Origin of the sequence: Bordetella genomosp. 4 (assembly GCF_002261185.1) — a bacterium.
Lineage (GTDB): Bacteria > Pseudomonadota > Gammaproteobacteria > Burkholderiales > Burkholderiaceae_B > Bordetella_A.
The window spans coordinates 1-50,543 of the sequence record NZ_NEVQ01000002.1 but is presented as its reverse complement, the minus strand read 5'-3'; the positions used below and the strand labels follow the sequence as shown (position 1 = coordinate 50,543).

The following is a 50,543-nucleotide window of genomic DNA, read 5'->3' as shown; positions in this document are numbered from 1 at the left end:
GGCCTCGGAGTCGAGCGAGGGAAACCGAAGGAGCGTAGCGACGAGGTTGACAAAGCGGTGTCGGCCGCGCAGGCGGCCGACCGACTCCGTGAAGCGCCAACACGGTCACTGCCCCGCCTCGACGTCCAATAGCACTCACGATTCCTAGCCAGAGAGCATCTACGCCGTATAGTCCACAGCCGCCCATTCGAAATAGAGTTTCAGGTCCGCCACCAAAGCCTGATGCAACGGATGGAATAGATAGGCGTCGAGAGCCTCAGCATCTGCGACTTCCGATTCGAGCACGTAGTCCCAACTGATGGGGCGATCGAATTCGTTGGCGGCGACGCGCCAGAACTGAATGGCGGGAATGTCTGCGCCGAGGGCAGTCATGCGTGCCGCTAGTTCTGCTTCGCGTTGCACGTCCCGGGCGACATCGGGACGGCGGCGAAAGAGTACGATATGACGGATCATTCGCCTGTCCTCGTCGCACTTTTCAGGTGATAACCCCGGCCCGAATAATCGAAATCCACGAGTTCGTTAATGGTGGTTTGGGGATCGGCAGGCGAGGCATAGTAGGCGCGGATCTCGGAGATCTTGCCGGTTGCGGGATCGAAGTCGTACCACTCTGCGCCTCTCAAGGCCGTACCCTGCTTGTTTTTCCAGTGCGTCCACTCGATCATTGCCTCGGGTGTGTCATGACTGACGATGATGCGTTCGATGGTCCATTGCGAACCCAACGTCTCGACACACCATACCCATTTGCGTGCGATCGTGTCAGCACTGCGCCAAGGGATTTCCGGCAGCCCGGCTGGGAAATAGTGCACCGCGTCTGGCGTGAAGCAATCCACGAGTGCGTCATAGTCTGCCGCATTGCAGGCGTCGAAGTAGCGTCGAATGAGCGCAGCGTAGTATTCGGGGGTGAATGATTCGGACATGATGATTCCTCCGGCGATCAGGGACGTGCAGGCTGGGCGGGCGCGATCGCCGGACGGCCTGCGGCAATCCATTGCTTGTACTGTTCGCGTGTGGCATCACTGGGTGGATACAGTCCCCATAGCGGTTCACCAGCTTGTACTCTGAGCGCGAGATACGCTTCGATGTCATCACGCTTTTCGCAGAGATCAGCCATTTCCTCGGCCATATGCGCGGGGATGACTGTGATGTTGTCGCCATCGCCGTGGATGACGTCGCCAGGGTAGATAGCCACGCCTGCGCAACCGATAGGGACTTGCAAGTCCGCGACATGGTGATAGCTCAATCGTGTTGTGGCAGTGACGCCTGTGCTCCAGATCGGGAAATCCATATTGCTCAGCTCGGTGCCATCCCGAAAGGTGCCGTCAGTGACGACCCCGCGCGCGCCGCGCATCATCATGCGGGTGATCAGCATGTTTCCCATCGATGCCGCACGGCCATCCCGATTGCTGTCTATGACTAATACATGGCCGGGCTCGACTTGTTCTACGCCTACCCATTGCAGATTGTCGGCATTGGGAGAGGTGGTCAGATTGCCGTAGAAGTCCACGTCCTCTCGAGCAGGAATGAAACGCATCGTGTAGGCGCGGCCCGCAAAGGGTTTGATCTTTTTATTCAAAGGGCGCAGGCCATGCAATACCGGTTGCCGGATGCCTTTGATATAGAGCTGCGTGGTCAATGAACCGCTGGTCGCTTTGGCCAGACGGTCGAGCACCGAATCAGGCACGTAGGGTGCGGGAGCGCGTTGCGGGATGCTAGTCAAGGGCGCTGGCACGTCTTTCATGATATCTGTCTCACATTATGGGATTGGAGGAGTGCGTGGTGTTGAGGATGCACATGGGTTCATCCTAGTGAGCTTTAGGGTGAAATAGAATGGCTTGACCGATACCCGCTGGCGGTGACGGCGGGTCCAGTACCACCATTTGAGACAAACCATGGCCACCTCTGCAGGCGAGGGCACCGGCGCCCTCGAGAAAGCGCTGGATGTGTTGGATGCTGTAGGCACGGCACCGGAAGGATTGGGACAAAGCGAGTTGGCCGAACGCCTGGCATTGCCGCGTACGACGGTGTATCGCTTGCTGGCGACGCTGGTCGCGCGCGGTCTATTGCGTCGGGACCCATTGCGCAAGGTGTATTGCCTGGGGTTCCGTTGTTTCGAAATGGCGCGTCAGGCTTATGCCATGCCGGATCTGGTGGCAGCTGCCGCGTATGAGTTGCGGCTGTTGCGCGATTTGACTGGAGAGACTACTTATCTGGCCGCGTTGGATGGGCGGGAAGTGATTTCGCTGGAACGCTGCGACGGGGCGCATAGCCAGCGCTCTGCCGCGGCGCTGGGCGAGCGCAAGCCTGTACATTGCACGAGCCAGGGCAAAGCCATCTTGTCTGCGATGCCAGATGCGGAACGTGAGAGTTTCGTTCGGGATGCCGTACTCAAAGCGTTGACGCCGTTGACGATTACCGATCGCCGCCGCCTGCATGCGGAATTGGGTATTACCCGGACGCGCGGATATGCCATCGATGATGAGGAAATCGTGCTTGGCGTGCGCTGTGTGGGCGCGCCGGTTATTGACAGTGCAGGTCAGGTGCGGGGGGCAATCAGTGTTGCGGGGCCGGCGTATCGTTTGACACGCGAACGTCTGGAACTGCTGGGCCCTGAGGTGGCGGAGGCAGCGCGGCGTGTGGGGGCGCAATTACAGACGCAGGCGGCTGATACGAAGGCGGGTGCCGAGGAGTCCGTCACTGCGGTGCCTGGCAGATGGGCATTTCATGGGGCCCATCCGATTTCAATGAATGGTGGACGGAAACTATGGTGGGCAGATGTGCTTGCCCCATCACTGCGTTTATACGAGAACGGCGAGGACAGGGAGATTTGCCGCGTGGAGGCACCCATCATCGGGTTGGTCCGTGATGCGGAGGGTGTCATCGTCGTACATCAGTCTGGGGTGCAGCAGGTCAATGCTGATGGAAGGGTGGCGGCATTGACGTCATGGATCAATGGCTCGGTGCTGGCACTGTGTAATGGCGAGGGGCAAGCTATTTGGGTTGCGTGCGGTCTGCCGGAGTCCGGGTCGGCGATAGGATTATTGCGTGCCGATGGTACGTTGGACGTGCGCTGGCGAATCGGCGAGCCTGTACAAAGCTTGGCATGGGATGCCAGCGAGAAAACGTTGTATGCGGCCTTGCAGGGCTCTGGATCGATTGTGATGCTGCGGCCTGGCGAGAATGCCGTACGCCGGTTGACGAGTTTGCCGCGAGGGTCAGGCCGGGTCAGCGGCTTGGCATTCGATGCGCAAGGCGGGATCTGGACTGCGCTGGCTGATGGATGGTCGGTGATCCGCTTGACGCGAGATGGTCAACTGGATCGCGTGGTGGGTCTGCCTGTGCCATGCCCGACCGATTTGGCAATGATTCAACGTTCAGACGGTACGGCGCAATTGGCGATCACGACAGAGCGGCATCGCGTGTCTATTGATGCATTGAACAGTGCGCCCCTGTCAGGGCGATTGCTGCTGTTGGATTTGTGAAAACCAAAGGTTGGTAAACCACTGGCGATTGCACGGGGCGATGTTGTCACCATCCCCGCGCTGAATCGAACATCAGTACGATATCCGGGGGCCTAGCGGCGCCAGCCTCGGCCACCTCCGAATCCACCGAAACGTCCCCCGCCAAAACGGTCTCCTCCACCAAAGCGTCCTGCAAAGTCCGAATCGCCGCGCATGGCGTTGAATCGGTTATCGCTCCAATCGCGGGCTTGGCGCTGATCGTTCAGATAGTTCGTCACATTGCCGGATGAAAAATCGCTGCGCTGGATCGGCTGCCAGCCTGACGAGGTGTGTGTCTGCCAGCCACCGTCGGCGGAATGCTGGTAGACATGGCCGTTGGCGTCGCCGTAGATGTGGCCGTTGTTCCACGCGACGGAGTTGCCGGTGTGGCTGTCATGCGCGATGCCTCGGCGGTCCACGTTGTCCGTGCCATCGCCGGCTTGGCCGTTGGCCGTGGTGCTGGAGACGATGGTGCGTCCGGTATTGGCATTGTTGCGTACGCTCTGCCGGCCGGCGCGCCACTGGCCATCGTCGTTTTCGACGACACCCGAGCGGCTGGCGCCCGAGACGCCGGTCGAATTGTTCCGGTAGGCGTCACGCTGCCCTGCGGCGGCATTGCCGGTGTAGGCGTTGTAATCGGCGCCGCGTGATCCCTCAAAGTGGCTGCCTGTGGCAGGGTTATAGCCGTCGACATGCGCAGTGCGCCATTCGTTGCCGGTCCAGTCGTTGTAGCCCACGCTGCGGGTGACGGTGCCGTGTCCCCAGCCGCCGTACACGTTGACCGTATTGATGTCCACGCCGCGCGAGTACGGGAAACCGCCGTACGGTCCCCAATAGGGTTCGGGCCCCCACATGTCGGCCATGGCGAAGCCGAAGGCAAATCCCGCGGCAGTGCCCAGCGCGGCGTCATAGCCATAGGTGGGCGGATAGCCCACCCAGCTGTTGTTCACAATGACAGGAGGATAGGTGTAGCCCGTGCCGTAGACCACGGTGCCATCCGGGCCGGCGATCATGCCCAAGTAACCGGGGGTATAGCCGACTACGACCGTATCTGGCGTGGAGCCATAGATGTGCACGTACGTGACGTAATGCAAAGGCGATTCAGGAGGAATGGTGTAGACCGCCGCCGGTACGGAGGCCGCGACGCGCCAGGGACCTTGCGGTGAGCTGGCAGTGAACCACACCGCCTGGGACAAGGCGTAATACTCGTTGCTCGTGACTTGAATCACAGGCACCGACGTGTTGACGGCATAACGCAATTGCGTGCCGGCGACGCGGTCGAAATTCGGTGTGCCGCCGACGTAGTCCACATGCAGTGTGGCCTTGGTGCGCGATACGGTTGCGGTTTGAGGGATGGTCGAGGCAATGAGGGCTTCTTTGGCTTGCGGCGTGCCGGGTACTGAGGCGAGTACGCCCGCTTGTGGGTCATGTACGTCGATGCGGGCAAAGTCCGCGCTCAGTTTGTTGCCGGGGACGTAGCTCCAGCTGCCGTTCAACGTAGAGGCGCTGAACCAGCGTCCCGATACGAGCAGGTAATAGCGGTTGTCTGCCGGCTGCATGAACAAGGCATGGTCGGCGTTGTTGACAGACAGCAGATTGGTACCTTGCACGGGCCGCATCTGTGCCTGGCCCTGAATCAGGACCAGTTCGGCAGGTTCGGAAGACACGATCAAGGCAGGCGCGGCGGGAGGGCGTGCCGCACCTTTTGCCAGCATGGGATCGACGGGGGCCTGCTGTGCCGCCGTTGCAGCGACGGTGAGCAGGCCTTGAGAGGGGGATTCGCTACGCCAGCCCTCGGACAACGAGCGCGAGGTGTACCAATATCCCACTGCGTTGACGTGATAGTCGCCATTCGTACCACGCAGAATCAAGGCCCGGCTATTGACGACACGCTGCCAGCCATCTGCGTGCGCGACGGGTTTCAGAACGGGGGCGCCGTCGACCAGCACCAATACGGTAGGGGCGTTTTCGACGTAGATGCGCGGCGGCGTATTTTTGACCGGCATGGCCTTCAAGCTCGATAGCTGCTGGGAGGCGGCGTAGCTCAGTTGCAGCTCGCTCAGGCGCAGCGTCAACTCGACAGGCAGCCGCGAGCTGAACTGCTCCCGTATGGCCTGTGCTTTTTCGGGTTCGGTGGGAACTTGGACGCGGGTGATCTGCAGTTGGGTCAGGTGGACTTCGTCGTTGGCTTTATCGGTATTGGCGTCGGCACTGAAATCCGCCACCCCATACGTTGGTTGGCCATTGCTCGGGCCCATTGCGATGGCCATGCGGCCTGTGATGCGATTGCCTGTCCAGGTATCGATTTGCGGCTGGTAGACCTCGTAGCGCGTGCCATGGAACTCGAGCGTGCGGGGCCATTGGGGGGCTGCGTTCTGGGATTGCGGCGCAGCGGTTTGCTGTGGTGCGGGCTGCGCAAAGACGCTGACGCTGCTGGCTGTCAACGGAGCGGAGAATAAAGCCGCGACGATGGCCGCGGTACGCACGCTTTTTGTTGTTTGAAACATGAAGCTTTCCTCGGGGAGGCTTTCGTTTTTCAGGGGAGCGTGGCTTCGCTACGTCAGGGAAGCCAAAGGCAAAGCAGGACATCCACAAAAGATAAGAAGGCTGCCGTATTTAATGGTACTTATCGGGTAGTGTCCAGCGTTGTTTGGTCGTGTTTTTCACCGCGATTTAATCAGGATCCCGCATGGACGCCGACAATTCAGTCGCGCCGCGCGCCTGCAGGGCATCTACGGCACCCAGCCGATCGCGGATGTCCTTGTTTTGGCTGAGTTTGCGCTTGCCGACCAGCGACGTGATCTCGATTTCTATGCCTACGATGTGTTGCAGCATTTCATCGATGAATGCGGGCTCGGAGTCGCCCATTTTCCATGGCTTGGGTTCGGACGCTTCGTGTGTCTTGGTCAGACGCGCCACAATGCGGCGCACGAAGCGTTCGTCGTCGTGAATGGTGAGGATGCCATGAGCGTGTACGACCTCGTAGTTCCAGGTGGGAACTTGGCGGTGCGCCTCGTGCTTGCTTGGGTACCAGTTCGGCGAGATGTAGCCCTCGGTGCCTCGAAAGACGACCAGGACTTCGGATCCGGTCGCACAGCTTTGCCAGACCGGATTGGCGCGCGCGACGTGGGCGGACAGCCGCCCGTTCGCGCCGGACGCTGGGTCGAGCTCGAACGGAATGTGATTGGCATCCAGTCCGTTGTCTCCATGCGTGATCAGGATGCCCAGCGGATGCTCGCGGATGATACGGTGCAGGGTTTCCGGGGCGTTTTCGGCAAAGTGAGCGGGAATATACATAGGGTCCGGGAAATAATGCGGCGGGTTGGCGATGCCTCTATTTTGCGTAAAACTGGCACAATAAGAAGATCCAGTTTCAGGTAATTTAAATGGGCCAGTCTGAGGCTGCACCTGGTACGAGAGCTGGGCCGACAGGGGCGGGACGGCGTCTCTGCGAATGGTTGCGGGCTCAAATTGTCGATGGCGCATTTGCGCCGGGAGCACGGCTGCCGTCTACACGCGCGCTGGCGATAGAGCACGGCGTATCGCGCACGACTGTCACCGCGGCGTATGAACAGCTCGCCGCTGAGGGATTTCTGGTCACGGCGGTGGGCCGGGCCGCGAGGGTCGCTGTGCCATTGGCATCGGTGACATCGTCGTCTCGGGGGCGCGGGCAGCCGGCGCCGCCTGGGGCGGCTTTGTCCGACTTTGGCCGCCGGGTGGCCAAGATCGACTTGCCGCGGCCCGTGGCTGCGCCAAGGATTGATTTCCGATATGGGGCGTTGGCCTCCCGAGATTTCCCTGCATTGGCCTGGCGACGTGCTTATTTAGCGGAATTGGTTCGGCAGCAGGATAGTCTGTCTTACATCGCGCCCGAGGGGGATGCGGCATTGAGGCAGGCGGTGCACGGGTACTTGAGGCGTGCGCGTGGGCTGATATGTGATGTCGAGCAGATTGTGACGGTGCATGGATCGCAACAGGCGATCGATCTCTGTGCTCGGTTGCTGTTGAATCCCGGGGATAAGTTCGTGTTTGAAGATCCGGGGTATTTGATGGCGCGTCGCTGCTTTGAGGCAACCGGTGCCAAGCGTCTGGCAATACCGGTGGATGAGCACGGACTGAACACGGCGCGCTTGCCTACGGACGAACGAGCACGGCTGGCGTATGTGACGCCCTCGCATCAGTTTCCGCTGGGAGGCGTGTTGCCTGTCGGCCGGCGCGCGGAACTATTGCAATGGGCGCGACAACATCAAGCCTGGGTGATCGAAGACGACTATGACGGTGAGTTTCGCTACGGTCAACGTCCCATTGATGCGTTGCACGCCATGGACCCTGATGGCCGTGTGATATACGTCGGTACCTTTTCCAAGGCATTGTCGCCACAGTTGCGCCTAGGCTATCTGGTATTGCCCGCCGAGTTGGTGCACGTTTTTCGCCAAGCCAAGCAATTGGCCGATCGTCATGCCCCGGTATTGGAACAACGCGTGCTGGCGGCGCTGATAGAGAGCGGCGCATACGAGCGTCACGTACGTCGTATGCGCCGGGAAAACGAACGCCGAAGGCTGGCACTGCTGGACGCCGTAGCGAAATACCTGCCGCCCGGTGTACAGGTAATGGGAACGGCGGCAGGGCTGCACGTGGTGTTATGGCTGCCGTCGTTGCGCTGTCAGGATGAGGGCGCTTTGGTGGCTGCGGCGCGTAGCAAGGGTTTGGGCGTGTATCCGGTGTCTACCTTATATGCTACGCGCGTGTCCTCGAAAGTTTCCCGCCCGGCGGGATTGATCATGGGCTATGCGAGTTTGGATTTGAATGCCATTGCAGAAGGCGTGCGTATCCTGGCCGCAGTGATTGCGTCATTGACGCGGCAAGGGAATCTGTAGACCTTGTCCACGCTCGCGCCGCCGCATTGGTATTTCAATAATAGATATCGACGTAATCGGTCAGGTGGTCGCAGGTCTGCATTTGTTGCAGACGCCAGTAGCGGCGTTTGCCAGTGGCTTTGAACTCGAAGTCTCCGGTGCGCTCGCAACGGCGTCCTTGGTCCGGAGCGTCGACGATCAATATCGTGCCGCGAAAGACAAAGCGGTCTTTGTCGATCGAGACGATATCGCCCTTGATCGCGAGCGAGCCTTCGGCGTTTTCCTGTGTGCCCGCGATGCTGACGACATCATTTTTATCTGTCGCCACCAGATGGCCGCGGTCGTCGGACCAGAGCCATTGCAGAGTGACGCCGCTGTTGTGCATCAAACGCTCATACGCCGTCTGGTCGCGAATCTCGGTTTTTTGTACCGGAGCGAGGGCGGTGGTGCTGGCCGCAGCAGTCGTGGCTGCCGGCGCAGAGTCATCTGCCGGTGCTGCGCCGACCGCTGCCAGGACGGTAGAGGCTGCACTCAAGGTCAGGGCCAGGGTAAGGAAAACAAAACGCTGCATGCTTTTTTTCTCAATGCAAAGGTGAGAGGAGCGAACAGGGATCGTGTGCGCGGTGGGTTCTTTTTGATTCTGCGTAGACGGGGTTGCTGGATTCTAAACGCCGATCATGCCACCAGGGCGATCAGTCCATATAGTTGCGAGCCTCTTTCTCGCCGGCCCATTTGCGCAGTGCAGAGATGAACTCCGGGCATACATTGCCCTGTACGCTGGTGTCGACGATAACGCTATCTTGCATGCGCAGCAGCACTGTGCATTCGTAGACCGAGGTGCGGTTTTCGTAGTGGCCGTAGTTGGTCTGTTGGAAAACAGGTGTCGCGGCTCCGCCCCTGGACCCCGGGATCATGCCGACGACTTGCTGGCTGCTGCCGTCAGAGACCCATGCTTGATAGGGCTGGGCCTGGTAATCCGACCACTCCAATTCCATGGTATTGCCGACCGGGCGCTGTTTGGAAGGCTCACCCAAGGCTGCAATGGCGTCATCGATGGAGCGGCCTTTCATGTTGCGTGCGATGTTCACGCTCGGGGACAGGGAAAAATCGCCTTGCAGCAATCCGCTCAGCGAGGGAAGCGAAGAGCTGCCGCCAGACGGCATAGGGGCGCAAGCGCTCAAGCCCAGCGTGGCCAGCAGTGCGGCAAAAATGCCCAGTCGAGAACAGCGGGACATGTGCAAACCTAGATGATGTTGTGACGTCTGTATGTGACGTATCGGGGTTCCGCGCACAATGCCACAGCGCCCGCCGTTATGGGGCGGAATACGGCTTGTGAGGCGGTTCATTTTGTTTCGTTTCGTGACGTTCGGCTTGTTTCGTTTACCTCGGCCTTTGTCTGCAGGACGCCGAAACCCCGGTATTTTTACCGAAGTTGGAAATCGCTCTGCCGCGTATTAAATAAAAATTGTTACGTAATATGCGAGGCCGCGTGACATCTCGTGTCAGAAAGTCTGAGGGGCTTTGCTAAGATCGTGCCCATTTGTGACAGAGCCCTGGTGCGCCGATCACTGTTTGCTTGCATGCCCCCAACGCGTGGCAAGCTCGCTACCTGACCCCTTAAAATGCCTATCCATTTGCTTTCCCGTTGCTTGCCCTTGATACGTGCTGTCGGCGCCGCGCTTGCGCTGTTCTCGGTATTCGTGCTTTCGCCGGTTCATGCGGAAACCGAAAGGTTCTATGGCGCCACATCTACGGATGAAAAGTTCGAAAAGCTGTATTGGGCATTGCCCGAGACAAGTTCGGAGGAGGCGCAGGCTGCCGCGGTGGCTGAATGCAAGCGTGCCGGCGGCAAAAAATGCCAGGCACTGAATTGGTTTGCCGATAGTTGTTCGACCTGGGCGCGTGATACCGGAGGGCGGTTGTTTCCGGGGTACAGCGCGTCGCCTGAAATCGCCGCCAAGCAGGCCATCCGCCGTTGTACCGCCGAGAGCCCGCCGGGCAAGTGCAAGCTGGCTATGCTGCCTGTTTGCGTAGGGCCGGGCTATAGCCCTGAGCATAATCAGGCAGCGGCAAAGGCGACGTCGGCTCAATTGGAGGCCTTGTCAGCCAAGCTGGATCAGCGCGGCTATTGGGGCGCCATTACGGAAACAGAAACCGGTGGTTTGCAGTATGCAGACGACTACCCCAGCGAAGAGGAAGCCGTTAAAACGTTGCTCGAATGGGAAGAGTGCAAAGGCTGCACGAAACTGCTGACCTACACCGATAGCTGCGTTGGATTGGCCTGGGAGAAGGGCGTCAAAGGCCGCGGGACGAGTTTCACGCTGCTTAATCCCGATCCCGTCGCCGCACGAAACGAAGCCCGTGCGACCTGCAATGCCAAGCGGGGCACCTCCAGTTGCGTCGCCATGGTTCGTTGTTCGGGGCGTGCTTATATCGACGGCTATCCGGGATTTGACGAAAAACCGAATTGATTCCACGGCCAGGCTCTGGCCGTGGGACTGCAACACTGTGATCGCATCGGGGCGTGTCGTGTCATACGCATCGCTTCCCAACGCGCGTCGCGTGCGGTGTCAGGCTTCGTATTTACGCCCCAGCTCCAATAGCTCGGGTGTACCTATCAGGCCATTGAGCGCGTCGAAATTATTCATCTCGTCCCACAAGGGGCGCGTCGTCCCGTGGGTTTTCAGGCTGGCCATGTAGCGCTGCAATTGGCGCGACACAAATCGCGCCGTGCCGCCGGGATAGATCACGATGCGATAGCCGCGTGCGGACAATTCGTCCACGCTGCCCACCGGCGTTTTTCCGCCTTCGACCATGTTGGCCAGTAGGGGGATACGGCTTGCGTACTTGCCGCAGACCCGGTCCATATCGTCAGCGGAGACGACGGCCTCGATGAATAGCGCGTCGACACCGCATGCCAGATAGGCATCGGCACGTTCCATCGCGGCATCCAGGCCCTCGACGGCCACGGCGTCGGTACGCGCCAGAATCAGTGTGTCCGATGAGTGGCGCGCATCCAGGGCCGCGCGCAGCTTGCCGCACATCTCCTGCTTGGATACCAAGGTCTTGTTTTCCAAGTGGCCGCAACGCTTTGGAAATGTCTGGTCTTCCAGTTGAATCATCGCGGCACCGGCGCGCTCGAAAACGCGTACGGTGCGTTGCGTATTGAGCGCATTGCCGTAACCCGTATCGCCATCGACGATGACGGGCAGTTGCACGCGGTCGGTGATGCGCGCCAGGACATCGGCCGTTTCCGTGGCGGTGGTCAGGCCGACATCAGAACGGCCCAGTTGGGTATAGGCGACCGCTCCGCCTGACAGATACAGAGCGTCGAAGCCGGCTTGTTCGGCGATCAGCGCGGTCAAGGGATCGTAGACGCCGGGTGCCAAGACCGCGGGGCCTTGTGCGAGGCGTTCGCGCAAGTTGAGCTCGTTCATGCGGCGTTTCCTGCGGTAACGGTGTCGTTGGATTGAGCAGCCAGATCGGCGATGATGGCTTCCATTTGTTCTTTGGTGACCTTGGGACGCCATGTTTCGAAGGGCATGTTCAACGCTGCGGCCTGGCGCTTTTCGTAGGCGAGGAACTCTTCGGTAATGGAGCTGCCGCGTACACCGCCGCGCACTGCGCCGGCACGGACATCGCCGTAGTAAGTCGCCCAGTCATCGGGCAGCGGTTGCGAGCTAGGAACCGCCAACCACAAACGCAGCAAATGGCGCTTGAGATCGGGCTCTTCGTAATCCTCGAAAGGTGTGCGCGAATGCAGTGTTACGTAGTTGTTCAGCAGCTGCATGTCGCCACGTTCAAGTTCCATCGAATAGCAGAAACGTTCGCTGGGCATGAGTTCATCCAGCAAATCCAGCACTTCGGTCTGTGCGGTGGTCAGGCGCGGGATTTCCGGGAAGTCACGTTGGGCGGCGATGATGTTTTTGCGATTGGTGCGCGCCGAGAAATACTCCGGGTGCGAGCCGAGGATGGGCAACTGATAGTAGGGCGGCTGGGTGGGATCCTGGGTGCCCTGATAGCTGTGGAAATACGGAGTTTGCAGCGCGGCGATCAAGTCGGGGCGGCGTTTGAGGATCTCGTCGCGCAGTGCGATCGAGCTGACGACTTTGCTGGTGCCGCCAGATTTTGCGGTGCGGCGGCAGAGCAGCGCCACGACGTCGCAGGAATCCTGGTGAAAATCCAGACCCGCATTGGTGTTGTAGCCACGGCCGCCTTTGACCTTGTATTCGCCACCGGCATCACGTACATCGTTGATGAACTGGCTGGCACGATTCTGCGTGCGGCCCACGCCCATGTACAACGCCAGACCCCAATAGGCCAGGCGCGTGTCGTCCTCGCTCCAGTCGTTGACGGGAAAACCTTTCAGCAGGCACATGCCCCAACGGCGCTGGGTCATATCGATGGCTTGTTGCAGGGCAGCCTGAGCGGCGGCCGATAGCGGGAAGTCCGCCTGTTCCATCGCGAGCAGGGGTTTGTCCAGGCGTTTGGCATGTGCCAATGCCGCCTGGATGCCGTCGACTTGCTCGTCGGTCAGGCGCAAAATCCAGGAGTTGTCCTGGCGTACTTGTTCAGCTGTCCAGGGCAGTGGGCGCATGGCGGAATCGATGGCGTTCATGTACGTCTCCGTAATGGATAAGAATGTCAGAGGACCAATAACCGCCAGTGTAAGGACGCCGCTTCATTTAGAATAGCGATGTTATTTGAAGAATTTCATAAGAGAATTTGTTGACTACTCTCTTCCCTGAAGGAAAGGGATTCCCACTTCACCGAATCGAGCCGTCGTACATCATCATTCATGCACTCAGGTCTTACCGTTTCTCCATGGGCTAACACCGCCAGCCCGGCGGCTAATACGTTATGCGCCGCGTTGATGTCGCGGTCGTGGTCTGCGTTGCATTCCGGACAGGACCAATGTCGCATACTCAACGGCAGCTTCGGTAATACGTGTCCGCAAACGTGGCAGCGCTTGCTCGACGGGTACCAGCGATCCACTCGCACGAATTCACGCCTATACCAACGGGCCTTGTATTCCAGCTGTCTCACAAACTCCGCCCATCCGGCATCACCGATGGACTTAGCAAGACAGCGGTTTTTCTGCATGCTGGATACAGACAAGCTTTCTACGGCAATCACTTGGTTCTCGTGGATCAACCGGGTGGAAAGCTGGTGCAGGAAATCCCTGCGGGTGTCTGCGATCTTTGCATGCAGCTTGGCGACTGTCAGCTTGGCCTTGGCACGGCGAGCCGATCCCTTTTGTTTTCTGGCCAAGCGGCGCTGTAGCTTAGCCAATTTAGCTTCATGCTTGCGAAAGATCTGTGGTGCATCGACTTTTTCTCCTGTTGAGAGCACCGCAAAATGAGACAGCCCCAGATCAATCCCGACACATTTCGACGTAGGCGCTTTCTGCGCCACAACGTCGTCACACAGCAGGCTGACAAAATATCTGCCCGCCGGGTCTTTACTGACTGTGACGGTAGTGACCTTGGCGGCTTTGGGAATCTGACGGGACCAACGGATGGGCAACGCCTCAGCCATCTTCGCCAGCTTGAGCGAGCGGCCATCCCATCTAAAAGCACTCGCGGTGTACTCCGCCGATTGCGGGCCATCCTTGCGTTTGAAGCGAGGATATCCCGTTCGCTTGGCAAAGAACCCAACAAACGCCGTTTGCAGATGGCGCAGTGTCTGCTGCAACGGAACACTGCTGACCTCGTTCAACCACGCATAGTCCGGCAGCTTTTTCAACGCTGTCAGGGCCGCAGAGGTGGCGTGATATCCCAGGTGCTCTTGTCGATCAGCCCAGGCTGTCGAACGAAGGCTAAGCATGTGGTTATAGACCACACGCACACAACCGAACGTGCGAGCCAGCGTGATCGCTTGCTCGGGCGTCGGATAGAACCGGAATCGGTAGGCACGTTTGGTTTGCATGCCCGAGATACTATCTACATCAAACCAGATAACTGGATATTTATCCAGATGTCAACTCAAATCAGACCAATCTTGCAGCCTTGCGGCCGCGCCCCTTACCTCACCGGCATGAATGCCGAGATTTCTCGGAGCAATGGATGAAAATCGAGACCTTCGCCACGCTGGAGGCCGTGCTGCAGACGGGCACTTTTGTGGGGGGCGCGAGGCTGATGAATATCACGCCCAGTGCGGTGAGCATGCAGATGAAGCAGCTCGAGGGTTATCTGGGCAAGCCGCTTTTTGATCGTTCGGGGTTGCAGGTACGTCCTACGCAGTTGGCCCATGAGGTCGCCGATACCATGCGTGACGCGCTAAAGGGGCTGGATGCATTGCGCTCTGGTACGGTGCTGGCCATCGAGGGCGTTGTGCGAGTGGGTGTTATCGAGTCCATGCAACCCATCGTGTTGCCGGGCATGTTGCGCTTTATACGTGCCAGACATCCTAAGCTGGACGTTGTGCCTATCCGGGGCCGCAGCAGCGGTTTGACCGCGGCAGTCAAGGCGGGCGAGATTGATGCCGCCTTGGTGGCCGAGCCCTCCGGCGCCAAAGCGGGCCGTATGTCGTGGACGCCGATGTTGCGCCGGGAATTGGTGCTGATTACGCCGCCCGATACTCCTGATACGCCGATTCCCACGCTGTTTCGCCAATTGGAGTGGATACGTTACGACCGCAAGACCGTGTCTGGCAGCATGGCGGCACAGTACGTCAACAATCAGATCGGTGACGTGCGCAGTACGCTGGAATTCGATAACGCGGCGGCGATTGTGGCGATGGTGAGTTCTGGCTTGGGTATATCAGTGGTGCAGCGGCCTGATTCCGCTGTCTTGCATAGTTATCCCGCGCGTGTATTCCGTTTGGGCAAGGCCGCCCCGGTATTGCAGCTTTCCATGGTGAGCCGCAAGGCGGATGACGACAGCCGGCCGTTGGCAGTCGTGCGTGAGGCGATGGCCATGGCCTGTACGGAATATCAGAAGTTGATCAAAAACTCTTAGCAAGCAAGTCAAATAACTTCGCTATTCTGAATCTACCGTCTATCGCTAGACTACGGGCAGACACCAAATAGGATGGACGGAGACATCTATGCAAAGAAGAACATTCATGGGAATGTTCGGCGCCTGTGCGTTGGCGGCATCAGGAATGGCCAAGGCGCAAACGCCCACTACCCGCGTTATTGTCGGCGCCACCCCGGGCGGCGGCACCGATACGGTCGCGCGTGTATTGGCGGCAGAGCTGGGACGCGTATTAGGCGAGACATTCGTGGTGGAAAATCGCCCGGGCGCCGGCGGCAATATCGCCGCGCAAGAGATCGCACGATCCGCGCCTGATGGCCGTTCGCTGCTGATGTGCTACACCAGCCACGCGATCAACGCGACGCTGTATCCCAATTTACCGTTCGATCCGATCAAGGATTTCACGCCGGTGTCTCATGTGGCCGATGCGCCATCGATCTTGCTGGCGCATCCTTCTGTTGCTGCGAATAATGTTGCCGAACTGATCGCGTTGGCAAAAGCCGAGCCGGGAAAACTGAGTATGGCATTGCCGGGAATCGGCTCTGCAGGTCATCTTGGGGCCGAGGTAATCAAGATGCAAGCGGACATAGATCTACTGCTGGTGCCCTATAAAGGCACGGCGCCGGCGATGACCGATGTGATGGGCGGTCAAGTCAGCATGATGTTTGCCGGGGCGGCCCTGGCTAAAGGCCAGTTGAAATCAAAGGCGCTAAAGCCGCTGGGTATCAGCAGTGCTCAGCGTATGAGCGAATATCCCGATATTCCGCCTATTGCCGATACGTTGCCGGGTTATGACTTCAGTGCCTGGTATGGTTTGCTGGGGCCGGCAGGGATGGACGCGGCTCGTACTGAACAGTTGTCGAAAGCCGTCGCGCAGATCATGAGTGACGCATCGATCAAACGTCGTTTGTTGGACGAGGGCCTGGTGGCCCAGGGCGGCACGCCGGCCGAGTTTCAGGGCTTTTTGCAGACTGAAATCGATCGCTGGGGCAAGGTCGTGAAAGCGTCGGGCGCCAGCGCAGGTTGATGGCAGCACGCCGCTGCGCGGTGCGCAGCGGCCGTAGCTTGCTGTGGATTACTTGCGATCAAACCACACAGTCTGTGCGTTGCAGAACTCTCTCACGCCAAAGTGAGACAGTTCCCGGCCAAAGCCGCTTTTCTTGACGCCACCGAATCCGACGCGGACATCGCTGGCGCTGTAGCCGTTGATGAACACGCCGCCGACTTCCAGGTCGGCCGCGATCTGCTGCGCTGCTGCGAGATCCTTGGTAAAGACGCTGGCGGTCAGGCCGAATTGGCTGTTGTTGGCGAGTTCCAAGGCATTGCGGGCATCGGAGGCGCGGATGATGGACGCAACCGGGCCAAAGATTTCTTCACGGAACGAGGTCATGCCAGGGACGATATCCGCCAACACAGTCGGTTGGTAGTAGTTGCCCGGGCCATCGATCTTCTTTCCGCCCACAAGCAGTTTCGCGCCCTCTGAGAGCGTGCGTTGTACTTGCGCATCGAGTTCGTCCCGCAGATCGTAACGGGCCATGGGGCCGATATAGGTCGACGGGTCGGTCGGGTCGCCGATGACCAGCGCTTTGGTGCCGGCGACAACGCCTTCAGTAAAGGCGTCCGCGACACTGTCTTCGACGATAAAGCGTTTGGCGGCTGCGCAAACTTGTCCCGTGTTTTGAAAGCGGCCGACGACGGCGGCGCGGATGGCTTCGTCCAGATCGGCATCGGCCAGGACAATGAACGCGTCCGAGCCACCCAGTTCAAGCACGCATTTTTTCAGGGCAAAGCCGGCTTGCGAGCCGATCGCCGAGCCAGCCCGGACGCTTCCCGTCAACGTGATGGCGGCGATGCGGTCGTCGGCAATCGCTTGTGAGACGAGATCGTTCTGCACGTTGACGACTTCGAACACGCCTTGCGGAAAGTCCGCCCGGCCGAACGCTTCGCGCAGCAAATACGCGCTGCCCATGACGTTGGGAGCGTGCTTCAGGATGTAGGTGTTGCCCGCCAGCAGTGCGGGTACGACGCTGCGGATGACCTGCCAGATCGGAAAGTTCCACGGCATCACGGCCAGGATCGGGCCCAGGGGGCGATATTCAATCCTGGCCTTGTCGTTTTCAATCTGGGTGGGCTCGCTGGCCAGCATGGCGGGACCGTGTTCCGCATACCAGTCGCATAGCCCAGCGCATTTGGTGATTTCGCCGCGTGCTTGGGTAATGGGTTTGCCCATTTCGGCAGTGATCATGCCTGCCAGTCGATCGATGTCCGCACGCAAGGCCTGTCCGAGCCGGGCCAGCGCGGCGCTGCGCGCATCCACAGGCGTGCGGCGCCAACTGGTGTAGGCCTTGGCGCTTTGGGAAAGCACCGTTTCCAGGTCGGCGGCGGATTCAAAGGCGTAGGCGCCGATTTGCTCGCCGGTAGCCGGGTTCAGGGATATTGCGTGCGTGTTGCTGGCCATGAGAGCGGTCTCCAAGGGATTCGACTTCCGGCAGAATACGCGGCGGATGGAGTTTGTAAAACTGAATATTTATAATGGTTTCTTTCTCGATTTGAGAATGTGTGCGGAGAGGGGAAACCGATGGATTTGGTTCAGCTGGAGATTTTCTGTGCCGTTGCGGCGCACAAGAGCATTGCCGCGGCGGCTGAGGCGGTACACCGTGTGCCCTCCAACCTGACTACCCGGCTCAAACAGCTGGAGTCGGACTTGGGGGTGGACTTGTTCATCCGCGAGAACAATCGGCTACGTCTGTCGGCCACGGGGCATAATTTTCTGGACTATGCGCAGCGAATTCTCGGTTTGGTCGAGGAGGCGCGTACGGCGGTTTCCGGCACGGAGCCTGCAGGCTGGTTTCCTATCGGCGCACTGGAAAGCACGGCGGCTGTTCGTATTCCTGCTGTGCTGGCCGAGTTCAATGGCCGTTATCCCAAGGTGGAGCTGGATCTGGCTACAGGGCCGTCGGGGCCGATGATCGATGGCGTGTTGGATGGCCGTCTGGTGGCGGCGCTTGTCGACGGTCCGATCAATCATCCCGCGCTTAGAGGCGTCGCCGTCTTTGAGGAGGAAATGGTCGTCATTGCGCCTATTCAGCATGCACCGATTCGCCGCGGCCGCGATGCGGCTGGCGAAGCGATCTATGTGTTTCGACAAAACTGCTCGTATCGCCATCATTTCGAAAAATGGTTCGCAGCCGACAAAGCCATTCCCGGTAAAGTGCGGGAGCTGGAGTCTTATCACAGTATGTTGGCGTGCGTCAGTGCGGGCGGCGGCCTTGCCATCATGCCTAGAGCGATGCTGGAAAGCATGCCGGGGTATACGTCTGTGACCGCGTGGCCTATGCACGGCGCGTTTTCGGTGTTGCCGACGTGGTTGATTTGGCGCAGCGATACGGTTTCGCGGGCGTTGGATGCGTTTGCGGCGTTATTGCAGGAGCATGCGCCGGTAGCCGCTGCCGCCTAGGGCTGGCCGAGCTTTTCCAGGCTGTTTCGCAGGATATGCGCCACCTCGCGGCAAGCCAGCGTCATCGGGCGCACCTCCGACATGGCCAGCGTAATGCTGCGAGTCAGTGAGGGCTTTACGATCAGCGCGCCCTGCAGTTCGCCGTTCGTGCATTCGCGCGTGACCGCATGTTCGGCCAGCACGGCGTACAGTCCGTTGCGCAGCACCATGTGTTTCTGAATCTGCAGTGAATCGCATTCCAGCGCTATGTTCAGCGTCACGCCCATGCGGCGGGCCATTTGATCCATCTGCCGCCGGAAGGCGCTGGGCGCCCCGGCCAGTATCAGCGGCAGCCCCTGCAGACAGGCGAAAGACACCGTTGCACTGCGGGTCACCGGATCGCCCGGCGCGCCCACCAGCAGATGCCGTGCGGTGAACAGGATGCCTTCACGGCGGCGGTTGTCGCGGCCGCTGCGCATCAGGATGCCTATGTCGACATCGCCATTGTCCAGCCATTCGCCCACTGCGCTGCCCACCCCGTCGCGGATGCGCAGTCGTATGTGCGGATGCAGGCGGCGGACCTGGTCGTAGGCGTGCGAGAGGCATTCGTGGCTGATGGACGACAGCACGCCCACCCGCACCAGGCCGGCGGGCTGATCCACTGCGCGAGCGGCGTCGTTGCCCAGAGCGTCGGCCTCTTCGAGCCAGGCCAGCACGCGCGGATACAGTTGTTGGCCGGACTCCGTCAGCGCGACGCCGCGCCCGGTGCGATGGAACAAGCGGCCACCGCATTGCCTTTCCATGCCCGATAGCTGCCGACTGATCGCAGATTGCGCGACGCCGCGCATGATGGCCACTTTGGTCAGGCTGCCATGGTCCGCGATCTGGACGAACAGACGCCATTGATCGATCGAAAGCGCCATCGCCACTCCTGGCAGATATAACTCAAAAAGTATATCTGATCTTCCTGGCATACCCCTTGTTGACGGAGCGACGGCCACCTAGACTAGGCCACTCACTTGCTCCCGCGGGACTCGCCGTCCATCCAGAGGCCTGGCCTCGCGGCCGCATGCCGCATCCAGGAAACATATGCCTCGTCCCAACGTATTGCTCGTCATGGTGGACCAATGGCCCGGCGCTTTGCTGGGCAGCGCTGGCCATCCTGTCATTCAGACTCCTACGCTCGACCAACTGGCGCGCCTGGGCACGCGATACCCGCGTGCGTATTCGGAGTGTCCCATCTGCATCCCCGCGCGCCGCACGATCATGACCGGCACGTCGCCCCGCAAGCACGGCGACCGCAACTTCGCTCCCGCGCAGGAAATGCCCGCACTGCCCACGCTTGCACAGTCGTTTCGCGATGGCGGCTATCAGGCTTATGCCGTGGGCAAGATGCATCTGTACCCGCAGCGCGACCGCATCGGCTTTGACGACATCTTGCTAGCCGAGGAAGGGCGGCCGCAACTGGGCGCGGTAGACGACTATGACATGTTCCTGGCCGAACAGGGCGCCGCTGGCGAGCAATACCTGCACGGCATGAACAACAACGATTACATGTACCGGCCCTGGCATCTTGCCGAGAAACTGCATGTCACCAACTGGACCACGCGCGAAGCCGCCAAAATGATCAAGCGGCGCGACCCGCGCCGCCCGGGCTTCTGGCACGTGTCTTACACGCATCCGCATCCGCCGCTGGTCCCGCTGGCTGGCTACCTGGACCTGTACGAGCGCGAACGTATCGATCTGCCTCCGCAAGCCGACTGGGACCAGGGCGCGTTGCCCCCCGCGCTGCAAAGCATCCGCGACCACTGGCCGATCCGCAGCTCCGCCCCGGACCTGCAGGCCATACGGCGCGCGTTCTATGCGCTCTGTACGCACATCGATCATCAGTTGCGGGTGCTGATCGGCACGCTGCGCGAAGAGAACCTGTTGGAGGACACCATCATCATGGTTACCGGCGACCATGGCGACATGCTGGGTGCGTTCGGGCTATGGGCCAAACGCCTGTTCTACGAAGGTTCGGCGCAAGTGCCGATGATCCTGGTCGATACCGCCCGCGATGCGCGTGTGGCGGCGGGACACGTCGATGACCGCTTGGTGGGCCTGCAGGATGTGATGCCCACGCTGTTGTCCCTGGCTGGCTTGCCCGTACCGGAAACGGTCCAAGGCATCCCTATGGTGGGCGCGCAGCGGCGCGACTTTCTGTACGGCGAGTGCAAGGAAAACGTACTCGCGACTCGCATGGCGCACGACGGCCGTCACAAGCTGATCTGGTATCCGGCGGGCAACGTGCTGCAGTTGTTCGACCTCCAGGAGGACCCGTACGAATGCCGCGACGTGGCAGGCGTGTCTGGTTACGCCGAGGTGCGGCAGCGCCTGGAGCAGGTGCTGGTGCGCGAGGCATGGGGCGTGGACGAAACATGGATCAAGGACGGACGCCTGGTGGGCGTTGCGGCGGACTCGGCACGAGGCGGCGCCGACCGCGCGTTTGGCGGCCAGCGCGGCCTGCATTATCCGCAGCCGCCGCTAAGCGATCCGACGCGAACAGTAGGTTCGCCGGGATAGCGGTGCCCGCTGCGGCAGTACGGCCAAAATAATGACAAAGGAGACAGACATCATGAATCGATTAACAGCGACGGCTGCCGGCATGCTGGCGGTCTGCTCGGCCCTGACGATAGCATCGAGTCCTGCGCGCGCCGCGCAGTGGCCGACGGACAAGCCGATACGGCTGGTCGTGCCGTACCCCGCCGGGGGCAACTCGGACGTGATCGGGCGGATCTTTGCACGCAAGCTGGGCGATGCCTTGCACCAGTCCGTCATCGTGGACAACCGGCCGGGCGCGGGCGGATCCATCGGCGCGGCACTGGCGGCCAAGGCCGACCCCGACGGCTACACGCTGCTGCTGGGTGACATCGCCACGCATGCCATCAACCATCTGTCGATGCCCAACCTTTCCTACGACGCGCAGGCAGATTTCGCGCCTGTGTCGCGCCTGACCAGCATTTCGTTGCTGCTGGTCATCAACCCGAAATACAAGTTCAAGTCGGTCCAGGATTTCATCACTCATGCCAAGGCCCATCCCGGCCAGATGGCCTACGCCACGGGCGGCAACGGTACCCCCAGCCAACTGGCCATGGAAATGCTCCGCGGGGCCACGGGGCTGGACATGCTGCCGATTCCGTACAAAGGCAGCGCGCCCGCGCTGACGGATGTGGTGTCGGGGCAGGTGGACGCAATGATCGACGGAGCAGCCACGCCGCTGGTGAAGTCCGGGAAGCTGGACCTGCTCGCGGTGACGGCGGACCGCTCGCCGGCTTTCCCCGATACGCCCACGCTGTCCGAAGCGGGTGTGCCTGGTTATCGCTTCGTGTCATGGCATGGTGTATTCGCGCCGAAAGGCACACCGCAACCTATTGTGGACAGGCTGGCGCAGGAACTGCAGCGCGCTGCGCAAGATCAGGAAGTGCAGAAGCAACTACAGGCGCTGGGTATCGGGCTCAACACGCAAAGCGGCCCCGCGTTCGCATCGTTCATCGCGGACCAGCGGCAATCCATCGAGGCTATGGTGAAGGAGCGCGGGCTCAAATTGGCACAGTAGGGCGCACGCCGCCTCGGCCTCGCCGGGCCTTGAGCGAGGATACGCGCCTGGCTTATGGGGCAAGTGAAGAGTTCAATCCCGTCAGGGCGCCGGTTTGGCGTCCGGGCGGGCTGGGGGCACCTCGCCCCCGCGACGCGGATGCAAAGAAATAGTCGCAGTAGGCGGAGGAGAGCTGCTGCAACCAGAGCAGCAACCGCATGCCGAGCTTTGTTTCACAACCAGATGTCGTGCGGCATACTGCTGTGCGGCTTTGGGCATGTACGTCTGGCTCAGCAAATTCCCCAGCCCATTACGTATACGCCCTTTCAGGCTAGGCACGAAATGCAGGACGAGCCCAATGATGCTGGCGGCGAGCACGATCAGCATCACGACGGTTTGCCAGAGCGGACTATTGGGATTCATGGCGAACTCGGATAAAGATTAAGCGCGCGGTTCATGCGAATACGGTGATCCAATGCGTGTTTTGCAGTCATTATCACAGCCACACCATCGCCAAACGATAAGTCGCAAACGCCGCGATATAGGCAAGCACGAACATATACGCAAAAGACAGTAAGACGATGCGCCAGTTCCCGGTTTCGCGCTTGATGATGGCTAATGTAGACATGCACTGCGGCGCAAAAGCGAACCACACCATGAGCGAGAGCGCCGTCGCGACAGAGAAATTACCGGCGAGCATGCTGCCCAACATCGCGTCCTGGCCCTCGGCAACGCTGTACACCGTCGCCAAGGTCGCCACGGCGGATTCACGTGCGGCGAATGCGGGAATCAGGGCCAGTGTGATTTGCCAATTGAATCCCAGCGGCGCAAAGAGCGGCTGCATCCATTGACCTAATATCCCGGCGAGACTGTATTCGATGGCCGGATTCGTAGCATCGGCAGGTGCGCTGGGAAAACTGGCGATGAACCACATCACAATGGTCAGCGCCAGCATGACGCCGGTCAGACGCTTGAGAAATATCCAGATTCGTTCCCACAGACCGATGCCGATATCGCGCCATTTAGGCAGGCGGTAGGGCGGCAGCTCCATGAGCAGCGCGGTTTCTTGGTGACGCCGCCGCAGCAGTTTGCCGACGTAGGCGACAGCCAGCGCGGCGAGAATCCCGCCCGCATAGAGCGCGAACAGTACGGCGCCCTGCAGGTTAAAGACACCGAACAACAGGCGATGCGGGATGAATGCGCTGATCAGCAGGGCATAGACGGGCAGCCGTGCCGAGCACGTCATGAGAGGCGCGACCAGGATGGTGACCAGGCGGTCCCGGCGGTCTGGGATGCTGCGCGTGCCGATGATGCTAGGAATGGCGCAGGCAAAGCTGGATAGCAACGGAATAAAGGAGCGGCCGCTCAGGCCGACGGCCAGCATGGAGCGATCCAGCAGAAAGGCGGCACGTGGCAGGTAGCCGGATTCCTCCAGGACCAAAATGAAAAAGAACAATGTCAGGATCTGCGGCAGGAATCCGAGCAGGCTGCCCAACCCGCCAAAGATGCCTTCCTGGAGCAGTCCTTTGAGCGGGCCGTCGCCCATTGAGGCTGTCAACGTTTGGCCTAGCCATTCCATGCCGTCTGCAATGGCGTCGGTCATCGGTTTGCCTATCGCATACACGGCTTGGAAGGTCAGGAACATGACCAACGCGAGGATCAACAATCCGAACACCGGGTGCAGCGTCCAGCGGTCGATATGGTCGTCCAGTGTTTTGGTATCCGTCGGCAGGCGTACGACGTCGGCCATGATGGCGCGTACATCTGCGTGCAGATCACCGGAATCGCGATGAGGCGAGACGGGTGGAATGCCGAGTTCCAACTGCGCGAGCAGGGCTTGCGTGCCGTCCCGGCGTACCGCTACGGTTTCAACAACCGGCATTCCGAGGCGTTGCGACAACTGCGGGACATCGATACTGATGCCCAGACGTTTGGCCTGATCGGCCATGTTGAGTGCGACGATGACGGGCAAGCCCAGGCGGCGGACTTCGAGCAACAGGCGCAAATGCAAGCGCAGGTTGGTGGCGTCCATCACGAATACGATGGCTTCGGGCACGGCCTCACCGCGATAGCGCCCGCTGAGTACGGCCAGCGTGATGGCCTCGTCGGCGCTGGCTGATTCAAAGCTATACGTGCCAGGCAAATCGAGTACGCGTACGGCGCGGCCGCCAGGCGTGGACAGACGGCCTTCTTTGCGGTCCACCGTGACGCCCGCGTAGTTGGCGACCTTTTGACGTGCGCCTGTCAGACGGTTGAATAACGCGGTCTTGCCGGCATTCGGGTTGCCGACCAGCGCGATGCGCAGTGCGGTGTCAGTCATGCGCTGCCTCGCGACGAACAATGACACGCTCGGCTTCGTTGCGGCGCAAGGCAAAACGCGTCGTGCCGATGGCGATAAGCAGCGGGTTGCCGCCAAACGGCCCCTTGGCGGTCAAACGTAGAGGCTCGCCGTTTACAAACCCCAGGTCGCGTAATCTTGCCGATATAGGGTCAGAGGGACAGGTGTCGAGAACTTGTTCGACGACAGCGCGGTCGTGCAGAGCAAGATCGGACAAACGCAGGGAATTCATGCGGAGAGAAAATTCGGAATGAGAATAAGTCGCAAAATATACTCTCGATTCGGAATTCTCTCCATGCCAAGTTGACGCACCTGTCAGATCTGACAGCAGGCTGAACGACAAGTCATCGGATCCATGCGTTTATCTATTCAATCAATGAGAGTTCGCCGTCTTGATACAGGACTTTTCGACCCAACCACGCTATGTCTACCTGCGGCAGGACTGCCGAGGGTTTGCGCAGTTCGCGCAGCAGCGTCGAGCCGTGCGACAGCCGTCCGCCCATGCGGGCAATGACGGCTTGGGCTGCCTGGTAGTGGGCGTGGCGGCCGGGGTCTAGCGTTTCCTCGAGCAGGATGTCTTGACCGAGTATGCCTTGGGCGCGTCCCGGATAGATCATGAAACCGACGGCCTGTTCCGCGCCGTCGCTGCCGTTTTGCCAGAAACTCCCATTGCGGGTACGGGTGTCGGGGTGGGGTGCAAACCAGTGCGCATGATCGACCACGGGCATCGCATGATGCAGCTTGAAAAACAGGCGCATCAGGTTGTCGCGATACCACTCGCGGACTTGCAGGTAATAACCTCGCAGGCCGGGCAGCCCCAGCGAGTGGGCGAGTGAAATACTTTGGGGCCAACGAGGAAATGCCTGCAACGGTAAGTCAACAGGTGGAGGGCGCGGCGTTGCGGGATCGGTTTCCCACGGCAGCCGGTGCGGGCTGTTATCGAGATTGCCGTACGCGGTCGGTGGGCGTCCCAGCCCGCTGCCGCCACTGCTCGCCAAGGTCGTTGCGATACACAGATTGCCTTGGACGACAAACACGTAAAACCGCGTGAACCAGTCGGCCAATTGTTGTCCGTTCGCGCCTTGCGCTATCAGCGTCGAGAGCTCTTGGTCAAAGCGCCGCAATCCACTTTCCAGCGTCAATAAATGCCGGCGGGCAATGCGTTGCATGCGCAGGAACAAAGGCAAGGAGCGCAATAGCCGCAGAGGCCGCCAGGGCAGGACCGGCGTCGCGCCGCCTACTTCGTTGGCATAGTTGCCGGAGGAAACGCCCCAGTCTGCCAAGCGAGCCAAAAACAGGTCATTGTTGATGTACGATGCGCCGCCATACACCGAGGTGAAAGGCTCATTGTCCTGCAGAACGCGTGGATCCCAGCGTGCCATGATGGCGGGGATGCTGGCTGCTGCACGGCGTTGCGCGTACTCCACGAATCGACTGGGTTGCGGCGGCAGAATCTCGGCAATGTTGGCCGAAGTCAGATGCCGTCGCCAGCCATAGTCGCTGATCGGGCGGTATTGCAATAGCCAGAGTTCAGTACCATCCCAAGCCCACTCCACGTCGCCCGCGACGTAATGAAAGGTCCGCAGCACCTGTTGCAGGAATTTCCAAAGCATGCCGGCGGTCAGGCCATGCGATGCTGCGAACTCACCCTCGCGCCACGACGCCGTCATGCGGGAAAGAATCGCCCGATGCGGCGTGACGTGGCCGTCCGCCAGAGATTCCAGATGTCCTTCCACCCATTCCAATTCCACGGACAGGTGGCGTACAAACGCGATGCCGGACACGACAGGCGTGATGAAGCGTTGGACGACGACCTCTTCAATACCTGAGGCCGTGAGGTCTGCTATACGCGTAGGCACATCGCCGGCGCGTTCACGCAGAAAAGTGTGATGCAGACCCGCATTGGCCGCATCGGCCTGGTCCTCGCCATAACTGGAGGAACGCACGGCCCATGCCGCCTCAGGTTGACTGTCCAGGAAAGGTTGCAGTCGTTCGTCGTTTGGATCATTGAGCGATAGCGCAGGCGGCACGGGTTGCCCCGCCAACGCTGCCAAACGCAGGCGTCCGCCCTTTGTATGCGCGACAAAACCGCGTTCGCCGGATTCCAGCCACGAGACGAACTCTGCAGGTGCATCGATCCAAGGATAATGGCCCCAGCCCGGCTTCAAACTGATGGTCAGATCCGCGCGAGCCAGGATCGCAGACCACGCGGCAGCCTGCGCAATGCCCAATACATTGTCTTGATCGCCCCAGATCAACTCGATCGGATCGGTAATCCATTCCAGCAAGGGCAGCGCGGTGTCAGCGCGCACCAAATCCCAATATGGAATAAAGGCGCGGCAGCGTGCGTATCCACGGCCCATGCGTGCATATTGCTGAGGTGTCCACCTTTGATTGGAGAATCTCTTTGCGAACAGCGTGGGCTTGTTCGACAACAACCAATGGATGGTTTTGCGTAGCGGCCGGGGCGACATGAGCGCGGGCAGCCGCCGTTGCCACAGAAATGCGCCGACGGGGGCGAGCAATACGCTGCGGCTGAAATGGCCCGGTTGCCGTTGCAGCGCATGCAGTACCAGCAGCGCGTTGACGCCGACGGCCATGATCGCGCTGTCTCGCTCCGTTGCGTCGATCAAGGCTTGGGCATATGCCGCCAGATCGGCGCATGGGGGTGCTGGATTGTCGCCAAAGCCTGGCAGTTCCAGCGGCACGGCTCGGTAATGAGTAAAGTGGGGCAAAGCATCGTCCCACCAGTCTGCTGCGCCGCCATTGCCTGCCAACAAATACAGAATCGGTTTGCTGCTCATGAGCGGGCGAGGCTAGGCGAGGTCGCGCAGTGCGCTGTCCACTGTGGGATAACGGAACGTATATCCCGCCTGCGTGAGCCGGATGGGAACGACGCGCTGGCCATCAAAGAACAGCTGCGCCATTTCGCCTGCGATCGCGCGTACGGGGGCGGCAGGCACATGCAGCCAGACGGGGCGCTTGAGGATCTTGCCTGCCTTGGCCGCGAACTCGGCCTGGGGCAGGGCATCGGGAGCTACGACGTTGTAGGTGCCGCTCAGATTTGTATCGTTAAACGCGCGGGCCATGATCTGGATGACATCGTCGCGATGCACCCAGCTCATGATCTGTTTCCCATCGCCCATGCGGCCGCCGAATCCCAGCCGGAAGGGCAACAGCAACGGCAACAACGCCCCGCCCGGGCCGAAGACGACACCCAGGCGCATGACAACCTGCCGAATACCGAGCGCCTGAACAGGCTGCGCGGACTCTTCCCAACGCACGCATAGTTCGGCCATGAAGCCTTGGCCCGCCGACGCATTTTCATCAAGGCTTTCACTGGCATCGCGTACGCCGTAAAAACCGATGGCAGACGCTTGTATCCAGAGCGCCGGTTTATGCACGGCTTTGCTCAGCCAGGCGATCAGGGCCTCGGTGGTGTTGACCCGGCTGGCCAGTAGCTTCGCTTTGCGCCTGGCGCTCCAGGGGCCACCCGCAATGGGAGCGCCTGCCAAATTGATGATGATGTCAAAGACTTCCTTGTGGCTCAGGGCGTTGATCGTGCGAACACAACGTGCGCGGCCATCGAACAAGTATGCCGCCTTCAGAGGGTCGCGCGTAAGTACGGTGACGGCATGGCCGGCGTCGAGTAAATGATTGACCAGGTATTCTCCGATGAACCCCGTGCCGCCAGTGATCAAGACGTTCCGATGTCCGATGCCGATGAATGGATTGGGTGGTGCGCCTTTGCGTTGCAGGCGAAATGCGGCAATGCCGTCGCGGATGCCGGAGGCCGTGACGCCGATTGCGAAAAGCGTCAGTATCCAGCCACGCCAGCCGTAATCCGCCGCGGCCAGTGCAGTGGGCAATTGATACCACTGCATCAGTTGCGCTCCGTACAGGGCAAAAAATGCGCCTGCGTTTATCGCCAGCACGGTATGCATGATGCGTTCGATGGCGGGCAGTTTTCGGGTGCGGTCCTCCACCACGAAGTCCCACAGCGTCAGGCAGATTTCCAAAAAGAACAGCAATGCAATTGCGACAGCCCACGTGCCTTGAAACGCGAAATGCGCCATGCCCAGAAACAGGACGCCGTAAAAACAAGACCGCATGGCATGAATCGACAGCTCCAGCCGCGCGCCGTAGCGGTAAGGCAGCGCTACCGTCAATTCGTGATGGTAAATAGTGTCCAGGGCCCCGAGGATCGCTTGTGCGATCAGCAGCGTGAGGGCCCAGTCTAGTGGCGAGAATTCAAGCATGATCAGATGCAATGCAGTTGGTGTGTGATAGCTGTTCGGGGCGGGACGTCAGGTGGGAGGCAGCCTTCAAGAAGGGGCTCCAGGAGATGGCACATCAATGGTGCCACTGCCAGTCGTCAGTTCAGCGCGTTTATCCAGCCGGTACAGCCAGAACAAGGGGGGCAACAGCACCAATAGCGCAAAACTGTCGACCCACAGATGCGACCAGATGCCCGCCTGCAGCGATATCCAGATATCCTGCGGTGCCCAGACTACGATGCCTACGATCATCCAGCCCCAGATCGATGGGATCTTGTAGCGGTTGCCGATATGAACCAATCCCAACATATACAGCGAATAGCTTTGCAGCGTGGCGCCGAACAAAGCCAGCCACCAGATCTGCTGCGTATGCGCGGGTTCTGGTGGTGTGGTGCCCCAGAACGCTTGTTCGATATGATGGACATAATCGTCGAGCAGGCCCGTGTGACCCGCCCACGTCAATGTCAGGCCGACTAACAAGTGCGCCAGAGCCGCTGCATACAGCCAGGCAACTAGCATACGCCGAAGGTCATGGAGAGGAAACATCGTATTCGGATCCGCGAGCGTTCTTTTAATAACGCAAGTGTACCGATTACATGCTGCTCAGCGCTTGATCAGACGAGGCTGATCGGGAATGTCTGCCGTTTGCAGCCAATCGCGGATGATCGTTATCACGGCTTGCGGTTTCTCCCGGTGCGGCAGGTGACCACAGCCTTCCATGATCGCGGTCGTGGACCCCGTCAGGGCGTGAATACGGTGCATGTGTTCCAGTGAGCCGTACTCGTCGTTGTCACCATGCAGGCTCAATACCGGGCAACGCACTTTGCTCAGATGCTTGTTCAGATTCCAGTCGGCAAAGGCTGGCGATAGCCAGGTTTCTGTCCAGGCGGCCAGCACCCAGGCGGCTTTGTCGCCATGATATTTCTTTAACCGGTCCAGTTGCCCCGGCTCTGCAAACGCGATTTTGGCTTGCCGGATTCCTTCCAAGGTATGGGCTTCGGCAAAGACCTGGGCGGATTCCGTAATCAAGGCAACACATGTGTCGGGATACATGGCAGCACAGGCAATGCTCATTCCGCCGCCGATGCTGTGGCCAAAGGTAATAAACCGCTCGACGCCCAGGGTGTCGAGCACCGTACGAAAATCCCCGTGAGCTTCCTCATCGACCAGGTTCACTCCTACCATCCCCGGACGCGGATCCGACCGTCCAAAGCCCAGGCGGTCATAGGCAATGACCGGCCGGCCGGTGGCGATGGCCAGTTGTTCGGGAAAGTCCCGCCACAGCTCCACACATCCGAGTGAGTCGTGCTGCAAGACAATCGGCGTGTGGCCATCACTGGATTTGCCGGGTGTCCAGTTGCGGGCGAACAGACGGCCGCCTGGGGTAGGGATAAACGTATCGTGGGTGCTGACGGTCTGCATGGGCGCTCTTCACAGAACAGATCCGTGCAGCATATCAGTTCTGCATGCTGCCGCTTTTCATATGGTGCGGGCTTGGTTAGGCAGGCTGATTCCACGTCTTATTTGTTATGATATAACATATCGTTTTTTGAATCGGCCGTGATCGATATTCATCAAAGCCCAAACGCTGGCTCTGACGACGCGGCGCAATGAAATCCAATAACGATGTGTAAATTAAATGCAGGCCGCGACGTCGCGGCCGGTTGTTTGATCGTCCTCGCCACCGTGAGCGGGGCCGCATGGGCAGAGGAAGACGACGCAGAGCGGCGCCAACCAGGCCAGGGGGCTCACCCGTCCACGCTGTCGCCAGTCGTGGTGACGGCAACCGCTTGGGAACGCAACGAGGCCGAGGCGCCAGCGAGCGTGACCGTGATCGACGGCCAGTCGCTGCGTAGACAGCCCGTCCTGGATCTGGCTGACGCGGTGCAAGATACCGTCGGAGTGGGACTGGAAGACGCCGGTCTGGGGCGCCGGGGCATCTCGATTCGGGGCATGAGCGCGGAACACACGCTGATGCTGATCGATGGGCAGCGTATCAACGCCTCTGCCTCAGCCATCTCTCATTCCGACTTCGAGCTGGGTTGGGTGCCGACCGAGGCAATCGAACGGGTGGAGGTGGTACGAGGCCCCATGTCCTCGCTGTACGGTTCCGAGGCTTTGGGAGGCGTGGTCAATGTCATTACCCGCAAAGCTACCGATGAATGGCAGGGTTCGTTCAGCAGCTACGCGGTCTTGAATGACCACGGGCTGGATGGCAATCAGTACAAGAGCGGCTTTTATCTCGGCGGCCCCATCGTGCCGGGAACACTGGGGTTGAATGTGTGGGGCGAGTTCAATCGCCGGGCGCCGCTGCACGATGCCGGCAATACGGCGTTGACGGCATTGGACGAACGGCGTGCGATATCTGGGCATGTGGGCCTGAGCTGGACGCCCGACTCCCGGCAGCGCATTGATGTGTCGGTCGATGCAGGGCACGAAGACCTGGAGGCTTATCGCAGCAACACCGACAATTCGATCTACGAGTCGGAAAATAAAGTCAATCGTCGTCGATATGCAATTTCGCACACGGGCGACTGGAGCTGGGGCGATAGCCAGATCCGGTTGTATCGTTCGACGCTCGATCGCCACGCGTGGCGCAGCGACGGTGGCGATGCGACAGGTCCCAATCGTTTCACCGATACGGTGTTGGATGGGCGCGTGGGTTTTGCGCTAGGCCAGATGCACAAGCTGACACTCGGAGCCGAAACGCGGCGCGAACGGTTGGAGGACCCATCGGTCAATCAGCGCGGCGTGGCGTCCTTGGATCATTACGCGTTTTTTGCCCAAGACGAAATTCTCTTCAGTGAACAATGGGAATTGGTGCTGAGCAGCCGTTTTGACCACCACGAGGACTTTGGCTGGGAGTCCAGTCCTCGGGCCTACTTGATGTTTCGCCCGACCTCGGCGTGGACGGTAAAGGCGGGTTTTGGCCAGGGATTCAAGGCGCCCACGCTCAAGCAATTGTCACCGGACTATGAGTCCAGAGCGGCAATGGGCGGACGAGGAATCGTTCGCGGCAACCCGCAACTGCAACCGGAAACCAATCGCTCATATGAGTTTGGGCTGTCATATGAGCAGCCGCGTTGGTCTGCGGGCGTGACGCTGTTTCACAACGACGTGAGAAACCTGATCGAGACGGTGCGGCAGCCAACTTGCTACGTACCAGGACGAGTGTGTCTCGAGTACGAGAACGTTTCTAAGGCGAGACTGCAGGGGCTGGAGCTGACTGCCGGCGTCGATGTGCTGCACAACGTACGCCTGGATGCCAACTACACCTACCTCGATGCTGAGGATCGCACGACCGGAGAACGCTTGGCGGACCGTTCCAGGCATCGCGCCAATGCGACGCTGACCTGGGGTGTCACGGACAGGCTGGATACCCGGGTCCGGGCCGAATACATCGGTTCGCAATATCGCTCTGCGACGGAAAGCGACCGCCCGGGCTATACCTTGTTGCATTGGTACGTGGATTATGACGTCAATAGCCATTTGAGCTTGCATGCAGGTATTGAAAACCTGACCGATGAGCGGCTCGCTAATGACGATGCTGATATCTACGGCCGAGCCGATGAGGGACGGCGTTACTTTGCTGGTCTGACGGCGAGATTCTGATGGCCTGTTTATATCAACACGCCTTGTGGCGTTGGCTGGTTCTGGTGGTGTTTGCGGCGATGTGGCCGACGCTGTCCGTTGCGCAAGACAGGGCCGTCATACAGGTGCTGCACACGGGATTTGTTTCCGCAGAGAAGTTTCAGCGTTTGCAGCCGCTCGCTACACAGCAATCCGTGACGTTGCAGCATCTGAACGTCGAGCAGGCTACGCCTGACGTGTTGGCGCGTGCAATTGAACAGGCAGCATTGCTGATATGGGATGTTCCTAGGCCCACTGACCGAGACGCCGTACAGCGGCACGTGCAAGCACTGTCGCCAAGCGCTATTCGTCCTCGTCTGATCATCGGCGCAGGCAAGCCTGTCTGGGAGCAATTGCCGCCTCAGTACGGCAAGGCGATGGTAGCGCTTTATACGGCGGGCGGAGCTGAGAATTTCGGTCATTTCTTTGCGTTGGCCAAGGCGCTGAGCGAAGGCGCCGAGCTGCCGTTTCCGTTGTTGGATCCACCTGCGCGTCTACCTGCTGCCGGGTTTTATCACCCGGATGCACCGCACGTCTTTGACAATATCGATGGATACTTGCACTGGTACACCTCCGTCAGGCAGCCAGTAATGTCCACGCCTGTGGGCGATCCGTCCTCCGCAGGACGCATTGCCTTTCTCATTCATCAAGGGGTAGTTGCCGATCTGCTTACCCGTGAGGTAGACCAACTGATAAGGCGTAGCGAGGCCGAGGGCCTGCTGCCGATCGTCTTTTGGTTTGATGGCCAGAGCTCAGCCGGGTTGGCCGGGGCATTAAAAAAGGGCAACATCGATGCCCTGGTCAATCTGACTCATCTGCAAAATGGCGCGGCGCGCAGCCGGGATTTTCTGGCTCTCGATGTGCCGGTGCTGCAGACGCTGAGATTTCGCGAAGGGGAGGCGAGCGCGTGGCCAGATGCGGCCAGCGGTATCGGTTCGCGCACGACGGCGGTGTTTTTGGCCGGCCCCGAAGGCTGGGGAGTCAGCGACCCGCTCGTCTTGTCTGCGAGCACTGCAGGTGTCAGCGACCTGCTGCCTGCACAAGTCGATGCCTTGATGGGAAAGTTGCGCAGCCTCGTCGCGTTGCGTCACACGCCAGAGCCACAGAAAAAGCTGGCATTGATGTTCTGGAACTATCCAGCTGGCGAGAAAAATCTGGGAGCTTCGCACCTGAATATTCCCAGAAGCATCATGTCTATCCAGGCGGCGTTGGCAGCGCAGGGATACGCGGTGGGAAAGCCCGTCGGTGAAACCGAAATCATTGAAACGGCGCAGCGTATGCTGGGCGCGTTGTATGGCACCGTGCCGCTAGAGTCGCTGCTGGATGACGATCTAGCAGCGCTCTACCCGTTGGAGGATTATGAACAATGGTTGTCGGCGTTGCCGGTTGCGCGTCAAGACGAGTTGCGGCGAGCAGGCGTTCCCGCACAGCATCAGGCGGTACGGGAAATAAAGGGCAAGCGCTACTTTGTGATTCCGCGTTGGCAGCTCGGGAATTTCGTGGTGATGCCGCAAATGCCGCGGGCCTTTGGCGCAGGGGATCACTATCATGACATGAGCAGTGCTCCCGACCACCTCTATATGGCGGCCTATCTGTATTTGCAGCAGCAGTATGCAGCCCATGCATTGATCCATCTAGGCACGCATGGCACGCAGGAATGGTTACCCGGCAAGGATCGAGGATTGGCGGCGACGGATTATCCGTGGCTCAGCGTGGGTAATCTGCCTGTGTTCTATCCATACATCCAGGACAACGTGAGCGAGGCTATTCAGGCTAAACGCCGGGGACGTGCTGTCATCGTCAGCCACCAGACGCCGCCGTTTGCGCCTGCGGGCTTGTACGATCAACTGCGCGATCTGCATCAATGGATTCACGAGTACCAGCAACTCGACGACGGGGCGGTGCGTGAGCAGGTCAGCCATCAGATTCGCAGTGCCGCGGTTCAGGCTCATCTGAACGACGATCTGGGATGGACTGCGCAACAGGCCGAGCAGGACTTCAGTGGTTTTCTGCAGCAGTTGCATGATCATCTGCATGAGCTGGCCCGCCGTGCCATGCCCCTGGGATTGCACACGTTCGGCCAGGCGGCACAGGTCGAGCATCGTATCAGCACGGTGATGCAGCAATTGGGCCGGCCTTTGTACGACGCATTGGATATCGACCAGGACGAACGTTTTGCGGGTGAGCAGGGATTGCAGGATAGTCCCGCTTATCACGCCGTAGCGCAGATGTTGAGCCCCGCCGGAAATGAGATGCCCTCCTCACTGGCGGTATTCGAGCAGCGCGCTCGCGAGCTGGATGCGCATCTGCAAGACACGCAAGAGAACGACATGTTATTGGCAGGTCTGGCAGGGCGCTTTGTTATTCCCGGTGCGGGGGGAGATCCCATACGTAATCCGGACGTGCGCAGTGGGCGAAATTTATACGCCTTCGAGGCCGACAAGGTGCCTACGCAGGCGGCCTATGAAGCGGCTGCCACTGCCTATGAGCAATTGGTACAGGCTTTTCAACATGAACATGCGGGAGCCCGGCCGCAAAAGCTCGCATTCAGTCTATGGGCGTCCGAGGCGACTCGGCATCTAGGGGTGACCGAGGCGCAGGTCCTGCACGCACTGGGCTTGCGGCCGGTTTGGGATAGTGGTGGAAGGGTTGTCTCATTGGACATCATCCCCACTGCCGAGTTGGGCCGTCCCAGGGTTGACGTGGTGGTGCAGGTCACAGGGGTGTATCGCGATCAGTTCGACAGTTTCATGCGCCTGCTGGATGAGGCACTGACAAGACTGGCCGCGTTGAACGAGCCCGGTAATCCGATTGCACTCAACAATCAGCGTACTGCAGCCGCGCTGAACGAGGCAGGCCTTTCTGCTGACGCAGCAGCCGTGGCAGCCCGTTATCGCATTTTCAGCAATGCGCCCGGCGAATACGGAACGGGTGTGCCGCATCTGGCGCTGGATTCGACTCAATGGGACGATGACGCGGCGTTGGGGAAACAGTTCTTGCTCAGCAGCCAATATGCCTATGGCGCAGAGGGGTGGGGTGAGAGTCCGGCACAAGCCAATGTGTTTGCCGCGCAGTTGCGAGGAACCCAGGCAGTCATCATGTCGCGCTCGTCCACATTGCATGGCGTGTTGTCCACGGATCACCCGTTCGAGTTTTTGGGGGGGCTATCGGCTGCGGTCCGTCATCTCGATGGGCAGGCACCTCAACTGATGATCTCTGACCTGCGCGACGGTGAGATCCGGACCACGGGGCTCGCACGCTTCTTGTCTGCCGAATTGCGCGAGCGTTACTTGAACCCACGATGGATAGAGGCCATGCAGAAAGAAGGATACTCCGGCACGTTGCAGGTATTGAACGTGACGAACAACCTCTTTGGCTGGCAGGCGGCGGATGCTAGTACGGTGCGTGACGATCAGTGGCAGGCTCTGTTCGATACCTACGTCAGCGATACGCGGGCGCTGGGAACCCGGCAATGGTTCGAACAACACAATCCGACGGCACAGGCCCAGGTGCTGGAGCGTATGGCGGAAGCGATTCGAAAAGGGTATTGGGACGCTTCGGAGCAGACGCGCCGGGCGTTGGCAGAACGTTGGCAGGAGCTGGCGCAGCGGTTCGACGTCGATACCGGCGCCGAGGTGACACGACAGTACATTGCCGATATGGCCCAGGGGTTCGGTCTGGAGGCAAGCGCTACGTCGAATGCCGTGCCTGCGGCAAAACCGAACCAGCCCGACTCTCCCGCTGCAGAGTCGCCGCAGTCTGTTCAGGGGCAAGTCCTGGAGCCCGTCGAACCCGCTGCGGTTTCCGAGGACATTTCGTCCCGGTGGGTATTGTTGCTGATGCTGATTTTGCTCGGTAGCGGCGCATTGCGTCAGGGATTGCGTAGCCGGCACGTCCGCCGCGCTATGCAATAACACATCATCTCAGAGGGTTTATGTCTTTTTTTGCGGAAATCGAAACGCTGCTATATGCCGTGTCGCGTGTTTTTTTGGCCCCGGTGATGTTGTTGATCGCTTTGGCCTTGGGTTATGCCCTGTTCATGCTGGGAGCATTTGCCGTCGAGGCCTGGCAGCGGCGGAGGTCTTCTCATCCTCGGGCATTGTTTGTGTTTGCCGATAGGGCAACATATGGGAACGGAAACAGGCTAACCAGCGACGACATTGAGCTGTGGATCATGAGGCAATTGGAATGGCTGCGCATTGTGTCACGCTCTGCGCCGATGCTGGGTCTGATTGCGACCATGATTCCCATGGGACCGGCATTGCTGGCGCTGGGCAATAACGACGGCGCCGCCGTGGGCCGCAATATGGTTGCTGCGTTTTCCGCTGTTATCTTGGCGCTGTTGGCAGCGAGTATCTGTTTCTTTATCTTGACGATACGCCGGCGTTGGTTATTACAGGATCTGCGCGACCTCGAGCGTCAGCGTCAAGACAAGGGAGGATTGTGATGCGCTTCCTCGATGACGACGAAGCCAATGATCCCATGCTGTCAGTCGTCAATCTGATTGACTTATTCCTGGTGATCATTGGTGTCTTGATGGTGGTGATTGCCGAGAACCCTTTGAGCCCGTTTTCACAAGATAAAGTTGTCGTGGTCGAGAATCCTGGCGAATCGGATATGCGTATCACGATCAAAGAGGGCCAGGAGTTGACGCGATATGAATCAAGTGGCGAGGTCGGACAAGGGCAGGGCGCCCGGGCGGGCGTGACGTACCGTTTAGATGACGGACGCATGATCTATGTGCCGGAGCGCTGACTTGCTGACGAGACGATGATCCGGTTGGGATGGGCTTGGCGTGTGCTTTAGGGAAAATTTCGAGTTCGGTACACCTGCATGCCGTCCTTTGGCATGCTCGATCAGCGCATCGATAAAAACCCGGACTCGGGCGGGCGGCGTGCGGCCCGAATACATGGCATATAGCGTGATCGGAGCAAGCCGCCACGTGGGCAGAACCGGTATCAATGATTCGTCGATCTTTGTCGAAAGCGGCAAGGCCACGATGCCGGCGCCTTCGCATGCGAGACGGTGTGCCAGGTTCATGTCACTGAGGCCGAGACGGCTTTGCGGTTCGACCACGAGCGGCTGTCCCGAGCTGCGAAAGGTCCAGCTGACGAGCTCTTTGCATAGGTCGGCATAAACGCAATCATGCAGCGTCAGTTCACCGGGATGTTTAGGCATGCCACGCTTTTTGAGATAGTCTTCGGAAGCATAGAGACCGAATTCGATCTGAGCGATACTGCGCGCGACTAGATCGCTGTTGAGCTGTGTACCCCAACGCAACGCGACGTCAAAATCGCGATGCTGTTCCCACTGCGGGCCGTGGTGATAGTCATAGCGAAACTGCAGTTCAGGCCAGGCGCGCGCAAACTGCGGAATGAAAACAGGCAGTTCAATGGCGTCCAGCATGTCCGGTAGCAGTACCTTGAGGGTGCCGCGTGGCTGTGCACCATGGTCCAGCAATAGGTCTTGCGCGTCCTGCGCCTGCTCAATGAGTTGATGGCAGTGTTCGTAATAAAGCTTCCCTGCTTCTGTCAGCAGGATGCGCCTGGTCGTGCGCGACAGGAGCTGTACGCCAAGACGTTCCTCCAGCATGCTCAGGCGGCGTGACACGGTCGATGCGGGCATCCCCGTCTGCTCCGCGGTGCGGGAGATGCTGCGTTGTTTCGCGACTTGTACGAAAACCGCAATGTCGTTGAAGTTAAAGTCGAAACCTGATCCGGTTCGTTCCATGACATTAGCCCTTTTTGAGGTCGATGACGGGGATACGCAATGCAATTGCGCGGCAGCATTGATGTCAGCAACGATCAAGGACCAGTAGCCCAGTTGCCGATGTGTGTCACTGTAGAGCGCTGCCGCTGTCAGAGCGGTGACATCAAACTGACGATTCGCGGTCAGAAAGCTGACAGAGATGTCAAGAAAATTGATGTCGAGTTGATTCCCGATGCGGCGGGCATGCCAGGCCGGCTCTACGATGCGCTCAGGTCAAGGAGGACCTTGGGCTATTCTGACAAAACTGTCAGTCACCGGTCAGTAGGGTGACTGAGATTGTCTTGTAGACTCGCCTGCCTCGGGCAGTTTGGCTCTCGGATTGCTCAATTTTCTACGGGATAGACGCAAGTGTTTCTGTTGGCGGCGGGTCTGATCGGTTTTTACGTGGCGTGGCGTTATGTATGGCAACTGAAGCTGGGCCTCACGGTAAAGGCCGTTCTGTCAGTGGCTGTGTTGATCGTGGCAGAGCATCAATGGCTGGTCAGCCGGGTCGCCGGAACCATGGCGTCACCGGAAAGCCCGCGTTGGCTCATCATCGGCTTTGGTGTCGCTTATGGTGCGCTGATCCTGTTGGCATGCTTCCTGCTGATCAGGGATGTGCTGGGCGGGCTGCTATATCTGGTTTCCCGGCCTGTCGGAAGGCGGTTGTTGGCTGGGCACAAGTTGCCCCATGCCATGGCGGTGTCGGCTCTGGCGCTAGGCGCTTGGGGAACATCGCAGGCCGTACGCGTGCCTGACATACGCAAGATGGAGTTGCCTGTTGCAGGGCTGGCAGCGGAGTTCGATGGCTATCGCATTGTGCATCTGACTGATTTGCACGTTAGCCGTCTTCTGGATCGCCCCTGGGTGGATGCCGTGGTGAACCAGGCGAATGCGCTGAATCCCGATTTGATACTGATTTCCGGGGATCTGGTGGATGGCACGCCATCGACGCGCGCAAACGATATCCCTCCTTTGGGAAGGTTGGCCGCCAAGGACGGGGTCTACGCCGTCGCGGGCAATCATGAGTATTACGCCGCCTATTCGCAGTGGATAGAGGCCTTTCGCGGGCTGGGTATCACCGTGCTGGAGAATGAGCACACCGTGATTCGCGAGGGTGCAGCTGAGCTGGTCATCGCGGGCGTACCTGATCAGGTTGGATCCCGTTATGGCCAGATCGGCCCTGACGTGGCCAAAGCATTGGCCGGCAGGCCGCAAGGCGTACCTGTCATTCTGATGGATCACCGTCCTGGCAATGCCAGAAATAATCGCGGGCAAGGGGTGGACCTGCAACTGTCGGGCCACACCCATGGCGGACATATTCGTGGGTTCGATTTGCTCGTGGCGCGCTTTAATGCCGGGTTCGTTTCGGGTCTCTACGATGTCGATGGCATGTCGTTGTATGTGAGCAATGGCGCTGGCCTGTGGCCCGGCTTTCCACAACGTATCGGGCGCCCCTCGGAGATCACGGAAATTACGTTGCGGCGGCCGTCGTAGCGGGTAGTGGAGCAGTGTCAGTGCGCTGCCGGCTCGGCAATACCCGGGACACCTCTTCGAATATCCTGCGAGAAATTCGCGATGTCCTTGTTGGCTAGCGCGCGCTGCGTGTAGTGGCCGGCGCGTCGATAGGCCTCGATGCTATCGGCCCCCGATAGCGCATCCAGTTCGTACATGTATTCGGGTAGGTAACCGGATAACAATAGCCGGCGATCAAGGGGCAGGCCAGGTACGATCTGCTTGGCCAGCTGATAAATGATGGTGGTGCAGTTGGCCGTGACGGTATTGTAGAAACGGGGGTGGTCGCGTAACTGGTTGGCCGTGTCCAGGTACGACAGGAACAGCGCCCGGGCGGCATCCGGGGGCATTTGTATTCGATACAGGTAGCCTTCCTCGCCGCGTACGTTGGTGCGTACGCGCAGGCTGTCCTGTTCGGTAGAGGCGAGCACCGCGAGTTCGTATTGACGGAAGAACCCTCCGATTTCGGAGAACTTATCGCCTAACTTGCGACGGATCTCGACAGAAAAAATCACGTATTGCCCATCGGAGAACCCGAACGACACCATGGTGTGGGCAATGGCCGGGCGGCCCCAATATGACAACGCCATGTCGACGGACTGCAGCTTGCTCAGGTCATAGGTGCGCGTTTCCCAGCGCGGATCGTAGTCGGTCCTGGAACGCCATTCGAAATTACGCACATTGTGCACTGTGACCAGATTGCCGTTGACGGATCCGTAAGTCTGTTCGGCTACCTCCGGCATCCATTGCCGGGTATTCGATGGACGTACGCCCAACCACCACCAGGCCTGCATCACAATCCATGCGGCTGCGAACAGGGCGAGAGGGAGATAGGTTCCCCGTATTACTCCGATGGCCGCAGCGATCGCCAACACAATCCATGCCGCCACAAAAATAATACGCAGAGGAGCCTGAAACCAAAGCGCAAGCGCTCCCCAGAGTGCTACGGCCAATACCGCAAGCACAATCACAGTGTGTAAGAGCATGGCTTTTGTTTTCCGTTTCACGGCAGGATTTTCGTGTGGGGCACCGAGCTGTCAGCGGACGCCGAAGTGGTCATCTATGCTTACGAGGGCTCTCGCGAGGTTGGTGTTTCGGTATGGTGCGAGGCAGCTTCGCGGTCTTGGGCACGCCAGCCGGCTCGCATGGCGGCGATTTTTCGAATTGCCGACTGCGAGACTTTCCACCATCCAAACGGACGAGGATCGGCCAGCATGCTCACTGCACGGGCGTAGTCCAGCATCAGGCCTGGCGTCCAGGCCATTGTCACCGCGCGCTTGCGGATCTGGGCTGCTACCCAGAGTTCCGGCGTGATCAGCAGGCGCAGCAATACAGCCCATCCGGCGTTCGGACCATGCAAGTGCCCTACGGCTCCGTCCACGGCAGCCTCCAGCGCTCTAGCGACGGAAGTCGAGCAATTACGGTATGTCAGGTTATAGGTGGTGTTTTGCCGATACTCGTCCCAGAATGCTTGCAGCTTTGCGGGATCGTAGTTGCGTATGCGGACTTGAACGGTGGAGGGGCACCAGGCTTTGGACTCGGTGGCATAGTCCGGTTGGAACGTGCCCGGAACGTTGTTGGCATCTGTGGCGCGTAGCAGATTGCCGAACTGTTCGGGGGAATGATCGATTTCCTGAGCCGGATAGAGACTGACGTATACGCCTTCGGGAGATTCCAGCGCCGCGTGGCCGGTGGACACCACGCCATTGACGTCGACGGCGGCGATATAGCGATTTACCAAAAGGTAGTTCCGGGTTTCCGATTTCGCGGATCCTGAGGGAGTCCAAATGTGCACCGTCAGGGCATGGTCGGAATCTGCTGGCGGGCCGTCGTAGGTAGTGGGCCTGGCATTGGCGACCTTGGTCGGCATGAAATCGGGGCGGGCATTTGTCGCCAGGGCTGGATTGGATTTCAAGCTGCGGACTCGGCGAGCCAGGGCCACCAGTTTCAAACCGGCAAAGATCAGGAACAGCGCGATGCAGTACGGGACGGTGCCGACATAATGCGTAGGATAGGGTTGGAAAAAGAATATCGCGAGCAGGATCTCGGCAATGCCCGATGCGAGCACATAACGCCACCGGCGATATCGCACGACGTAGGCGGAGATGCTCTGCATCAGCCCGTCGGCCAGGAACAGCAGGCCGAAAATCATCGACAGGACAAAATGGCCGTGATGATGGCCAGCCAATACCAAGATACCCGCTAATAATACGAAAATGCCCTTGGCGTAGCGCAAGACGCGTTGGCCGCCCACGCCGGATTGCGCAATGAGCAAAGTGGAGACGCCATCGATGATGAACAATATGGCAAAGAGCTCCAGCGGGAAGTAGGCGACACCATCCGTGGCATCGATCAGCACGACCACTCCCACCAATACCAATAGATAACCGGTGATGACAAGGGCTCTTGCGCGTTTGTGCAGGTAGTCCAAACCCAACAGCAATAGAACCAGCTTACCCATGGCTTTCAGCGTCCTAGTGTGAAAACATGGGGGAAATCTTACATGCTAATGGGCAGGTGTCATAGGCGAGGACGGGCGAGCGTGTCGTGGTGCGGAGACATTCCTCCCTCGCCCGTATGATCAGCGCCGTTTACGCCTTATGAGCTCGATAGCTTGCCTTGCACGCGTTGCGCGACATCAGCCGGCACCCATTTTGTCCAGATATCCGGGTAGGTTTTCAAGAAATAGAGAGAGGCTTCTTCGAGTTCCAGACCCTCGTTTTCCATGTGTCCCAATGTGGCCGTCAGTTTTTCTTCTGGTACGTTGACCTTGGCGAGAAAGGCGGTCAGTTGCGGCGCGCGCTGCGCAAACTGGCTATTGACCGCTGTCACGACGGGATACTCGGCCAGGCCCGTGGGTTGAGGGTTTTCGCATTTCGGGTCGGTGATGCATGCCAACGCTTTCTCGTCTACAGGCGGCATTTTCAGTTTGACCAGATCCAGCGAGCCGATGAGCGAGGTGGGTGTCCAATAATAGAACACGATGTCTTTCTTGCGCTTATAGGCCGAAGTGATCGCGGCGCGCTGCGCGGCAGCGTTGCCGGGTGAGTACACCAGGTACTCGTCTTGCAGATTGAAGGCCTTCAGCAGATTGGCATTGATGGTGCCGCAGGTCCAACCTGCTGCGCAGCCGTAGATGCGTCCTTTACCGGGGTCCTCATTGTCGATGAAGGCCTCGTGCAGGCCTTTGAGATCCGTGGCACTGCGTAATCGCGGAAACTTGTCGGCGGTATAGCGAGGCACATACCAGCCATCGGTGCCGGTAAAGACGGTGCCGACGGCTTTGATTTTGCCTGCTGCGATGGCTTCGTCCCAGGGTTCTTGCATCTGGGTGATCCAGATTTCGCTATTGATATCGACATCACCGCGTTGCAGCGCGGCAAACATGGGCAGGGTGTCGCCCTGTTCGACTTGGGTCTGGCAGCCATAGCCGTGTTCAACAATGTAGCGCTCGACGTTGACCAATATCTGATTCGATTCCCAATTCATCCCGCCGAATTTCATCGGTCTGTCGAGTTCGCAGGTGGGAGATTGTGCATGAGCATTGACGCTCATTACCGTCCCGATCGCGACGCTGACAGCGGCCAAAATGGGTTTGATACGTAGATATTGAGTCATTAATCGATGTTCCCTGTCTTCCGTGGCAAAGGGGGCGATGGTAGCAGATGCCGATTTTTCGCTCGCATCTCATGCGGAACGCGGACAACAGGAGACAGCAAATACAAGCGCTATTTCACATATTTTCGCAGCAGCTTCGTCATCGTTTCGAGTCGCGTTGCGAGCATCGCGTGCAGGTCCCGTACTGCGGGAGAAAATTGCCTGCGATGCGGGCAAATCAGGCTCAGCGGCGCGGCCTCGCCAGGTTGATCGGGAACCAGGATCTTGAGTCGGCCGGCTGTGACGTCGTTGCAGACATCGAGCCACGATTTGTAGGCAATACCATGTCCTTCAACGGCCCAGCGCCGTGCGATATCGCCATCGTCGCAAAGCAAGTCTCCCTTGACGGTGATCTGCCGCCGCACGCCAGCCGCGGGGAATATCCATCTGTCATAGGCCTTGCTGTTTAAAAAGTAGGTCAGGCACTGGTGTTGCATCACATCGTCCAGTGTCGTTGGACGGCCATGGCGAGCGATATACGAGGGAGAGGCGACCAGCACGCGTCGATTGTTACTGGCTAAGGGCAAGGCGACATAACTGGCGTTGTCGGGTTGCCCATAGCGGATGGCAATGTCGATGGGGTCGCGAAAAATGTCTGCTACGTGATCGGACAGGAATAGCTTGAGGACCAGTTTGGGATGGGCTTGTCGAAACTCGGTGATCCACGGCAGCAGTACATTTCGCCCCAGGTCCGAGGGCAATGCCAGGCGCAGCGTGCCTTGTAACGTCTGGCGCTCCCCGTGCAGCCGTTCATGCCCTTCGCGTAACATCGACAGAGCCTCTACCGCGTAAGGCAGGTACTTGGCGCCTTCGTCGGTGAGTTTCAGGCTGCGTGTCGAGCGGGCGAACAAACGTATTTCCAGTTCGTCCTCCAGGCGCTGGATCGCGGTGCTGACCTGGTTGGGTGTGAGAGAGGCTTCGCGCGCGGCATTGGAAAAGCTGCCTAGTGCGGCCGATCTCACAAATAGCTCGAGATCATCGATTTTGATCATTTTCTTGAAAATATTAAAAGTCCTGTCGGATTTTCCTACTTTTTCGGGAAATGAAAATGATGGAATATCTCTTCATGCGCTGACGGCGGTGTCCCCGCCGCCGGCTTGATTTGAATTCTGATCCGGAACAATCATCATGAAAGCTATTGTGTATACCCAGCACGGTTTGCCGGCCAGCGATCCGAAATCCCTGTTCGAAACGGATCTGCCTCAGCCCACACCGGGCCCTCGTGATTTGCTGGTCAAGATCCGGGCGATTGCGGTCAACCCGGTCGATACCAAGGTACGTGCCGGCGCGCCGACCGATCAGCCGCGTATTCTGGGCTGGGATGCAGTGGGCGTGGTCGACGCCATCGGGAGCGAGGTGTCTTTGTTTCAGCCGGGTGACGAAGTCTATTACGCGGGCTCTATCGCACGGCCTGGGTCGTATGCCGAATATGGCTTGGTTGACGAGCGTATCGCTGCCAAGAAGCCTCGCACTCTCGCGGACGACGCTGCGGCAGCACTGCCGCTGACCTCGTTGACGGCTTGGGAGCTATTGTTCGACCGGCTGGGTGTCGAAGAAGGCGGCGGTGACGGCGATGCGTTATTGATCGTGGGCGCAGCAGGCGGCGTTGGCTCGATACTGACGCAGCTCGCTGCGAAGTTGACCAGATTGCGGGTTATCGGCACCGCGTCGAGGCCAGAGACAGCCCAATGGATCCGTGATCTGGGTGCACATGATGTAATTGATCATACGCAGCCGTTGTTAGACGGATTGCGAGCCATAGGCGTACCCCAAGTACGCTACGTGGCGAGTCTGACGCACACGGGCAGCCATTATCCGCAATTGATCGAAGCCTTGGCGCCGCAGGGCAAGCTGGGCGTGATCGACGACCCAGAGACGCTGGATGTCATGCCTCTCAAACGCAAGGCCATTTCTTTTCACTGGGAACTGATGTTCACGCGCGCTTTGTTCGAAACGCCGGACATGGTGCGTCAACATGAAATCCTGACCAACGTGGCGAGGCTGGTCGATGAAGGCACATTGCGCACCACGCTCGGGGAGCATCTGGGTCAGATCAATGCAGAGAATCTGCGCCGGGCCCACACGTTGATCGAGAGCGGCCGCTCTCGCGGAAAGATCGTGCTGGAAGGCTTCTGAACGATCGGCGTAATAGGGGGCGATGAGACTACGTCCGGAGGCTGCGCGATGAGTGCGTGCCGCAATGTCACACGGCACGCACTCATCGCGCCCGGTTCAATCGGCTTGGATGCCGGCCGCTTTGATGACTTTGCCCCATTTATCCAGGTCCGACTGGATCAGGTTGGCGTAGTCTTGCGGCGTGCCGCCTTGGACCTCGATGCCTGCGGCTTCGAGCTTGGTGCGTACGTCAGGCATTTTGAGCGCGTCGTTGATGGCGGTGTTGAGCTTGTCGACGATGGCTTTGGGTGTGCCGGCAGGAGCGAGAAAACCGCCGTTGGTGTTGGCGTTATAGCCTTTGAAGCCTTGTTCGTCGGCGGTCGGTACGTCCGGCAGGGCCTTGCTGCGTTGTAGCGTCGAGATGCCTACGGCGCGGACTTTGCCGGATTTCACTTGTTCCTGAATGGCACTTAGCGTATCGATGTATAGCGCGGTGCGGCCGGCCAGCAAATCGGGATGTGCGGCAGACGAGCCCTTGTAGGGCACGAGCAGCATGGGCGCCCCGCTCGCCATTTTGAACATTTCCGCGGCCATTTCCTGCGCGCTGCCACGGCCGGAGGTCGCGACCTTGGCTTCGTCGGGATTGGCTTTCATCCATGCTACGAGCTCAGGCAAGGTCTTGGCGGGCAGCTTGGGATAGATGGCGAAGACCAGCGGAATGACGTGAGAGTACACAATGGGCTCGAAGCTCTTTTGCGGATCCCAGCCCAAGTCTTTGAACAGGAATTTGTTGATATTGTGGCTGCCGCCTACGATGCCGATGGTGTAGCCATCGGGCTTGGAGTTTGCCAGCAGTTCCGTGCCCAGGTTGTTCGATGCGCCGGGGCGGTTGTCCACGACGACAGGCTGTCCCAGCGATGCAGTGAGCTTTTCGCCGACGACGCGAGCGATCAGATCGATGCCGCCTCCGGGAGGCGCGGGAACGATGATTTTGATGGGATGGTTGGGATATGCTGCCTGCGCGGAAACGAGGCTGGGTGCGATGGCCAAACCGGCTGAGATTGCCAGCGCTTTGAACATGTTGGTGAACTGCATGGTGTCTCCTCGGGTTGTTGCTCAACTCTGATGAAGCACGTGGGGATATGCAGCGTCCCACGTGCGGAATGCGCCTTAGCCGCGGCCGACGTAAGGCATGTTGCTGGCCATGACGGTCAGGGTCAGGATATTGGCGTCCAGCGGCAGGGCGGCGACATGACGGACCGCATTGGCCACGTGAGTGGCGTCCATCATGGGCTCGGGCGCGGTGGTGCCATTGGCTTGCAGCACGCCGCGCGTCATCCGCTCGGACAACTCGGTCAGTGCATTGCCGATATCGATCTGGCTCGCGACGATGTTGTAGGCTCGGCCATCCAGCGCCAGGGCTTTGGTCAGGCCGGTCACGGCGTGTTTGCTGGCGGTGTAGGGGGCGGTGAACGGACGCGGTGTATGTGCCGAGATCGAACCGTTGTTGATGATGCGTCCGCCCTGAGGCGATTGGCGGCGCATCAATCCAAAAGCAGCGCGGGCGCAGAGAAACACGCCAGTGACGTTGGTGTTGATGCAGCTGAACCATTTTTCCAAAGGCAGCTCGTCCATCGGCACGGCGGGTGCATTGACGCCGGCATTGTTGAACACCATGTCCAGACGGCCGTAGGTTTTTTCGATGGTGTCGAATAGTGCCTGCACGCTGTCTGGATCCGTGACGTCGGCGGGAACGGCCAGAGCTGTTTGTCCCTTCGCGGCGGCTTCGTTGACGAGGGTTTGCAGCGGTTCCGGCCGGCGGCCAGTGACGACGACGGTCCAGCCGTCCTCCAGCAAGCCCAGGGCCGTGACGCGGCCAATACCGCTGCCTGCGCCAGTGACCAGAGCGATTCTTTTAGAGGTGCTGGTGTTCAAGGGGATTGCTCCTGAGTCCGGGGGTATTGAGCGAAATAAAAGAAATCACGAATTGGGGTGGGTATGAACCCAACAGATTGAGACAGGTAGGCTATGAGCGACGGGACGGCAACGCTCAAGTCGTCAAGCTCATCGCCGGACGTTCGCCGGCGAGCGCCTGCGCCACACTGGCGAGCACCATGTCGGCCATGGCGCGACGCGTTTCCCACGTCGCGCTGGCGCGGTGCGCCTGCAATGTCGCACGATCGGATTGACGCAAGGTCAGGGGAACGCGCGGCTCGTCCACGAACACATCCAGGCCGACTCCCGCTATTCGACCGGCGGCCAGCGCTGCGGTCAGATCGGCTTCGTTGACGAGGCGTCCGCGGGCCACGTTGACGAGAAAGCCTTGCGGGCCGAGAGCGTCCAGAACCGGCGCGTTGACTATGCCTTCGGCTTTATCGGCTGCTGCGCAGAGCACGAGCGCGTCTACCTCGCGTGCGAGGTCAACGAGGTTCGGCACAAATTGATGAGCGACGTCATCCATGGGGCGCAGGTCGGTATAAGAGATAGGGCAGCCAAAGGCCGCCACGCGCGCAGCGACCGCGCGTCCCACCCGGCCCATGCCTACGATCCCGACGCGCATGCCGCTGAATCGGCGGGCGAGCGGGATAGCACTGGGTTGAGGATGTTGTTCCCACTGTCCATCGCGCACGAATCGGTCTACGGCGCACAGATTGCGGCATGCGGCGATCAGCAGGCCGATTGCGAGGTCTGCGACATCTTCGGTCAGTGCGCCCAGCGTGGCGGTGACGGCCAGGCCTCGGCTGCGACAGTAAGCCAGATCGACCGCATCTGTGCCCACGCCATTGATCGCCACGACCTTGAGGTCAGGCAACTGCTCGAGCATCTCGCGGGAAATTCCGGTGTGGCCCCCTGTGATCACGGCCTGAATCGCCGATCCGTGTTGTTGCAACCATGCCTTTTGATCCGCGATCTCGAAGTACCTGTGCATCTCGTATAACGAGTCCAGTTGTTCGTTGATTTCAGGGATCAGGATTGGGTTCAGTTGCAGGACCTGCGGCTTCATATGGATTTTCTTCAAAAGGAGGGACCCGGGTTCGCGCGGGATAACCGAGGGATATATGCATCGTATTTAATGATTGATTAATAAGGCAATATTGATATATAAAATCAATATATATATATTCGTTTCAAAGTGGATCATGGGTTCCTGGATTTCGATGGGCGAGGCGTGCAATCTGCTCGGGGTGCGCCCGCAGACTATCTATGCCTACGTCAGCCGCGGCAAGATTGAGGTCATGACTGACCCGGGGGATACGCGGCGCAGCTTGTATCGCGCTGAGGACGTCGCCGCATTGGTCAAGCGCAAGCAGGCGGGGCGTAAACACGAGACGCTGGCGACGAATACCTTGTTTGGAGCAGAGCCCAGTATTCCGACGTCGATATCGACGTTTTTGCGTCAACGCCTGTATTACCGGGGCAAGGACGCGATCGATCTGGCGCGCTCGGCGACGCTGGAAGAGACTGCCAAGTTGTTATGGGATGCGGCGCAGTCCATCGATTTTTCGTCTTCGCGCCGTGTTCCCGCGGGGAAACCTGGGCGGACGGCGGCCTTTGGCCTGCTGGCCAATCTGGCTGCGTCAGGGCATTCGACTCACGGGCGCCTGATTCATATTCTGCAAAACGAAGGACAGCAGCTGGTTGGGCTCTTGGCCAATGCGTTTGGTGCAAAGCCTGGCGGCGATCCGATCCATCTGCGTTTTGCGCAGGCGTGGGGTCAACCGGCTCATGTAGCGGACCTGCTGCGAACGGCGATGGTGTTGATCGCAGATCACGAGTTGACGAGTTCGGCATTCTCGACCCGCATTGCCGCCTCGGCTGGTGCGTCGCTGCCTGCGTGTCTGCTGGCCGGGTTAATGACGCTGTCAGGGCCATTGCATGGCGATGCTTCAGGACGTGTGCAGGCCCTGTTCAATGAAGTGGAGAGGGTCGGCGAAGACAATGTCATCGCCCACTATCTATCTACGGGATTGCCTTTGGCGGGATTCGGGCATCATCTCTATCCCGACGGCGATCCGCGTGCAACGGCGTTGCTGGCCGCATTCGAACCGCCGGAACAGACCGCTCGATTCATTGAAAAGGTGACTGCGCTCACGGGATTGCATCCCAACATCGACGCGGCATTGGCAGTGTTGGTGTCGCATCATCGTCTGCCTGCGGATGCTGCTTTTGGCTTGTATGCCACTTCGCGCAGCGTGGGGCTGTTGGCGCACTGCATGGAACAATTGAGCGTGGCGCAAGTGATCCGCCCGCGTGGGCGATATGTGGGGCCGGGGCCTGATGCGGCGTAGTCATGCATCATTCGGGTGGCTAAGTAGTTTGATGTGAATGGCGTTGGTTTATGGCCGGGGGTATGAGTTCTATTGGACGTCGAGGCGGGGCAGTGACCGTGTTGGCGCTTCACGGAGTCGGTCGGCCGCCTGCGCGGCCGACACCGCTTCGTCAACCTCGTCGCTGCGCTCCTTCGGTTTCCCTCGCGCGACTCCGAGGCGCGCCAACACGGTCACTGCCCCGCCTCGACTCGCAGCATCTCTGATTCCCTCATCGCTGGCACGGCTGGTCTTCGTAGGCTTCGTAGGAACTGGCGTTTGCAAGGAGGAAGATCTTGCAGGGCTGCTATTCATGGCCGCCTACGGGCGCGGCCATGAATAGCGTTCGGGAGTGGCATGCGAAGGCTTTGGCATCGGGGATGAACAGAAGATCTCTCGAGCTACGATTTCGTTATACCCAGAGATGAGCTACGCATCATCGTCGCATGCATCAACGCTAGCCAAGCAGATCTTCCAACTTGGCACCACGCCACCCCGCCGCATGCCCGGACCGATCGCTATTCGCGCGTGTGCAGGGCACGCGCGAATAGCAGCCCTGCAAGATCTTCCTCTTTGCCAACACGGTCACAGAAAAACGCCAAGCAAGACGACC

At 59.5% G+C, this 50,543-nt stretch carries 43 protein-coding genes; 16 read left to right on the top strand and 27 right to left on the bottom strand.

Annotated elements, in window-relative coordinates; genetic code table 11:
• Positions 1–159 precede the first annotated feature (159 nt).
• Genes CAL20_RS02390 through CAL20_RS02380 form a run of 3 tightly spaced genes read right to left on the bottom strand, consistent with a single transcriptional unit; the run spans position 160 to position 1,738 of the window.
• Positions 160–453, bottom strand: coding sequence for a Dabb family protein (locus tag CAL20_RS02390; protein WP_094837101.1), 294 nt, complete (start codon positions 451–453; stop codon positions 160–162).
• Positions 450–917 carry a nuclear transport factor 2 family protein gene (locus CAL20_RS02385; RefSeq protein ID WP_094837100.1) on the bottom strand — a complete coding sequence of 156 codons (468 nt, stop codon included), beginning with the start codon at positions 915–917 and terminating at the stop codon, positions 450–452. Before CAL20_RS02385 ends, CAL20_RS02390 begins: the two co-directional genes overlap by 4 nt.
• Before the next feature lie 17 nt (positions 918–934).
• Positions 935–1,738, bottom strand: coding sequence for a ribonuclease activity regulator RraA (locus CAL20_RS02380; protein WP_094837099.1), 804 nt, complete (start codon positions 1,736–1,738; stop codon positions 935–937).
• A gap of 151 nt (positions 1,739–1,889) precedes the next feature.
• On the opposite strand from CAL20_RS02380, the gene CAL20_RS02375 reads away from it, so the two are divergent.
• Positions 1,890–3,479, top strand: coding sequence for an IclR family transcriptional regulator domain-containing protein (locus CAL20_RS02375; protein WP_094837098.1), 1,590 nt, complete (start codon positions 1,890–1,892; stop codon positions 3,477–3,479).
• Between the two features lie 92 nt (positions 3,480–3,571).
• Here the strand turns inward: CAL20_RS02375 and CAL20_RS02370 are convergent, their stop codons facing one another.
• Both CAL20_RS02370 and CAL20_RS02365 read right to left on the bottom strand, forming a co-directional pair.
• A complete protein-coding gene (locus tag CAL20_RS02370; RefSeq protein ID WP_094837097.1) occupies positions 3,572–6,004 on the bottom strand; it encodes a carbohydrate-binding family V/XII in 2,433 nt (810 codons plus the stop codon).
• A gap of 166 nt (positions 6,005–6,170) precedes the next feature.
• Positions 6,171–6,794 (bottom strand): FMN-binding negative transcriptional regulator, encoded by a 624-nt coding sequence (locus CAL20_RS02365; RefSeq protein ID WP_094837096.1) that lies wholly within the window; start codon positions 6,792–6,794, stop codon positions 6,171–6,173.
• A gap of 89 nt (positions 6,795–6,883) precedes the next feature.
• Here CAL20_RS02365 and pdxR point away from each other — a divergent pair, with 89 nt between their 5' ends.
• On the top strand, positions 6,884–8,374 hold the full coding sequence (gene pdxR, locus CAL20_RS02360; protein WP_094822710.1) for a MocR-like pyridoxine biosynthesis transcription factor PdxR: 1,491 nt from the start codon (positions 6,884–6,886) through the stop codon (positions 8,372–8,374).
• 34 nt (positions 8,375–8,408) lie between these two features.
• Here pdxR and CAL20_RS02355 read toward each other — a convergent pair whose 3' ends face one another.
• Both CAL20_RS02355 and CAL20_RS02350 read right to left on the bottom strand, forming a co-directional pair.
• Entirely contained in the window at positions 8,409–8,924 is a 516-nt protein-coding gene (locus CAL20_RS02355; protein ID WP_094837095.1) for a hypothetical protein, read from the bottom strand.
• A 121-nt stretch (positions 8,925–9,045) separates the two neighbouring features.
• Entirely contained in the window at positions 9,046–9,588 is a 543-nt protein-coding gene (locus CAL20_RS02350; RefSeq protein ID WP_094822708.1) for a hypothetical protein, read from the bottom strand.
• Between the two features lie 387 nt (positions 9,589–9,975).
• On the opposite strand from CAL20_RS02350, the gene CAL20_RS02345 reads away from it, so the two are divergent.
• Positions 9,976–10,824, top strand: a complete 849-nt coding sequence (locus CAL20_RS02345; protein ID WP_094837094.1) for a DUF4189 domain-containing protein — start codon at positions 9,976–9,978, stop codon at positions 10,822–10,824.
• Between the two features lie 99 nt (positions 10,825–10,923).
• Here the strand turns inward: CAL20_RS02345 and CAL20_RS02340 are convergent, their stop codons facing one another.
• From CAL20_RS02340 to CAL20_RS02330, 3 genes are all read right to left on the bottom strand, one after another.
• Entirely contained in the window at positions 10,924–11,790 is an 867-nt protein-coding gene (locus tag CAL20_RS02340) for an isocitrate lyase/PEP mutase family protein (RefSeq protein WP_094822706.1), read from the bottom strand.
• Positions 11,787–12,971, bottom strand: coding sequence for a TauD/TfdA family dioxygenase (locus CAL20_RS02335; RefSeq protein WP_094822705.1), 1,185 nt, complete (start codon positions 12,969–12,971; stop codon positions 11,787–11,789). Before CAL20_RS02335 ends, CAL20_RS02340 begins: the two co-directional genes overlap by 4 nt.
• Before the next feature lie 95 nt (positions 12,972–13,066).
• Positions 13,067–14,281 carry a transposase gene (locus tag CAL20_RS02330; RefSeq protein ID WP_254924260.1) on the bottom strand — a complete coding sequence of 405 codons (1,215 nt, stop codon included), beginning with the start codon at positions 14,279–14,281 and terminating at the stop codon, positions 13,067–13,069.
• A gap of 137 nt (positions 14,282–14,418) precedes the next feature.
• On the opposite strand from CAL20_RS02330, the gene CAL20_RS02325 reads away from it, so the two are divergent.
• Positions 14,419–15,312, top strand: a complete 894-nt coding sequence (locus CAL20_RS02325) for a LysR family transcriptional regulator (RefSeq protein ID WP_094822704.1) — start codon at positions 14,419–14,421, stop codon at positions 15,310–15,312.
• Positions 15,313–15,400: 88 nt separating this feature from the next.
• Entirely contained in the window at positions 15,401–16,357 is a 957-nt protein-coding gene (locus tag CAL20_RS02320; RefSeq protein ID WP_094822703.1) for a Bug family tripartite tricarboxylate transporter substrate binding protein, read from the top strand.
• A gap of 48 nt (positions 16,358–16,405) precedes the next feature.
• Here the strand turns inward: CAL20_RS02320 and CAL20_RS02315 are convergent, their stop codons facing one another.
• On the bottom strand, positions 16,406–17,788 hold the full coding sequence (locus CAL20_RS02315; RefSeq protein ID WP_094822702.1) for an aldehyde dehydrogenase family protein: 1,383 nt from the start codon (positions 17,786–17,788) through the stop codon (positions 16,406–16,408).
• Positions 17,789–17,908: 120 nt separating this feature from the next.
• Here CAL20_RS02315 and ptrR point away from each other — a divergent pair, with 120 nt between their 5' ends.
• On the top strand, positions 17,909–18,787 hold the full coding sequence (ptrR, locus tag CAL20_RS02310) for a putrescine utilization regulator PtrR (protein WP_094822701.1): 879 nt from the start codon (positions 17,909–17,911) through the stop codon (positions 18,785–18,787).
• On the opposite strand, the gene CAL20_RS02305 is transcribed toward ptrR, so the two are convergent.
• Entirely contained in the window at positions 18,784–19,689 is a 906-nt protein-coding gene (locus tag CAL20_RS02305) for a LysR family transcriptional regulator (protein ID WP_179266612.1), read from the bottom strand. The two genes, ptrR and CAL20_RS02305, sit on opposite strands and share 4 nt — an antisense overlap.
• Before the next feature lie 166 nt (positions 19,690–19,855).
• Between CAL20_RS02305 and CAL20_RS02300 the strand changes: the two genes are divergently transcribed.
• Together CAL20_RS02300 and CAL20_RS02295 are read left to right on the top strand one after the other, a co-directional pair.
• Positions 19,856–21,331, top strand: coding sequence for a sulfatase-like hydrolase/transferase (locus tag CAL20_RS02300; protein ID WP_094822699.1), 1,476 nt, complete (start codon positions 19,856–19,858; stop codon positions 21,329–21,331).
• A 52-nt stretch (positions 21,332–21,383) separates the two neighbouring features.
• A complete protein-coding gene (locus CAL20_RS02295) occupies positions 21,384–22,364 on the top strand; it encodes a Bug family tripartite tricarboxylate transporter substrate binding protein (protein ID WP_179266611.1) in 981 nt (326 codons plus the stop codon).
• Between the two features lie 81 nt (positions 22,365–22,445).
• Here the strand turns inward: CAL20_RS02295 and CAL20_RS02290 are convergent, their stop codons facing one another.
• From CAL20_RS02290 to CAL20_RS02260, 7 genes are all read right to left on the bottom strand, one after another.
• A complete protein-coding gene (locus CAL20_RS02290) occupies positions 22,446–22,766 on the bottom strand; it encodes a DUF6587 family protein (protein ID WP_094837091.1) in 321 nt (106 codons plus the stop codon).
• Positions 22,767–22,839: 73 nt separating this feature from the next.
• Positions 22,840–24,663 (bottom strand): ferrous iron transporter B, encoded by a 1,824-nt coding sequence (feoB, locus tag CAL20_RS02285; protein WP_094837090.1) that lies wholly within the window; start codon positions 24,661–24,663, stop codon positions 22,840–22,842.
• Positions 24,656–24,913: a FeoA family protein gene (locus CAL20_RS02280; RefSeq protein WP_254924257.1), complete on the bottom strand. Its 258-nt coding sequence runs from the start codon at positions 24,911–24,913 to the stop codon at positions 24,656–24,658. Before CAL20_RS02280 ends, feoB begins: the two co-directional genes overlap by 8 nt.
• A gap of 133 nt (positions 24,914–25,046) precedes the next feature.
• Entirely contained in the window at positions 25,047–27,485 is a 2,439-nt protein-coding gene (locus tag CAL20_RS02275) for an alpha/beta hydrolase (protein WP_094837089.1), read from the bottom strand.
• 12 nt (positions 27,486–27,497) lie between these two features.
• Positions 27,498–28,940 (bottom strand): TIGR01777 family oxidoreductase, encoded by a 1,443-nt coding sequence (locus CAL20_RS02270; RefSeq protein ID WP_094837088.1) that lies wholly within the window; start codon positions 28,938–28,940, stop codon positions 27,498–27,500.
• 66 nt (positions 28,941–29,006) lie between these two features.
• Positions 29,007–29,477, bottom strand: a complete 471-nt coding sequence (locus CAL20_RS02265; RefSeq protein WP_218830691.1) for a cell division protein — start codon at positions 29,475–29,477, stop codon at positions 29,007–29,009.
• Between the two features lie 84 nt (positions 29,478–29,561).
• Entirely contained in the window at positions 29,562–30,380 is an 819-nt protein-coding gene (locus CAL20_RS02260) for an alpha/beta fold hydrolase (protein ID WP_094837086.1), read from the bottom strand.
• A gap of 204 nt (positions 30,381–30,584) precedes the next feature.
• Here CAL20_RS02260 and CAL20_RS02255 point away from each other — a divergent pair, with 204 nt between their 5' ends.
• The 4 genes from CAL20_RS02255 to CAL20_RS02240 are packed head-to-tail and all read left to right on the top strand — an operon-like array spanning position 30,585 to position 37,343.
• Positions 30,585–32,570, top strand: coding sequence for a TonB-dependent receptor domain-containing protein (locus CAL20_RS02255; RefSeq protein WP_094837085.1), 1,986 nt, complete (start codon positions 30,585–30,587; stop codon positions 32,568–32,570).
• Complete coding sequence (cobN, locus tag CAL20_RS02250; RefSeq protein ID WP_218830690.1) at positions 32,570–36,502, top strand: cobaltochelatase subunit CobN; 3,933 nt, start codon at positions 32,570–32,572, stop codon at positions 36,500–36,502. Before CAL20_RS02255 ends, cobN begins: the two co-directional genes overlap by 1 nt.
• 20 nt (positions 36,503–36,522) lie before the next feature.
• Complete coding sequence (locus CAL20_RS02245; RefSeq protein WP_094837084.1) at positions 36,523–37,035, top strand: MotA/TolQ/ExbB proton channel family protein; 513 nt, start codon at positions 36,523–36,525, stop codon at positions 37,033–37,035.
• A complete protein-coding gene (locus CAL20_RS02240) occupies positions 37,035–37,343 on the top strand; it encodes a DUF2149 domain-containing protein (RefSeq protein WP_094822688.1) in 309 nt (102 codons plus the stop codon). Before CAL20_RS02245 ends, CAL20_RS02240 begins: the two co-directional genes overlap by 1 nt.
• Here the strand turns inward: CAL20_RS02240 and CAL20_RS02235 are convergent.
• A complete protein-coding gene (locus CAL20_RS02235) occupies positions 37,305–38,318 on the bottom strand; it encodes a LysR family transcriptional regulator (protein WP_094837083.1) in 1,014 nt (337 codons plus the stop codon). The genes CAL20_RS02240 and CAL20_RS02235 overlap by 39 nt on opposite strands.
• Before the next feature lie 39 nt (positions 38,319–38,357).
• Here CAL20_RS02235 and CAL20_RS02230 point away from each other — a divergent pair, with 39 nt between their 5' ends.
• The gene (locus tag CAL20_RS02230) at positions 38,358–38,627 is read left to right on the top strand and encodes a hypothetical protein (RefSeq protein WP_094837082.1); all 270 of its coding nucleotides are present in this window, start codon (positions 38,358–38,360) and stop codon (positions 38,625–38,627) included.
• A gap of 78 nt (positions 38,628–38,705) precedes the next feature.
• Positions 38,706–39,833, top strand: coding sequence for a metallophosphoesterase (locus CAL20_RS02225; protein WP_094837081.1), 1,128 nt, complete (start codon positions 38,706–38,708; stop codon positions 39,831–39,833).
• A 17-nt stretch (positions 39,834–39,850) separates the two neighbouring features.
• Here CAL20_RS02225 and CAL20_RS02220 read toward each other — a convergent pair whose 3' ends face one another.
• The 4 genes from CAL20_RS02220 to CAL20_RS02205 form a co-directional block, all read right to left on the bottom strand.
• Positions 39,851–40,837: an Lnb N-terminal periplasmic domain-containing protein gene (locus tag CAL20_RS02220; RefSeq protein WP_094837080.1), complete on the bottom strand. Its 987-nt coding sequence runs from the start codon at positions 40,835–40,837 to the stop codon at positions 39,851–39,853.
• A gap of 80 nt (positions 40,838–40,917) precedes the next feature.
• Positions 40,918–42,312: an HdeD family acid-resistance protein gene (locus CAL20_RS02215; protein WP_094837079.1), complete on the bottom strand. Its 1,395-nt coding sequence runs from the start codon at positions 42,310–42,312 to the stop codon at positions 40,918–40,920.
• Positions 42,313–42,449: 137 nt separating this feature from the next.
• Positions 42,450–43,469, bottom strand: coding sequence for an ABC transporter substrate-binding protein (locus CAL20_RS02210; RefSeq protein ID WP_094837078.1), 1,020 nt, complete (start codon positions 43,467–43,469; stop codon positions 42,450–42,452).
• Between the two features lie 110 nt (positions 43,470–43,579).
• Positions 43,580–44,500 carry a LysR family transcriptional regulator gene (locus CAL20_RS02205; RefSeq protein WP_094837077.1) on the bottom strand — a complete coding sequence of 307 codons (921 nt, stop codon included), beginning with the start codon at positions 44,498–44,500 and terminating at the stop codon, positions 43,580–43,582.
• Between the two features lie 136 nt (positions 44,501–44,636).
• On the opposite strand from CAL20_RS02205, the gene CAL20_RS02200 reads away from it, so the two are divergent.
• On the top strand, positions 44,637–45,644 hold the full coding sequence (locus CAL20_RS02200; protein WP_094837076.1) for a zinc-binding alcohol dehydrogenase family protein: 1,008 nt from the start codon (positions 44,637–44,639) through the stop codon (positions 45,642–45,644).
• A gap of 96 nt (positions 45,645–45,740) precedes the next feature.
• Here the strand turns inward: CAL20_RS02200 and CAL20_RS02195 are convergent, their stop codons facing one another.
• The 3 genes from CAL20_RS02195 to CAL20_RS02185 form a co-directional block, all read right to left on the bottom strand.
• Positions 45,741–46,718 (bottom strand): Bug family tripartite tricarboxylate transporter substrate binding protein, encoded by a 978-nt coding sequence (locus CAL20_RS02195; protein WP_094837075.1) that lies wholly within the window; start codon positions 46,716–46,718, stop codon positions 45,741–45,743.
• A 75-nt stretch (positions 46,719–46,793) separates the two neighbouring features.
• On the bottom strand, positions 46,794–47,558 hold the full coding sequence (locus CAL20_RS02190) for an SDR family oxidoreductase (RefSeq protein WP_094837074.1): 765 nt from the start codon (positions 47,556–47,558) through the stop codon (positions 46,794–46,796).
• A gap of 115 nt (positions 47,559–47,673) precedes the next feature.
• Positions 47,674–48,627 (bottom strand): 2-hydroxyacid dehydrogenase, encoded by a 954-nt coding sequence (locus CAL20_RS02185; protein WP_094837073.1) that lies wholly within the window; start codon positions 48,625–48,627, stop codon positions 47,674–47,676.
• Between the two features lie 136 nt (positions 48,628–48,763).
• Between CAL20_RS02185 and CAL20_RS02180 the strand changes: the two genes are divergently transcribed.
• A complete protein-coding gene (locus tag CAL20_RS02180; RefSeq protein WP_094837072.1) occupies positions 48,764–49,912 on the top strand; it encodes a citrate/2-methylcitrate synthase in 1,149 nt (382 codons plus the stop codon).
• Positions 49,913–50,543: the final 631 nt, after the last annotated feature.

What these genes read in the sequence shown, in the direction of transcription:
- CAL20_RS02305 (WP_179266612.1), bottom strand. Translation starts at nt 19,689, where the DNA reads ATGGCGCTTTCGATCGATCAATGGCGTCTGTTCGTCCAGATCGCGGAC.
- CAL20_RS02390 (WP_094837101.1), bottom strand. Translation starts at nt 453, where the DNA reads ATGATCCGTCATATCGTACTCTTTCGCCGCCGTCCCGATGTCGCCCGG.
- CAL20_RS02205 (WP_094837077.1), bottom strand. Translation starts at nt 44,500, where the DNA reads ATGATCAAAATCGATGATCTCGAGCTATTTGTGAGATCGGCCGCACTA.
- CAL20_RS02335 (WP_094822705.1), bottom strand. Translation starts at nt 12,971, where the DNA reads ATGAACGCCATCGATTCCGCCATGCGCCCACTGCCCTGGACAGCTGAA.
- CAL20_RS02365 (WP_094837096.1), bottom strand. Translation starts at nt 6,794, where the DNA reads ATGTATATTCCCGCTCACTTTGCCGAAAACGCCCCGGAAACCCTGCAC.
- feoB (WP_094837090.1), bottom strand. Translation starts at nt 24,663, where the DNA reads ATGACTGACACCGCACTGCGCATCGCGCTGGTCGGCAACCCGAATGCC.
- CAL20_RS02300 (WP_094822699.1), top strand. Translation starts at nt 19,856, where the DNA reads ATGCCTCGTCCCAACGTATTGCTCGTCATGGTGGACCAATGGCCCGGC.
- pdxR (WP_094822710.1), top strand. Translation starts at nt 6,884, where the DNA reads ATGGGCCAGTCTGAGGCTGCACCTGGTACGAGAGCTGGGCCGACAGGG.
- CAL20_RS02350 (WP_094822708.1), bottom strand. Translation starts at nt 9,588, where the DNA reads ATGTCCCGCTGTTCTCGACTGGGCATTTTTGCCGCACTGCTGGCCACG.
- CAL20_RS02330 (WP_254924260.1), bottom strand. Translation starts at nt 14,281, where the DNA reads ATGCAAACCAAACGTGCCTACCGATTCCGGTTCTATCCGACGCCCGAG.
- CAL20_RS02265 (WP_218830691.1), bottom strand. Translation starts at nt 29,477, where the DNA reads ATGCTAGTTGCCTGGCTGTATGCAGCGGCTCTGGCGCACTTGTTAGTC.
- CAL20_RS02245 (WP_094837084.1), top strand. Translation starts at nt 36,523, where the DNA reads ATGTCTTTTTTTGCGGAAATCGAAACGCTGCTATATGCCGTGTCGCGT.
- CAL20_RS02295 (WP_179266611.1), top strand. Translation starts at nt 21,384, where the DNA reads ATGAATCGATTAACAGCGACGGCTGCCGGCATGCTGGCGGTCTGCTCG.
- CAL20_RS02380 (WP_094837099.1), bottom strand. Translation starts at nt 1,738, where the DNA reads ATGAAAGACGTGCCAGCGCCCTTGACTAGCATCCCGCAACGCGCTCCC.
- CAL20_RS02315 (WP_094822702.1), bottom strand. Translation starts at nt 17,788, where the DNA reads ATGGCCAGCAACACGCACGCAATATCCCTGAACCCGGCTACCGGCGAG.
- ptrR (WP_094822701.1), top strand. Translation starts at nt 17,909, where the DNA reads ATGGATTTGGTTCAGCTGGAGATTTTCTGTGCCGTTGCGGCGCACAAG.
- CAL20_RS02185 (WP_094837073.1), bottom strand. Translation starts at nt 48,627, where the DNA reads ATGAAGCCGCAGGTCCTGCAACTGAACCCAATCCTGATCCCTGAAATC.
- CAL20_RS02325 (WP_094822704.1), top strand. Translation starts at nt 14,419, where the DNA reads ATGAAAATCGAGACCTTCGCCACGCTGGAGGCCGTGCTGCAGACGGGC.
- CAL20_RS02290 (WP_094837091.1), bottom strand. Translation starts at nt 22,766, where the DNA reads ATGAATCCCAATAGTCCGCTCTGGCAAACCGTCGTGATGCTGATCGTG.
- CAL20_RS02355 (WP_094837095.1), bottom strand. Translation starts at nt 8,924, where the DNA reads ATGCAGCGTTTTGTTTTCCTTACCCTGGCCCTGACCTTGAGTGCAGCC.
- CAL20_RS02195 (WP_094837075.1), bottom strand. Translation starts at nt 46,718, where the DNA reads ATGCAGTTCACCAACATGTTCAAAGCGCTGGCAATCTCAGCCGGTTTG.
- CAL20_RS02260 (WP_094837086.1), bottom strand. Translation starts at nt 30,380, where the DNA reads ATGCAGACCGTCAGCACCCACGATACGTTTATCCCTACCCCAGGCGGC.
- CAL20_RS02215 (WP_094837079.1), bottom strand. Translation starts at nt 42,312, where the DNA reads ATGGGTAAGCTGGTTCTATTGCTGTTGGGTTTGGACTACCTGCACAAA.
- CAL20_RS02255 (WP_094837085.1), top strand. Translation starts at nt 30,585, where the DNA reads ATGTGTAAATTAAATGCAGGCCGCGACGTCGCGGCCGGTTGTTTGATC.
- CAL20_RS02375 (WP_094837098.1), top strand. Translation starts at nt 1,890, where the DNA reads ATGGCCACCTCTGCAGGCGAGGGCACCGGCGCCCTCGAGAAAGCGCTG.
- CAL20_RS02235 (WP_094837083.1), bottom strand. Translation starts at nt 38,318, where the DNA reads ATGGAACGAACCGGATCAGGTTTCGACTTTAACTTCAACGACATTGCG.
- CAL20_RS02220 (WP_094837080.1), bottom strand. Translation starts at nt 40,837, where the DNA reads ATGCTCTTACACACTGTGATTGTGCTTGCGGTATTGGCCGTAGCACTC.
- CAL20_RS02200 (WP_094837076.1), top strand. Translation starts at nt 44,637, where the DNA reads ATGAAAGCTATTGTGTATACCCAGCACGGTTTGCCGGCCAGCGATCCG.
- CAL20_RS02340 (WP_094822706.1), bottom strand. Translation starts at nt 11,790, where the DNA reads ATGAACGAGCTCAACTTGCGCGAACGCCTCGCACAAGGCCCCGCGGTC.
- CAL20_RS02280 (WP_254924257.1), bottom strand. Translation starts at nt 24,913, where the DNA reads ATGAATTCCCTGCGTTTGTCCGATCTTGCTCTGCACGACCGCGCTGTC.
- CAL20_RS02275 (WP_094837089.1), bottom strand. Translation starts at nt 27,485, where the DNA reads ATGAGCAGCAAACCGATTCTGTATTTGTTGGCAGGCAATGGCGGCGCA.
- CAL20_RS02345 (WP_094837094.1), top strand. Translation starts at nt 9,976, where the DNA reads ATGCCTATCCATTTGCTTTCCCGTTGCTTGCCCTTGATACGTGCTGTC.
- CAL20_RS02320 (WP_094822703.1), top strand. Translation starts at nt 15,401, where the DNA reads ATGCAAAGAAGAACATTCATGGGAATGTTCGGCGCCTGTGCGTTGGCG.
- CAL20_RS02270 (WP_094837088.1), bottom strand. Translation starts at nt 28,940, where the DNA reads ATGCTTGAATTCTCGCCACTAGACTGGGCCCTCACGCTGCTGATCGCA.
- CAL20_RS02230 (WP_094837082.1), top strand. Translation starts at nt 38,358, where the DNA reads ATGCAATTGCGCGGCAGCATTGATGTCAGCAACGATCAAGGACCAGTA.
- CAL20_RS02210 (WP_094837078.1), bottom strand. Translation starts at nt 43,469, where the DNA reads ATGACTCAATATCTACGTATCAAACCCATTTTGGCCGCTGTCAGCGTC.
- CAL20_RS02370 (WP_094837097.1), bottom strand. Translation starts at nt 6,004, where the DNA reads ATGTTTCAAACAACAAAAAGCGTGCGTACCGCGGCCATCGTCGCGGCT.
- CAL20_RS02180 (WP_094837072.1), top strand. Translation starts at nt 48,764, where the DNA reads ATGGGTTCCTGGATTTCGATGGGCGAGGCGTGCAATCTGCTCGGGGTG.
- CAL20_RS02385 (WP_094837100.1), bottom strand. Translation starts at nt 917, where the DNA reads ATGTCCGAATCATTCACCCCCGAATACTACGCTGCGCTCATTCGACGC.
- CAL20_RS02240 (WP_094822688.1), top strand. Translation starts at nt 37,035, where the DNA reads ATGCGCTTCCTCGATGACGACGAAGCCAATGATCCCATGCTGTCAGTC.
- cobN (WP_218830690.1), top strand. Translation starts at nt 32,570, where the DNA reads ATGGCCTGTTTATATCAACACGCCTTGTGGCGTTGGCTGGTTCTGGTG.